Annotated in this window: 32 protein-coding genes, 2 tRNA genes, 2 pseudogenes and 1 riboswitch (1 of these 37 running past the window's edge); of the genes and pseudogenes, 16 read left to right on the forward strand and 20 right to left on the reverse strand. The window is 37.7% G+C overall.

All coding sequences use genetic code 11. The features are described 5' to 3' along the window. Positions 1-118: 118 nt before the first annotated feature. Positions 119-192: transfer RNA gene (locus ACFILU_RS00545), tRNA-Gln, on the reverse strand. Between the two features lie 458 nt (positions 193-650). On the opposite strand from ACFILU_RS00545, the pseudogene ACFILU_RS00550 reads away from it, so the two are divergent. Further along, a pseudogene (locus ACFILU_RS00550) lies at positions 651-842 on the forward strand (glyoxalase); the annotation flags it as partial. A 1,910-nt stretch (positions 843-2,752) separates the two neighbouring features. Here the strand turns inward: ACFILU_RS00550 and ACFILU_RS00555 are convergent. From ACFILU_RS00555 to ACFILU_RS00575, 5 genes are all read right to left on the reverse strand, one after another. Further along, positions 2,753-2,826, reverse strand: a tRNA-Gln gene (locus tag ACFILU_RS00555). 64 nt (positions 2,827-2,890) lie between these two features. Continuing rightward, positions 2,891-3,649, reverse strand: a complete 759-nt coding sequence (locus ACFILU_RS00560) for an ABC transporter ATP-binding protein (RefSeq protein WP_273791485.1) — start codon at positions 3,647-3,649, stop codon at positions 2,891-2,893. Beyond that, entirely contained in the window at positions 3,646-4,521 is an 876-nt protein-coding gene (locus ACFILU_RS00565) for an iron chelate uptake ABC transporter family permease subunit (protein ID WP_375654582.1), read from the reverse strand. Before ACFILU_RS00565 ends, ACFILU_RS00560 begins: the two co-directional genes overlap by 4 nt. Before the next feature lie 67 nt (positions 4,522-4,588). Beyond that, positions 4,589-5,545 (reverse strand): ABC transporter permease, encoded by a 957-nt coding sequence (locus tag ACFILU_RS00570; RefSeq protein ID WP_375623944.1) that lies wholly within the window; start codon positions 5,543-5,545, stop codon positions 4,589-4,591. A gap of 103 nt (positions 5,546-5,648) precedes the next feature. Further along, the gene (locus ACFILU_RS00575; protein ID WP_273791482.1) at positions 5,649-6,599 is read right to left on the reverse strand and encodes a siderophore ABC transporter substrate-binding protein; all 951 of its coding nucleotides are present in this window, start codon (positions 6,597-6,599) and stop codon (positions 5,649-5,651) included. A 199-nt stretch (positions 6,600-6,798) separates the two neighbouring features. Here ACFILU_RS00575 and ACFILU_RS00580 point away from each other — a divergent pair, with 199 nt between their 5' ends. The 7 genes from ACFILU_RS00580 (at position 6,799) to ACFILU_RS00610 (ending at position 30,898) form a co-directional block, all read left to right on the forward strand. Continuing rightward, the gene (locus ACFILU_RS00580) at positions 6,799-12,474 is read left to right on the forward strand and encodes an autotransporter outer membrane beta-barrel domain-containing protein (RefSeq protein ID WP_375674345.1); all 5,676 of its coding nucleotides are present in this window, start codon (positions 6,799-6,801) and stop codon (positions 12,472-12,474) included. A gap of 675 nt (positions 12,475-13,149) precedes the next feature. Then, the gene (locus ACFILU_RS00585; protein WP_375674346.1) at positions 13,150-16,182 is read left to right on the forward strand and encodes an autotransporter outer membrane beta-barrel domain-containing protein; all 3,033 of its coding nucleotides are present in this window, start codon (positions 13,150-13,152) and stop codon (positions 16,180-16,182) included. 1,172 nt (positions 16,183-17,354) lie between these two features. After that, positions 17,355-20,309, forward strand: a complete 2,955-nt coding sequence (locus ACFILU_RS00590; protein WP_375674347.1) for an autotransporter outer membrane beta-barrel domain-containing protein — start codon at positions 17,355-17,357, stop codon at positions 20,307-20,309. Positions 20,310-20,748: 439 nt separating this feature from the next. Beyond that, positions 20,749-23,868, forward strand: coding sequence for an autotransporter outer membrane beta-barrel domain-containing protein (locus ACFILU_RS00595; RefSeq protein WP_375674348.1), 3,120 nt, complete (start codon positions 20,749-20,751; stop codon positions 23,866-23,868). Positions 23,869-24,251: 383 nt separating this feature from the next. Beyond that, the gene (locus ACFILU_RS00600; RefSeq protein WP_375674349.1) at positions 24,252-25,085 is read left to right on the forward strand and encodes a hypothetical protein; all 834 of its coding nucleotides are present in this window, start codon (positions 24,252-24,254) and stop codon (positions 25,083-25,085) included. A 60-nt stretch (positions 25,086-25,145) separates the two neighbouring features. Beyond that, positions 25,146-26,723 carry an autotransporter outer membrane beta-barrel domain-containing protein gene (locus ACFILU_RS00605; protein ID WP_375674350.1) on the forward strand — a complete coding sequence of 526 codons (1,578 nt, stop codon included), beginning with the start codon at positions 25,146-25,148 and terminating at the stop codon, positions 26,721-26,723. Positions 26,724-26,893: 170 nt separating this feature from the next. Then, positions 26,894-30,898 carry an autotransporter outer membrane beta-barrel domain-containing protein gene (locus ACFILU_RS00610; protein WP_375674351.1) on the forward strand — a complete coding sequence of 1,335 codons (4,005 nt, stop codon included), beginning with the start codon at positions 26,894-26,896 and terminating at the stop codon, positions 30,896-30,898. A gap of 808 nt (positions 30,899-31,706) precedes the next feature. Here the strand turns inward: ACFILU_RS00610 and ACFILU_RS00615 are convergent. Then, positions 31,707-32,672 (reverse strand): annotated as a pseudogene (locus ACFILU_RS00615) (autotransporter outer membrane beta-barrel domain-containing protein); the annotation flags it as partial. 341 nt (positions 32,673-33,013) lie between these two features. On the opposite strand from ACFILU_RS00615, the gene ACFILU_RS00620 reads away from it, so the two are divergent. Beyond that, positions 33,014-33,202, forward strand: coding sequence for a hypothetical protein (locus ACFILU_RS00620; RefSeq protein ID WP_375674352.1), 189 nt, complete (start codon positions 33,014-33,016; stop codon positions 33,200-33,202). A 1-nt stretch (position 33,203) separates the two neighbouring features. On the opposite strand, the gene ACFILU_RS00625 is transcribed toward ACFILU_RS00620, so the two are convergent. The 4 genes from ACFILU_RS00625 to ACFILU_RS00640 form a co-directional block, all read right to left on the reverse strand. After that, positions 33,204-34,175 carry a WD40 repeat domain-containing protein gene (locus ACFILU_RS00625; RefSeq protein ID WP_375674353.1) on the reverse strand — a complete coding sequence of 324 codons (972 nt, stop codon included), beginning with the start codon at positions 34,173-34,175 and terminating at the stop codon, positions 33,204-33,206. Positions 34,176-34,185: 10 nt separating this feature from the next. Beyond that, entirely contained in the window at positions 34,186-35,208 is a 1,023-nt protein-coding gene (locus ACFILU_RS00630) for a CobW family GTP-binding protein (protein ID WP_375674354.1), read from the reverse strand. A 21-nt stretch (positions 35,209-35,229) separates the two neighbouring features. Continuing rightward, positions 35,230-35,973, reverse strand: a complete 744-nt coding sequence (locus ACFILU_RS00635; RefSeq protein WP_375637763.1) for a creatininase family protein — start codon at positions 35,971-35,973, stop codon at positions 35,230-35,232. A 599-nt stretch (positions 35,974-36,572) separates the two neighbouring features. Next, a complete protein-coding gene (locus ACFILU_RS00640; protein WP_375674355.1) occupies positions 36,573-36,743 on the reverse strand; it encodes a hypothetical protein in 171 nt (56 codons plus the stop codon). 1,515 nt (positions 36,744-38,258) lie between these two features. Between ACFILU_RS00640 and ACFILU_RS00645 the strand changes: the two genes are divergently transcribed. Further along, the gene (locus tag ACFILU_RS00645) at positions 38,259-38,528 is read left to right on the forward strand and encodes a hypothetical protein (protein WP_375631492.1); all 270 of its coding nucleotides are present in this window, start codon (positions 38,259-38,261) and stop codon (positions 38,526-38,528) included. A gap of 899 nt (positions 38,529-39,427) precedes the next feature. Here the strand turns inward: ACFILU_RS00645 and ACFILU_RS00650 are convergent. Continuing rightward, positions 39,428-40,762 carry an NAD(P)H-dependent oxidoreductase gene (locus tag ACFILU_RS00650; protein ID WP_375674356.1) on the reverse strand — a complete coding sequence of 445 codons (1,335 nt, stop codon included), beginning with the start codon at positions 40,760-40,762 and terminating at the stop codon, positions 39,428-39,430. Between the two features lie 163 nt (positions 40,763-40,925). Here ACFILU_RS00650 and ACFILU_RS00655 point away from each other — a divergent pair, with 163 nt between their 5' ends. Continuing rightward, on the forward strand, positions 40,926-41,405 hold the full coding sequence (locus ACFILU_RS00655; RefSeq protein ID WP_273791472.1) for a MaoC family dehydratase: 480 nt from the start codon (positions 40,926-40,928) through the stop codon (positions 41,403-41,405). Positions 41,406-42,271: 866 nt separating this feature from the next. Here ACFILU_RS00655 and ACFILU_RS00660 read toward each other — a convergent pair. Genes ACFILU_RS00660 through ACFILU_RS00670 form a run of 3 tightly spaced genes read right to left on the reverse strand, consistent with a single transcriptional unit; the run spans position 42,272 to position 44,804 of the window. After that, positions 42,272-42,931, reverse strand: coding sequence for a methionine ABC transporter permease (locus ACFILU_RS00660; RefSeq protein WP_015856780.1), 660 nt, complete (start codon positions 42,929-42,931; stop codon positions 42,272-42,274). Then, complete coding sequence (locus ACFILU_RS00665) at positions 42,924-43,958, reverse strand: methionine ABC transporter ATP-binding protein (protein ID WP_375674357.1); 1,035 nt, start codon at positions 43,956-43,958, stop codon at positions 42,924-42,926. Before ACFILU_RS00665 ends, ACFILU_RS00660 begins: the two co-directional genes overlap by 8 nt. A gap of 27 nt (positions 43,959-43,985) precedes the next feature. After that, complete coding sequence (locus ACFILU_RS00670; RefSeq protein WP_273791470.1) at positions 43,986-44,804, reverse strand: MetQ/NlpA family ABC transporter substrate-binding protein; 819 nt, start codon at positions 44,802-44,804, stop codon at positions 43,986-43,988. Positions 44,805-45,307: 503 nt separating this feature from the next. On the opposite strand from ACFILU_RS00670, the gene ACFILU_RS00675 reads away from it, so the two are divergent. After that, entirely contained in the window at positions 45,308-45,946 is a 639-nt protein-coding gene (locus ACFILU_RS00675; protein ID WP_273791469.1) for an SH3 domain-containing protein, read from the forward strand. A gap of 283 nt (positions 45,947-46,229) precedes the next feature. Here the strand turns inward: ACFILU_RS00675 and ACFILU_RS00680 are convergent, their stop codons facing one another. Further along, positions 46,230-47,261, reverse strand: coding sequence for an aspartate-semialdehyde dehydrogenase (locus ACFILU_RS00680; RefSeq protein WP_273791468.1), 1,032 nt, complete (start codon positions 47,259-47,261; stop codon positions 46,230-46,232). A gap of 950 nt (positions 47,262-48,211) precedes the next feature. Beyond that, entirely contained in the window at positions 48,212-48,610 is a 399-nt protein-coding gene (locus tag ACFILU_RS00685) for a helix-turn-helix domain-containing protein (RefSeq protein WP_375674358.1), read from the reverse strand. Here ACFILU_RS00685 and ACFILU_RS00690 point away from each other — a divergent pair. Further along, positions 48,609-48,785, forward strand: a complete 177-nt coding sequence (locus ACFILU_RS00690; protein ID WP_375674359.1) for a hypothetical protein — start codon at positions 48,609-48,611, stop codon at positions 48,783-48,785. The genes ACFILU_RS00685 and ACFILU_RS00690 overlap by 2 nt on opposite strands. Positions 48,786-49,622: 837 nt before the next feature. On the opposite strand, the gene ACFILU_RS00695 is transcribed toward ACFILU_RS00690, so the two are convergent. Together ACFILU_RS00695 and ACFILU_RS00700 are read right to left on the reverse strand one after the other, a co-directional pair. Further along, positions 49,623-49,829, reverse strand: coding sequence for a Trm112 family protein (locus tag ACFILU_RS00695; protein WP_273791466.1), 207 nt, complete (start codon positions 49,827-49,829; stop codon positions 49,623-49,625). A gap of 13 nt (positions 49,830-49,842) precedes the next feature. Further along, on the reverse strand, positions 49,843-50,505 hold the full coding sequence (locus tag ACFILU_RS00700; protein ID WP_273791465.1) for an LON peptidase substrate-binding domain-containing protein: 663 nt from the start codon (positions 50,503-50,505) through the stop codon (positions 49,843-49,845). 448 nt (positions 50,506-50,953) lie between these two features. Continuing rightward, positions 50,954-51,051, forward strand: a riboswitch (glycine riboswitch). Between the two features lie 136 nt (positions 51,052-51,187). Between ACFILU_RS00700 and gcvT the strand changes: the two genes are divergently transcribed. Genes gcvT through gcvP form a run of 3 tightly spaced genes read left to right on the forward strand, consistent with a single transcriptional unit; the run spans position 51,188 to position 55,476 of the window. Next, positions 51,188-52,300: a glycine cleavage system aminomethyltransferase GcvT gene (gcvT, locus tag ACFILU_RS00705; RefSeq protein ID WP_375663738.1), complete on the forward strand. Its 1,113-nt coding sequence runs from the start codon at positions 51,188-51,190 to the stop codon at positions 52,298-52,300. 6 nt (positions 52,301-52,306) lie between these two features. After that, positions 52,307-52,675 (forward strand): glycine cleavage system protein GcvH, encoded by a 369-nt coding sequence (gene gcvH, locus ACFILU_RS00710; RefSeq protein ID WP_375631501.1) that lies wholly within the window; start codon positions 52,307-52,309, stop codon positions 52,673-52,675. Between the two features lie 5 nt (positions 52,676-52,680). Then, on the forward strand, positions 52,681-55,476 hold the full coding sequence (gene gcvP / locus ACFILU_RS00715) for an aminomethyl-transferring glycine dehydrogenase (RefSeq protein WP_375674364.1): 2,796 nt from the start codon (positions 52,681-52,683) through the stop codon (positions 55,474-55,476). Positions 55,477-57,006: 1,530 nt separating this feature from the next. On the opposite strand, the gene alr is transcribed toward gcvP, so the two are convergent. Beyond that, on the reverse strand, positions 57,007-57,671 hold the 3' portion of the coding sequence (gene alr / locus ACFILU_RS00720; RefSeq protein WP_375674360.1) for an alanine racemase. Its footprint extends 451 nt past the window's final position; only the last 665 of its 1,116 coding nucleotides appear in the window; the start codon falls outside the window, past its right edge — the gene reads right to left on this strand; its stop codon occupies positions 57,007-57,009.

Below are 57,671 nucleotides of genomic sequence, written 5' to 3' on the forward strand. Positions count from 1 at the left end.
ACATCTTTAAAACTCTTTGAGAAAAAATAAATTGGTACAAAACCTAGTGGCAAAATATACAAAACCCGCTGGCAAGCTACACTGCTGGCAAGCTACAGGCAAGCTACATACATACAACTGGCTGGGGAACTTGGATTCGAACCAAGATTGACGGAGTCAGAGTCCGCTGTTCTACCATTAAACTATTCCCCAATAAGCCAATTTTACCATTTCTAGCAGATTCTATAGTGTAGGCAAGTGCAAAAAATCTTTAGATTATCAATAATAAAGAGCGATAGGGATATCATTATAATCCCAGTAGTGGCGGTCTCAATGTTTTAGCATATAGCAATAAGCGAATAAACACATATAAATAGAGCACACCGTGAACGGAAGCATCACAAACTCTTGTTGAAATATTCTCTATATAGGCATACTTTGTTAAAAGACAGCTACTAAATCATGGAGAATTAATGAGTAATATTTCCACTTATCCTGTTCCCCCAAACCTACAGTTGGTATATGTCTCAAATGTAGAATATTCTACCGCTTTTTACAAATTCATCTTCAAGAAAGAACCTGTGTTTACTTTGCCACGCTATGTTGCATTTGCTTTTTCGGGGGATGCACTCTTTGCTCTCTGATCTGGGGGCGATACGCCTGAGGAAAATGCACCTCGTTTTTCAGAAATCGGCATTATGTTGCCTAAGGGAGAGGATGTAGATAAGCTCTATGCGGAATGGAAAGAGCAAACCACTGTTGAGATAAATGTTTTGAAGGAACCGTATACTGATGTATTTGGACGTACCTTCCTAATCAAAGATCCAGACGGACACATTATTCGTGTTTGTCCACTAGATTAAAAAGCCTGAGATCCGATGTTTAATCGTCTGAATTATAATACCTGAATTATAATAATTGTCTGTTTCCAAAACCTATAAGCTATGCACGCTAAGAGGCTTACTTACGACGCGTGGCTTATCCGTTCGGTGCTGTTCCATTATATTCAGCCCCACAACTTGCCTGTTCCCACAGGCGGTCTCATTGGCTTGGACATCAGTCGGCGTTATTGCATGGCCAGTGATCAGTACCTGTAAATCATAGAAGCTATCCCTCATCGCCTTATGTGGAGTCTTTTGTTGGAATGGGAGGAATATTCTTTACAAGGAAATTGATATCTTTATGAAGTTAAAAAGGTATTGTACATAAAAAATAATAAAATCAATATATTAAGTGCAGTTATTTTGTATGAACCCACTTAAGAATCCATACTTTTATGTATGTTTGAATTGATCATTTTTTATATAAGATTGCCATGGATGAATAGACCATAAAAAGCAAATCATGATGCAAATATTATAACGCATGGGTGCATTCAAATGAAATGAAAAGCGGTTATCATTCATAACAGGTCATAAATTTTATGATACGTTTTTATCACAGCACAAATCACATTGTTTTAAATTTCAGTCGTTTGGAATTATCGATAACATAAATTGTATACGTTTAAGAATGGGATGTGTTTTGCTCTTTATTGGAGTGCAACCTTAAAAGGAATAATCGTTTGAAACTATCATAAGCTTATGGATTGAGTTCATAAAGATTGTATAAAAGAATTTAAAGACAAGATCGTTTTTAAAAACGCTTACTAAAAAGTTAGTAAATGATAGGCAGGCATTATATAGATACTATCATCACAATATAGAATGAAAATCACAATGTTATGTCTTATGAAACTGAAAACCTTTTAATGATATAACGCAAGCAAGCGAGCAAAAAACGTTTTAAAAGTTACAGTTTAAAAATACGAAACCAAATGAGCTCCCCCCAAATTGGGGGGCACCTATTGAAAAAAAGATGAGGCAGCAAAATTCAAAACCATTGTAACATCTAAGGCATGGGATTTTATTCAATTTTGAGTCAAAAGCTATAATGTTTAAAGATGGCTCTATTCTAAAGATAATGCCTCCAAAATTGGATTGGTTGATTTTGCCAACTCAAATTTGAGCTGGTTAATTTGCAAAGAAGTTACATTTGAGTGCAAAATGAAAAGATACTTATGAAAGCCTTATTGAGAAGACATTCATTTAAGATGCATTTTCTTTTGATTGGATTGATAAAGTTACTAAGCTTTTATAGGCTCTATAATGCTAATGAATGATATCAAAATCATAGCTATCATTTACGTTTCTTTTGATAAGTTTTCATATTTCTAATAGAGCACTTGCAATATGATACGTTTTGTATATATGCATTCATTACTCCATTGTGGATGATTCATTCGAATCTTATAATCAATATCTGAAAGCCGCGTCATATCATTTGGTACGGCTTTCTTTTTTGAATTCTCTTTAGATAGGTTTATAGCTATTAGATAAGGCGTTCCCATAAACATAGCCAGATATACGTGTATTACTATGGAAAGGATTTATTTGCGAGAGGATTACCAGACGATGTTTGCTTTGCTTGTGCAATTAAAGGGAAAGTCAATGATGTGCCTCAGATCCGAAAAATCTTTAGCCAATTTAAGATAAAAGAGGTTGGCACATAATCTTATACATGTGGTTCAAAGAATCCGCACCGGCTCAAGAGCTTATCATCTCAATTGCAATTTTTAGAGGAAGAGAAAAATATGCATTAAAGGGATTTTAAATAACCCGTGAACGTTTTTGAAGATCCTTTGACAAAAATAAATTGATGCAAAACCTGCTTTCAAATTATACAAAACCCGATGACAAGCTACAATCATTAAATACTGGCTGGCATTAAATACTGGCTGGGGAACTTGGATTCGAACCAAGATTGACGAAGTCAAAGTCCGCTGTTCTACCATTAAACTATTCCCCAATAAGCCAATTTTACTATCCCTAGCAGATTCTATAGTGCATGCAAGCGCAAAAAATCTTTATGATTATCGATAATAAAGAGCGATAGGGATGTCATTAATTGTTTTGATTTGAATATCGACATCATAAATGTCTTTAAGAATTTTTGGTTGCATAATTTCTTTTGGAGTCCCACAATAGGCTGCTTTTCCATTTTTCAGTGCAACAATCATATCTGAATAAGATGAGGCAAAATTAATATCGTGCATAACAATAAGAATGGTTTTTTTCAGTTCATCAGCTGTGCGGCGTAACTGCTTCATCATAGAAACGGCATGTTTCATATCCAGATTGTTTAATGGTTCATCTAAAAGAAGATAATCAGTGTCTTGGCAGATAACCATGGCTATAAAAGCGCGTTGACGCTGACCGCCAGAAAGCTCATCTAAAAAACGGTCTTTTAAATCTTGTAAGCCGAGATAGCGTAGCGCACTGTCGATAAATTGTTTATCTTCATGTGTATACCAGCCTTTTGAATAAGGATAGCGTCCGAAACTTACTAAATCGTACACGGTTAAGCGAAAAGACAAAGGATTTTCTTGACGCAGAATTGAGAGTTTTTGAGCCAAAATATCGTGGGGCATTTTATCAATATCAAAGCCGTCGATATGAATTGTACCATTATGGTGTGGCAAAAGACGTCTTATCAGCATTAAAAGAGTTGATTTTCCGGAACCATTGGGCCCAATGAGAGAAATAATCCCCCCTTTTGGAAGATGAAGGCATAAATTATCGATAATCAATCGTGCTCCGTAAGCCTTGGAAAGATGATTGATCTCAATCATTTTAGTTTTCCCTTCATCAATAACATTAAGAAAACAATACCCCCACAAAACTCAATGATAAAACTTAAACGCCCTGCCATATGAAAAATTTGTTCTAAAATAAATTGTCCCCCCACCAAACAAATAATCGCTAACAATATTGCAATCGGCACAACAACACTGTGTTTTGCTTGAGGAGAAAGTTCATAGGAAAGGTTGGCAACTAACAGTCCAAAAAAGGTGACGGGGCCTACTAATGCGGTGGAAATGGATACGAGAATGGAAACAAAAATAAGGACAGCTGTCGCACTTTTGTGGTAATTAACGCCAAGATTGAGGGCATTTTCACGTCCCAAAGCCAAAATATCAAGAAGATGACGGGAATGCCATCCAATCAGACTCACAATGAAGACAATGATTGTGGCAAAGCTTATTAATGGTGTATTGAATTTATTAAAATTTGCAAACATAATATCCGTTAAATTCATCATTTGGTCTGGATTTAGTTGCAATTGCATAAACATCCGTAAACTGAAAAAAAAGCCGCCTAAAACAACACCGATTAAAAGCGTCAAATGAAGCCCTTTTAGGCTTCCTGAAAAGAGCCAGCGAAAAAGGCTTATTGAAAAAAGAATAAGAATGAGGGCTTCAAGAACAAGCTGTCCTTCTTCATTCAAAAAGGGTAAAGAAAGAGAGCCTACAAAATACATTAGGGCAGTCTTTATTAAAATATAAAGCTGATCAAATCCCATAATTGAAGGGGTAAGAAGACGGTTATTAACGATTGTTTGAAATAAAACCGTAGAAACGCTTATTGCGTAGGCAATAAGAAGCAGAGAGGAAAGTTTTGTAAGACGAAATTTCCATGTATAAACATTGATATTCCATGTCATGTAAAGACTAATGATAGTACATGCTATGATGATAAGTGTTGTTAGTACACATATTGTTTTTCTTCTTCTATCCAAGACGCTTTCTCCAGCGTAAAAGCAGTATCATAAAAATAAAACTACCGATTACACCCATTATGGTGCTGATGGGAATTTCAAGAGAGGGATGAATTATTCGTCCTAAAAGATCACAAATCAAGACCAATCCTGCACCGCTGATGGCCACCCAAGGAGCGGTATAGCGCATATTATCTCCCATGAAACTTGAAACAATATTTGGAATAATCAACCCAACAAAAGGAATACGGCCAATGGTACAGACAACAACAGCAGTGATTGAGGCGACAATAAAAAGACCAAAAAACATGACAACACGATAATTCAATCCAAGGTTGTTGGTTAAATCTTCTCCCAAACTTGCAACCGTAAAGCGATCAGCAGTACAATAGGCTAGAATACAAAGGGGAAGGGATAACCATAAGAGCTCATATTTTCCTTCAAGAACCATCGCAAAACTGCCAAATAAGTAAGCTTGAAGAGAAGGGAGTAACATTTCATAATCTGCAATGGCATTGGTTAAAGAGCCAATAATATAGCTTAGCATAATCCCTGTAAGGGGTACAATGAGAGCAGATTTTAGAGGAATGCGTCGCAATAAAAACATAAAAAGTAAAGTGCCTGCCATGGCAAAAATTGTCGCAACGACCATTTTTCCTAAAACAGGAATATCGGGTAAAAAAATCATAATAAAAAGAATGCCAAGGGAAGCAGATTCAATGGTTCCAGTGGTTGATGGCTCGACAAAGCGATTGCGTGTCAATAGTTGCATAATCATGCCTGAAAGTGCAAGTGCTGCGCCTACTAAAAGGATTGCAATGGTACGAGGAAGACGTGTTTGCCAAAAGATAAGCCACGCATGGGGATCGGCTGCGAAAAGGTTAGAAGGTGTGACATCAGAATAACCAACAAAAATGCTGAGGATCGACAGGAAAATTAGAAGTGTTATGGTTATCCAGTAATTCTTCACGTTAAATCATTTTCTAACAAAATCTACAAAAAGCAAAGACTGCTTAATAAACAACCTCTGCTTTTAAATTTTATTTATATAGCAAGCAAGCTCTTTTGTACGCTTATTTGCTCTTTGTAAAGGCTTCATTGATCTGCTGTGCGGTTTCAATGAGTGCCGTTAAACCACCATTTGCACGATACCAGCTCCAAGAGTCCAAATAAATAATTTGGTTTTGTTTGCTCGCTGTTGTGCGGTGAACAAGCTCATTGTTGAGCAATTGTGCTGCGGATTGTCCTTCCCGTCCAATGGCTGCATCGCGATCAATCACTAACAACCAATCAGGATTGGTTTCAAGAATGAATTCAGGAGAAATGAGTTGTCCATGTTTTTGCACGGTAAGTTTATCGGTTGCAGGGGCAATTCCAAAAGCGGAGTGAAAAATATCGAAACGTGATTTTGGTCCGAAAGCACTGATTTTGCCACCAGAAGTCATGAGTATGAGCCCAGTGCCTTTTCCTTGGGTATTTTTACGGACTTCAGCAAAAGCTTCATTGAGTTTTGCAATTTCCTGTTCTGCTTCTTGTGTTTTGCCAAAAATTTTTCCAAGGATAGACACATTTCGTTTAATATCTTCAAGAGAATTTTCGTTTTCTACTGTTAGATCAATTGTTGGAGCTATTTTGGATAAATCTTTATATTTTGCTTGAGTTCTGGAGGAAATAATAATCAAATCGGGTTGAAGAGTGGCAATTTTTTCATAATCTGGTTCAAAAACGGTTCCAATTCTTTCATATTTTGCATCATCAAATTGTTGCAGATAGGAAGGTTTTTTTCCTTCAGGAAGGCCGATAACGGCTTTGATACCAAGGCGATTCATATTATCTAGCGAAGCAAGATCAAACACAACAACCTTTTGCGGAGAAGCGGGAACAGAAGTCGTGCCTGAAACATGATCAATCGTTACATTTGTCTGGGTACTGGTATTTGCAATACTCGTATGAGTCCACAAAACCGTTGCAAAGCTGATGGCAACCAGTAAAACAGAAGTCATCCATTTCATATATTTTATCATCGTGATTTTATCCTTTTATCTGATATTACAAGGGGTTGTGCAATTAAAAACCTTAACTTAGGTATCTTTATGCACAAAATGAAGCTTAAACAAACAACACTATGTTGTAAAGTTGACTTACATATGTTACAAATTGTTCACTTACCTCATTTTCACTTAATTCTAGTGTTTTTGCAACATTATTTAGAAAGTTTGACATATGATCAATGTATTTAAAAAGCGTACACGTTTGTACGCACTGACAGCGAGCGCTCTTTTCCTTTTACAAGGTGTTGATGCTTCTATAGCGAGTAGTGGTATTCCTGGTGGTGTTGGTGTTGGCGGTGTCCCACAGGGCGTTGGTGGTAGTGCCAATGCATGTAATGTAGCGGATAATAGAGATGATAAGAACCCTTTATCACCTATTGTTTGTAGTGATAGAAAAAAACACTCAATACGTAATAGTACGATTGTGGTGAAGAAGAAGGGTGATACTGCTGTAACAGCGGGATGGATTGGTGTTAATGGAGAAGATGATGTTGCAGGACCAGAAGAAGCTACTGAACCGACAATTATTGAATTGAACTCTTCATCTCTTAAGAATGAACCTGGTTCAGAGATTGTGTCGGTTAAAGGTCTACAGTATGGGAGCGCTGTATATGCATCACAAGATGGAGTGGTCAAATTGCAAAACTCATCGATTCGTGATTTTGACACTGGGATTTACGCTTTATTTGGTGGAAAGGCCATTATAACAGGAGGGACAATCTCTAGTGTAAATATGGGTGTTGAGGCTGCGCATGAATCACTTATTCTGTTGAATAATACAGCGATTACTGTGTCGGGCTCACAGGCGGGAGATGATGAAGAGGGAAAAGAGGTAATGGGTTTGCGTGCCAGCAATGGAACAGTAATAGATATGAAATTGGGGAAGGTTATTGTTCCGACAGGTGGATCTGTAGTTGTGGCAGAAAACGGAGGAATCATTCAATTAGATAAAGTTAGTGTTACAATTGATAGCAGCAAATCTGGCGCTGCAGGACAGGGATTGAGTAGCTTTTTATTTACAGATGTAGGTTTTATTTCCTTTAAAAATGGAAACATTAATCATTCAGATTCTGTTGGTGTATGGGTCTTTGACAATGATGATGAAGATTCTAACAATGTTCAAAGAAATAATGATACAAGAGTGAGACGTATTGAAATAGATGATCCTAGTAGCGAGTTTCTTGCTTCTTCGGACTATGCTAGCTATCTTATACCCAAAATTTTAGGCCAAAAGACAAGGACAGGAGTCGGTGAAGAAAGAACCGATGAAGTGGACTTTAGGATTAGGGCTTCTGTAAAATCTTCAACTATTAACTTGAGTGGTGAAAGGTCTACAGGCGTATATTTTGATAATCAATACGAGGATCCAGAAGAGAGCCAATTAAAAAGTAATCAATTACAAAATAAGGAGTCTTTAGTTTTTTTGCACGGCACTACTCTTATGGTTCCAGATGGTACAGCCATTTTAGGTAAGAATATGAGAGGCTCTGTCCTTATAGATAGCGGATCGCAAGTGTCTGGTAATTCATTCTTACGAGCTGAAGCTACGTCTGAAGTATCGGTTTTTGTTCATGATTCTATAGTTCGCGGTGAAGCTTATGTTGAAAAAGGTTCTCAGGGTAAGATTTTTTTATTCAATGAATCGCAGTGGCATGTAACGAAAAATAAATTTGGAAAGCCTCAAGATAGGGGGTGTGAGGATTCATGTGTTTCATTTTTAAAACTTAACAATTCTGCTATTGGGCTCTTGCCTTTAGAAGATGAGAATCAACAAGATTATAGTTATCCAATGCTTCGGATAGGAAATGGGGAAGGCACAGTTTACACCGCTTCTGGGGATTCTTATATTTATTTCGTTGCATTGATGCAGGCTGGTGCATCAGAGGATTCTCAACTATCTGGTAGGCTTTTAATTCATGGTGATGTTTCTGGTCAAACTAAGGTGCATGTGCTTACACTGAAACCAAATGGTGAGGGTCGGCGAGGTCGGAGTGCTAAAGCTTATAAACCTCAGAGTATTTCAATTATTCAGGTTTATGGGGAGGCGAGCGAAGATTCTTTTAAACTGAATGGTGAGTATGTTACGATAGGCGGTTTACCTTATCAGTATGTTCTTCGTGCTTATGGTCCAGCTATTCCTTCGAAAATGCAGTATTTCGATAATACATTAATTAAAAATAGTAGAAGTGTTTGGGATTTTCGTTTAGAAGATAAACAATTGCCTTATGAGCGTAATTCTCTTTCTTTCGTAGGTGACAATAGGGAGAGGGCGAGAGTAAAGACTTCTTCCGTGCCATCTCGTGCAACTGTGGGAAGTGAGGTAGATAATTCTGCTGTAGGATCAAATCTTCCATCTGAAACTTCTGAAGCTAGACTACCTAATCAAGTTATTACTTCTGATGCGAATGAAACCTCTGCATTACTTAGGAGTTCTGAGACAGAGGAGGCAGATTGTACAGACGGCGGATATGATAGATACGTAGAGATTGGAGAATCTGAAGCTGTAACGTCTCTTTCTTCTCCTACTACGTCTTCTGTTATTTCTGCTGTATCTGAGGAGGGCGCACCTACTGATCCGGGGAGTGCTGGAACATCTGAAGCTGTAACGTCTCTTCCTTCTTCTACTACGTCTTCTGTTACTTCTACTGTATCTGAGGGGGACGCATCTACTGATCTGAGGAGGGCTGGAACATCTAAAACTGTAACGTCTGTTCCTTCTTCTACTACGTCTCCTGTTGTTTCTGCTGCATCTCAGGAGGGGGCATCTGCTAATCTTGCAAGATCTGAGACATCTGAGTATAGCGTATATACTGTTTCATCTCCTTCATCTAGAGATAGAAGTTCGTTAAATTTAATGCCTTCAGGAGCTGATTCAGCTGCGAGATCTGATCGAGGTAAGATTTCTGTGATATCGACAGATGGGATTTCTGTATCATCTGGGCACACTATATCGAATAGGCTTCCATCTATAAAATCAGCAGCTTCCAGAAAGCCTTCTTCTGAGATTTCTGTAAAACCTGTTGCCTCTTCTGGAGGAGCTGTTGGACGTATTCTTTTGCTTAATAATCCTGGTAAGGAAACGGTTTCTTCTACATGTGATGCCACACAGGATAATGGTGAGAAGGGGGCGCAAACTCCTTATTCGTGTAGTGATGGTAAATCACATACAGTGACAAATCTTACACTGAAAGCAAAGGATAAAACTCAACATTCTATGCATGCACAGAATGAAAATACAGTTATTAAGTTAGAGAATGCTACAATTATGGGGGGGGATGATAACAAAAGCAATGTTGATCTTACTAAATTACAGGCTGTGAGTGCTGTTCTTGCAGAAGACAATGCAAAAGTTGTTTTGGAAAAAAACTCAACAATTACATCTTCTGTAATTGGGCTTGAAGCTCAAAATGGTGGAAAGGTTATGATGACTGGTGGATCAGTTAATGCGCATTATGTGGGCGCTTTGGCGGGTTCTGGATCATCTGTTAATTTAAAGGATACGAGAATTAACGTGACGGGGGATTTGGCTGTGGCTGGTTTGGTAAGTCAGGCTGGTAAGGTGTCTATGGACTCTGGGGCTATTACTTTGGAAAAGGGAGTGGCTGTGAGGTCCGAAGCTGGGGGAAGCGTTGAGTTAGACAAAGTTAATATTACTGCGAAAAAAGGACAAGGTAAGTTAGATTTTGCAGATAACTTTGGGCGTGCAGCTTTGCTGTTGAGTGATAATGCTTCTGTTGTTTTTAAGAATGGGAGTATTGTGACTGATGCTCATGCTTTGTGGATTATGAAGTCTGATGATCAAGTGGTTGAGACAGGCTCTTCTAGGGGAAGGAGATCCTCTGAGGTTCGTCCTACTATGAATCATGCAAATATCGAGTCTTCAACTGTTAGGGTGGAAGGTGACGGAGTCTACGGCATATATTTTGATGGACTAATACAGAAAGAAGAGAGTCAACAAAACCGAAGTAAGGATTTAGCAACTGAGAAAACAAATGTTGTTAAGCGGAGTACTGTATCCAAACAGGAGAAAACACCTATAGGTGTAACAGGGGCAATTTCGTTGAAAAAAACTGATTTTGAAGTTGCAAATGGTATAGCGATCTATGGTAATAATTCTGTTGGTCATGTTTCATTAGAAAATAAGACAACTCTTGCTGGTGACTTGTTATTAAGAGCCGAGAATGGTTCGAATATATCGGTATCGGTTGATAGTTCTATTGTTAAAGGTGATGTTCGCATTGATAAAAGTTCTTATGCAAAATTAAACTTGGCTAATAGTTCACAGTGGATTCTAAAAACAAGTACGCAGAAGAATTTAGGTACTCTAGATTTAGGATGTGGGGATTCATGTATTTCTTTTGTAAGTCTTGTAAATAGTGCTATTAATTTTGCACCTTCGGAATCTGAAGGAAAATATCAGACTCTCCATATTGGAAATGGGAAAGGAATAGTTTATGCGGCACAGGGTGATGCTGTAATTTATCTCAATGCACGTTTAAATCCTCGTGATCCGAGTGGTCAGCAAGTTACTGATCGGCTTGTAATTCATGGTGATGTTTCTGGAAAAACAAAAATACATGTACGAGGTGATGCGGGCAATGTAGGAGATGGTAAAGCGAATGCCAAGATTGCTCATACTGTTTCAATTATTCAGGTCTATGGTCAAGCAAAGAAAGACTCTTTCCAACTCGATGGCAATTATGTTGCACTGAGAAACTCACCTTACAAATATACTCTTCGTGCTTATGGTCCAGAAGCGACTTCGAAACAGGAGCATGTTCAGCAGAAATTTGTTAAGGATGGTGGAGAATTTTGGAACTTCCGTCTAGAAAATCAGTATGTTAAGTCTGTTGGATCTGCTGCCCTTCCTGAACAATTTGTAAGGTCTGTTGTTCCACAGGTTCCAACTTATCTTGTCTTGCCTAATAGCGTATTCCACGCTGGTTTGATGGATATTAGCAATCAAAATAAGCAATTGGAGACGTTGCGGATGACTTCTACAGGAATGGTAGAGGTTCGTGAAAATCCCGCTTTATACTTGCGCGGCTATGGTGGAAGTTACCGTTATGCTTCAGATCTTTCCGCACTTGAATATGGTTACGACGGCGATCTTAGTTATAATGGTGTAGAGGCAGGTGTTCTGCTGCAAACTATTGAAAATGCTGACAGTGCTATATCCTTTGGCGTTATGGGAACTTATGGAAAACTTTCTCTGCAGCCTTTGAATGTTGAGCAAAGTCAGAAGAGTGCATTTGATAAATGGACTGCTACGGTATATGGTAGCATGCAGCATAATGCTGGCTTCTATGTCGACGGTCTTTTATCCTATGGTCTGTTCAAAGGTGATGTTCTCACCCTTGCACGGGGTAAAACAGCAACATTAAAAGGTAATCCTTTGAGTATTTCTTTAGCTGGTGGTCAGACAATTGCGACAGGATATAAGGGTTTTGTCTTTGATCCGCAGGTTCAGGTTGTGTATCAACATCTCCAGTTTAATAAAGCTCGTGATATTGACAATTTTGATATTGAAATGGGTAACCTTAATCAGTGGGTAGCACGTGTTGGTGGACGCTTAACCAAGATTCCTACAGGTTCTGAAGGCGTGAATGCTATTGCTTTCTATGGTAAGCTTTATCTTGCTCATGGTTTTGAAGGAAAACAGTCTGTGCATTTCAATGATGCTTTCAAGTTAGGAGCTTTTGGTTCCTCTATAGAGGCTGGATTAGGTTTTAATGCCAAATTGTTGCCACAGTTCTCTCTGCATGCTGATATTCTCTATCAACATAAGCTTAATAAGGCTGGTTTTTCGGGAACAAGTTTTTCCGGAGGAGTACGTTATCAGTTTTAATATAAGGTACACTATGTACCTTATTAGAAAAGGCAGCACATTGTGCTGCCTTTTCTCTTTATAACAACTTGTGTTGTTCTTAAAAAATCTCGTCTTCTTTATTAAGCAAAAAAGACATAGTTTGTTTTATGCATGAGAGCACTTTTCTCCGCTAAAGCGAATTTTCTTAAAATTTATGCTGCTACTGATGCGATAGAGTGCTTCGCTTTTATCGGCTTTTAAAGCGTTCAGCAGACCGGTATGCGTTACGTTATCCTTTTTGGTACTGTATTGATATTATCTAATATAATATTTGATGTTTTCTAAAGCTCGTTTTTGAGCGTTTGTTTTCTACTGATTTAAGTCATTGTTTCATTCATCTCCTTGTGGATTAATTTTTAAAGTTCACAAGGTTTGATTGTGTTTTTAATTAATTACACGCACTGATTTTATTTTTTCTTTACACGAAATACAGAATGCATTATACACTCATAAAGTGTGTTTTGTAACTATTCTCTTATAGGTGGTTTTGGCGTAGAGCTTTTGCCAAATTTATTGGGATAATTCATTGCACAGTTCAGATGAGCATGAGGCATGTTCTTTTGTTACACTTTTCGTATTTTTGAGGTGTGCAATGGGGTGTTTTGTAAGTGCTTTTGTTTTTAATGAGAGGGGAAGGAAAGTTTCGAGGGAACTATGATTAAAGTTTTTAGAAATCATGTATGTTTATGTGCTTGTACAACCGCTATCCTCTCTTTGCTCCAAAATGGAGCAATGGTTGAAGCAAGTGTTAAAGGGCATTATAGTACGTCTTCTTATGGTATTAGCAATATCGAGACCGATGGTTATGTCGTCCCAATTGCCCCCACTGTTCCAAACAGCAGTTATTTTATCAGTAGTGTTGATGGATATCCTATTAGGGATAATTTTTCTAACTTTTTCAGTGGATACAGTGAGGAAAAAGAAGGTGCATACGGCCGTGAAATATATGAAAATAATAAGCTTATATTACATGATGGTGCATATTATATATGCGATAATTGTGAAAAAGACAAAATTGATAATCGGTCTTATAAAGCTGTACGTGGGGGGAAACCGTCGAGCGCTACTGCTATAACGGTGAAAGGAATAGGTACAGAAGTTCGCGGGAAGGGTGTAACGGTTAGTGGTCAAGTTGCTGATAAAACTTTTCTAATGGGGGTGCATGTATTAGAGAACGGTAAGATTGTTTTGGAAGATCCGATTATCAAAGGCACAATTATAGCCCTTCGTGCGAGTAATGGCGTGATTGAGGTAAAAAATGGAAAGATTGTGGAGAACCATGAGGGTGTTGATGCAGCAGAGAAATCATTTGTTCTTTTAGAAGATACAAAAATTGAGACTGCTAATGGGAATGCAAGTCTTTTAAGTTATGATCATTCAGAAATTTGGATGTCAGGTGGATCAGTTGATTTTATGAACAGCCATGGGGTTTCTTCGACGTTAGGTGGGAAGGTAAATCTCGAGAATGTTGAAATTACTGGGAAGGGTAAAGAAAAAAATTCGGATAATCATGCAGTTTTGCGTACGGATTTAGGGGGGGCTGTTAATTTAGAGGGTACTACTATTCGTGCTATGGATGTCCATGGCATATTATTAGAAAATATAGTCAATTCTATTCCTCGTCAGGAAGTTAAAGATTTATCAAATGAGGATTCTGATTCAAAGATTCCTGTGACTGAAGTTAATATGAAATCCTCTTCTGTTACCGTAAAGGGTAAGGGATCTTATGGTATCTATTTTCGGGGAGAGAAGTCATGGAGTGAAGGTGGGGATAAAAAAGAAGAAATTTCATCAGAGGAAGAAAAAGTTCCACCACGATTAGAAGTTGTTAATTTGGATAAAACAGAGTTTTCTGTTTTAGACGATGCGGCTCTTTATGGTAAAAACATGATTTCTGGTGCGGTGGGGTTGGTACACAGCACTCTTCGTTCAGGGAATTTTTTATTAAAAGCTGAGGAAGGTGCTTCTATAACAGTTTTGGCGGATGCTTCTACTCTTGAGGGTCGCACACACGTTGATAAAAATTCTAATGCTGAGCTTTATTTAGGAGGTCATTCTAAATGGATTTTACAACAACCGTTGCAAAAAGATCAACACGAGGCTGCACATGATTCTTCTATTTCACTCGTGAGTCTTATGGATGAGAGCTCTATTAATTTTAAAAGACACGAATCTTCTTCTGTTGATGATTATCAAACCCTTCATGTGGGAAAGGGAAAGGGTGAAGTTTATAAAGCACAGGGTGGTGCCTCTATTTCTCTTAATACATACCTGAATAGTGGTGGTGCTCTTGTTAATCAAAAGACTGATCGTGTTTTAATTCATGGTGATGTTTCGGGAAAAACAAAGCTCCAAGTGCATGGAGTTACAGGAAGTCCAGGAGGATATACGGGAAAGGGGGGGAATGCTGAAGGTATTTCAATCATTCAGGTTTCTGGACAAGCAAAGCAAGATTCTTTTCAGTTGGAAGGTGGTTATGTAGCGTTAAACGCATTACCTTATCAGTATAAGCTTTATAGTTATGGTCCAGAATCTGAGTTTGGAAAAGCAAGTATGGATCAGAGATTAGTTGAAGGGAACGGAGAATTTTGGGATTTTCGCCTTGAAAGTAGATCTATAGATTCTGATGTTAAACCTAAACCAGATCCTGCCCCAATTCCAGGACCAGAACCTTCTCCAGCACCAGCTCCGGAGCCTCATCCTCGTCCTAAGCCGGGCGTTAAGGCTGTTGTTCCGCAGGTTCCGACTTATCTCCTTTTACCTAATGCCTTACGTCATATTGGTTTGATGAATGTGAGCAATCAAAATAAGCGATTAGAAGCTTTGCGAATTGCTTCTGGGGGCTTATTAGAAAGTCGTGAAAATCCTTTCTTTTTTGTGAGCGGTTATGGCGGCAATCATCGTTATACTTCAAATCTTTCCGCGCTTGAATATGGTTATGGCGGCGAGCTTGATTATAATGCCATAGAGGCAGGTGTTTTGCTAAAAGCAATCGAAAATACGTATGGTTCCACTTCTTTTGGAATTATTGGGGCTTACGAGAGATTTTCTTTGCAACCTTTGAATGTTGAACAGAGTCAAAAAAGTACATTTGATAAATGGTCAGTTACGGCATACGGTGGTATGCAGCATGATGCGGGTTTTTACGTTGATGGTCTTGTGTCTTATGGGTTTTTTAAGGGTGATGTTCTAACAACCGCACGGGGCAAGACGGCAACATTAAAGGGAAATCCTTTAAGTGCTTCATTGACTGCTGGTAAAACATTTATGGTAGGAGAGGACGGTTTTGTTTTTGATCCTCAAGTTCAGGTTGTTTATCAATATCTTCAATTTAATAAGGTGCGTGATGTGGACGGCTTTGATATTGATTTAGGAAAGCTTCATCAATGGATAGGGCGTGTTGGGGGGCGTTTAACAAAGAGGCTGGTTGCTACTGATGAGGCTCAAGTTATTTCTTTCTATGGCAAGCTTCATCTTGCTCATGGTTTTGAAGGAAAACAATTTGTGCATTTTAAAGATGCTTTTCAGCTAGGTGCTTTTGGTTCTTCATTAGAAACTGGGTTAGGTTTTAATGCCCAATTGTCTCAAAAATTTGCGCTTTACGGCGATTTGGTTTATCAGCACAAACTAACGAAAGCTGGTTTTTCTGGAACGAGTTTTTCAGGTGGATTGCGTTATCATTTCTAGTGTTGTTCCTGTTTTTGATTAATCTTTCAAAAAGCCACAAGTTGTACTTGTGGCTTTTCTCATTATCTATTCATCTTGTGTTATAGCATTTTTACGAGAGTGTGACTTTGCATATCTTTAATATGCTTTTAGGTTGGACTTCTTTCATTTTTTTGAAAAGTCTGAAGAGTTTGTACGTTATTGTTTCAAAATGCGTATTTCAGAGTGATTATTATATTATTTATAATATTTTGATTTATAAAGATATTTTTTAATTTAGGGCGCTGAAATATTTTCAATGCTCTTATGATGAATCCATAAAAAGCATTCCTTTGTCTATTATATGTAAGATTGGCAAGTGGATAATCATTTAAGAAAGGGTCAATATAATTTTGGGAATTATGTTAAGAGGAGAGGATTTACAATATTAGAAATTGGCAAAGACAAAAATGCTACTCAGGCGCAATGAGGGCTGTATCTGATGAACTTTATATTATATCCGCTGTCGTTGTGAAATGGGGATGGAAATAATGAGATATATCTGAGAAAATTGGTGAATGAGAAACACAATGATATATTGTTTTGGAAAATATGTTTTCTTCAAAGGAATTCGATAAATAACAGGATGAAGTCATGTGTCATCTTCACTTTTTAAAAGTACGGCTCTGAATGCTTTCGACTGTTGTAAAGTTGAATTAAAAGGAGATAGTAAAATCGGAACTGATTTTTACATGTTCTTACCCTTTATTAGGCTATCTTGCCATGAATATTGCCTAAAAATGCATATGTAAACTCTTGTTTCTCAATTTTGGCATATGTTTTGTCTGCTTACAAAGTACATATTGTTTCAATATAAGATCTATCGTGAGGATGTTGATTATGTCAGCTCTGGGGGGTAATTAGACAGCAGTTAAAGTAGGTGTTTTTAATGCATGTCAACTGATTAAGGGTGTTTTTGAATAACAACTTTAAAGGTGATTTTTCTGTCGTTTTTCAGTTGTATTTTGCAAATTATTTGTAAAAGCGACAGATTTAGATTGTATTTTTGAGTAATTTTTTAATTTCATATTTACATAAAACACAAAAAATATTAATAGGTTCTCCATCTTTAAACCAAAACGTATTAAATTTTCTGGTTAAGTTTTTAATACGTTATGTATTGCTCTATAATGGGGCAGAATTATGGTGTAATTATGGTCAATCTATTTAAAAATCGTTTCTCCTTATATACTTGTACAACGGCACTCCTATTTTTGACACACAATGTTGATGTTTTTGCACACAATGCTGCAGCTCAAGTTTCCTCTGGAAAAAAGCAATCTTCATGTGATCAGAATGTAGTATTTTATCAGTGTGATGATGGTGGAAATCATGAAATTAATAATAAAGTTTATTCTTTGACGGATAAAAATGTTAATGGTGTTCATGGAGCCATGGAGGTGTCTAAGGAAAATACAATTATTCGTGGCAAGAATATAACTGTTAAGGGTATTTTGGATAAAAAGAATAACTCGGAAAACAATTTTTGGAAATATGGAGTAAAGGCATCAGAAAAAGCGGGCGTCTTTCTGAGCGATTCCACGTTGAGTGGTGTTTTAGTGGGGGTGGAAGCTCAAGGTGGCGACATCATAATATCTGGCGGATCAATTGATGCAATCAAAGTGGGGGCTTTTGCTGGAGGAGAATCTCAAAGTGGAGTTTATTTAACAAATACGAAAATTAGCTTAGGGAGTGTTGGGGTTAAAGCAGGAGAAAAAGGACATTTTATTTTAGAGGGTGTCTCTATTAGTGGTAGGGGTGGTACCGGCAAGGGGGGGCAGGGGCTGGATGTAGGTCGTCAGAGTGATAATGCTGCTTTTCATGTATTTAAAGATGGGTATATTCTGTTTGTGAAAGGTTCTATTGATGTTACTGATGCTCATGGGCTTTTATTGCAGGGAAATAAAGACCCTCAGGTTAATATTGGAGATTCCAATATTACAGTAAAAGGTCATACATTTTATGGTGTGCACTTTGAAGGTGAGGCTGTATCAGAGGGCTCTTCAAAGGGAAAATTATCGCGTGTTGATTTGAAAAAGACGCATTTTGTAGTTCCAGATAGTATAGCTCTTTACAGCAGTAAATCTGGAAAGTCTTATATATCTTTAAAGGAAACAAAGCTTTTTGGAGATTTGTTGCTGAAGGTTGATAGTAACTCTTCTATAAAGGTTGTTGCTGATGCTTCTGCACTTGTCGGTCAAACTCAGGTTGATAATAGTTCTACAGTTGAGCTTGACTTGAAAAATAATTCACAGTGGGTTTTATTGCAACCAAGACATAAAAAATTAGAAGATCCTAATTATAGAGGTGTTTCGTTTATTTCATCGGTAAGTCTTTCTAATAGTTCTATTATTTTTAAAAAAACAAAGTCCAGTACTGATAATGCCTATCAAACGCTTTATATTGGAAAAGGAACAGGTCATGTTTATAAGGGTTTGAGTGGTGCTTGGATTCACTTGAATGCATGTTTAAATCCTAGTGATACAAGTGGTAATCAAGTAACGGATCGGCTCCTCATTCATGGTGATGTTTTGGGAAAAACTATAGTCCATATACAAGGGGTTGCGGGAGGTGTAGAAGAAAAAAACGAAAAAGCGCATAGTGTTTCAATTATTCAAGTTTATGGAGATGCATCGTCTGACTCTTTTCAACTGAATGGGCAGTATGTTGCATTGGATGGCGCGCCTTATAAATATGTTCTTCGGTCTTATGGCCCAAGTGCTACTAGAGGGGAGGAGCATGTTAAACAGAGATTTGCTTTGAACGGAGGAGCATTTTGGAATTTTCGTTTAGAAAATGAATATGTTCAAACATCTGCTGATTATAGAGCAACTCCTATGGTTTCTAAACGTACACTTCCTGCATATGCTTCTTTTGAGGATGTTGTTCCAGAATCTTCTGAGGATGTTGTTCCAGAATCTTCTGAGGATATTGTCCCAGCATCTTCTGCGGATATTGTTCCGGTGTCTTCTGCGGATATTGTCCCAGCATCTTCTGGTGATGTTGTTCCGGTGTCTTCTGGTGGTGTTGTTCCGGTGTCTTCTGGTGGTGTTGTTCCAGCGTCTTCTGGTGATGTTGTTCCGGCGTCTTTTGCGGATAGTCTTTCTAAGATTGAAAATGTTTTCCCATCTGGACGAGGTGTGAGATCTGTTGTTCCTCAGGTACCAACTTATCTGCTTTTGCCAAATAGTTTATTCCATGCTGGTTTAATGGATATCAGTAATCAAAACAAGCAGTTGGAGATAGTACGGACTCATCCTAGTGGAATGTTGGAAATTCGTGAAAATTCTGCTTCATTTTTGCGTGGCTATGGTGGAAGTTATCGTTATGTCTCAGATTTATCTGCGCTTAAATATGGTTATGGGGGAGATCTAGGGTACTATGCGCTAGAGACAGGTGTTTTGCTACAAAAAATTGAAAATGTTGACAGTGCTATATCCTTTGGGGTTATGGGGTCTTATGGAAAGCTTTCTCTACAGCCTCGAGATGTTGCACAAAGCCAAAAAAGTACATTTGATAAATGGACTGCTACAGTCTATGGCAGTATGCAGCATGATGCAGGATTCTATGTTGATGGTCTTTTATCCTATGGTCTGTTTAAGGGAGATGTTCTGACAACTGCACGGGGTAAGACTGCAACATTGAAGGGTAACCCTTTAAGTGTTTCCTTGATGAGTGGTCAGAAAATTGCCACAGGATATGAAGGTGTTGTTTTTGATCCACAGGTTCAGGTTGTTTATCAACATCTTCAATTTAATGAGGCCCGCGATATTGATAATTTTAATATTGAGATGGATAAACTTGATCAATTGATGGTGCGTGTGGGTGGTCGTTTGATGAAGACTCTGACTGCGTCTGAAAAAGATCGTGATGTTTCTTTCTATGGAAAGATTCATTTTGCCCATGATTTTGGCAAAGAAAGAGCTGTGCGCTTTAAAGATTCTTTCCAATTAGGGGCTTTTGGTTCTTCTCTAGAGGCTGGATTAGGTCTTAATGCTCGCTTGTCTCAAAAATTTGCGCTTCATGGTGATTTGGTTTATCAGCATAAGTTGAGCAAAGGTGGTTTTTCTGGAATCAGTTTTTCTGGTGGATTGCGCTATCGTTTTTAGGTGATCATCTTGGGGTAAGTTGTTTAAAAAGCCACAAGCATAGCTTGTGGCTTTTTATTATTTCTTTGCAACTTTTTAAATAAGCTTTTTAAAAAAATGTTTTTTTTTGCATGAGCGAGTTTATTTCTTTTTAGAAACAAGATAAGGCTTTTTGGTTTGCAGTTTTCGCTTTTTATGCTGTTTTTCTTCTTTGAGTGTATTTTTATTAAATTCTCTTGAAACCATCGCTTTGGGGTAGAATTTCTATTTATATTTTTACGCGTATTTATAAATAATACAATTTTAAATTGTGATATTTTGAGATTCTGGCTTTACATAAAACATGTGGTCGATATATAAAATACAAAACGTATTTTAAATTATTACGCGTAACCAAAGTTATTAAACAGAACGCGTTTTTTTTGTTTTTAGGGAAGGGGAAGAAAGTTTGTAGAAAATTATGTTTAAAAATCATCTCTCTTTATGTCATTTTACAACGGTTATTTTTTTCTTTGTATACAATACTGATGCAGGTGAGACTTCTTCTGAGAAGAAGCAATATTCATGTAACGAAAGTGCTTCATTTTATCGCTGTAATGATGGTAAAACGCATGAAATTTCCAAGAAAACTTATCAACTTACGGGTGAAAGTTCTGATGCTGCCATAGAGGCATCAGGGAAAGATACAGTCATTGAGGGAGAGGCTATAATCATTAACGGTGTTTCGAATGCACATGGACATTCAGAAACAAACGCTTGGACAACAGCTGTAAAGTCCTCAAATGGGGGAGGCGTTGTTCTATTTGATTCCATGTTAAATAACGTGTCGATAGGGGGCGATGTTAATGAGGAGGGGGCTTTTGAGATGCAGGATGGGGTGATTAAAGCAACCAGAATGGGGATCAGTGTTGCGGGTAAAGGGTCGTTTGTTTCTTTGACCAAGACAGAGATTAAGACATCTTCTGATGCGATAGGTCTTTTGAGTCATAATGGTGCAAAAATTTATATGAAAGAAGGAAAAATTGATTTTACCAGTGGTATTGGTGTCCAAACAGGAGGAGATGGAGAAATTAATTTAGATGGTGTTTCTATTACGGGGAGGGGAAAACAGGGGACAAATACAGGTAATCATCGTGAAGCTTCTGCTTTTAGTATGCTGCAGGGGAAAGGCTCTCTTAATTTCCAGAAGGGAAACGTTAATGTCATTAGAGCGCATGGTATTGCCTTGGAGGGGAATGATAATAATACTGCTCATATCAAATATTCCAATGTTTTTGTGAGAGGGAATGCATTTAATGGCATGCGCTTTTTTTGGGAAGCTGTCTTAAATGATAAAAAAACAATTATGCCTGGAAAAGGGACTGTCTATTTGACAAAGACAACCGTTATGGCTCCAGAAAGTACGGCTATTTATAGCCGCCAATTCGAAAGTTTTATTAAACTCTCACAACATTCAACAGTTTCTGGAGATTCACTCCTGAAAGCTGTTGAGCATTCCAATGTAAAGATTGAGGCTAATGCTTCTACCCTTGTAGGAGGCGCACATGTTGATGGAAGTTCTACGGCTAAGATAGAGTTAAAAAATGGTTCAAAATGGATTTTATCGCGACCAAAATATGACAAATTGCAAAATTCTGATGCGTCTGGTTCTAATTTAGGGGATTATTCCTTCATTTCATCGGTCAATCTTATGGATAGTTCTCTTATTTTTGAAGAACTAAAATCCAAAACGACTGATGGTTATCAGACACTTCTTATCGGAAAAGGATCGGGGATTGTTTACCGTGCACAAGGCGATGCGCTTCTTTATCTTAATGCATATTTGGATAAAGGGGGAGCTCTGCAAGAGCAAAAAACTGACCGGCTTTTAATCAATGGTGATCTTGAAGGAAAGACGACAGTCCATGTGTATAGTGTTCCTGGAAGCTCAGGGGCATTGACGGGAGATGGTGGTAATAATCAGGGGATTTCCATTATTCAGGTTTATGGACAAGCTGCTGAAGATTCTTTTCAGTTAAAGGGGGGGTATGTCACACTTGAAGCCTCCCCCTATCAGTATCATCTTAAGAGTTATGGTCCAGGCTCTACTTTAGGGGCAGCAGATTCAAATCAAAGAGTGCTTAAAAACTCTGGAACATTTTGGGATTTCCGCCTTGAAAGTCAATTTGTTGATTCTTCCTCTCTTGATCCCACTAAAGTTTTTCCCGTTCTTGATTTGGTTGTCCCTCCTTCTTCTGATGATATTCCTTCTTTTCCTAAAATTCATCCTAATATTACTGGAGGAGAGGATGGTTCTATTGATTCTAACTCTAGGCAAAAACCTCAGGAGCCAAGTCTTTCTTCTCCAGTAGATTCTCCTGATCGGGATTTCCATCTTACGACCACACCTAATGTATCTGATGTTTTGGTGCTTGAGATCCCCAATCCTCCTTCCTCTCTTGCACCTGTTATTCCCGCTATTGCTGAATCTAATCCAGTTGCACCACCTGCATCTGGTTCACCTGTTCCGCCGCATGTTTCACCCACTCCTTCTGTTGTTGCACCACCTGCGTCTAGTTTTTCTGTTCCGGCATCTGTTTTTGAGCCTTCTTCTCATTTTGAGCCAAATGTGAGAGTCGTTGTTCCCCAGGTTCTGACTTATATTCTTGTGCCAAATACCTTATTTTATGCTGGATTGATGGATATCAGTAATCAAAACAAGCAGTTGCAATCGCTGCGAACTGTTTCTGGTCGGTTGTTGAAAAATGATGGAAATCCCGCTTTGTTTTTACGCGGTTACGGTGGATATCATCGTTATACTTCAAATTTATCTGTACTTAAATATGGTGATTATGGCGGTGAGCTTGATTATAATGCACTAGAGGCAAATATTTTATTCAAGAAAATCGAAAGTGCATACAGTACGACATCTTTTGGGATTATGGGGAATTATGGCAAGCTTTCTTTGCAGCCTCGAAAGGTTAAACAAAGTCAAGAAAGTATATTTGATAAATGGACAATCACGGCATATGGAAGTATGCAGCATGATACGGGTCTTTATATGGATGGTCTCTTTTCTTATGGTTTGTTTAATGGAAATGTTCTCACACTTGAGCGAGGTAAAACAGCTACATTGAGAGGTAAGCCGCTGAGTGTTTCCTTAACTGCTGGTAAAACGTTTATGATCGGCAGCCGATATTTTATTTTTGAACCACAAGTTCAGTTTGTTTATCAAAATCTCCAGTTTCATAAGACTCGTGATATTGATAATTTTAATATTGATATGCGAAGCCCAGATCATTGGGGGATGCGTATTGGTGGGTATTTAACGAAGACACTTACATTTACTAAAGATGCACATGTTCTTTCATTCTATGGTAAGCTTCATTTCATTCGTAGTTTTGATGATAAACAATTTGTATATTTTAAAGATGCCTTCCAGCTTGGTTCCTTTGGGTCTTCTTTAGAAGCTGGATTTGGTGTTTTTTCGCAATTATCTCCAAAAATTATTTTTCATAGTGACCTGATTTATCAGCATAAATTTACGAATGCCGGATTTTCTGGAACGCATTTTTCTGGTGGATTAAGCTATCACTTTTAATTGTATTTCCTTTAACACATCCTTTGTGGAAAATAATAAGCACAAAACATGGTTTTGTTTTGTTGTTTTTCTGATTTTTTTACTTTACATATAACACAAAACAAATTACTGATGACGACACATAATAAGAACAATAAGTAGATGAACCAGCTGTGTCTTTTCGGTTTTTAAAATAAAGAAAGTTTAGACGAATTATGATTAACGTATTAAAACGTCATGTATATTTGTGTGCTTTTACGACCTCTATTTTACTTTTTGTGCATAATGTAGATGTAAATGCATAAGAGGAAGCCTCGTGTAGTTCTCTTTTTAAATTCTATCCATGTAGTGCTGTTGGTGCTGCTGAGATTATTCAAAATAACGATCAATTATATGTGAATGGATTGGATACAAGTTTAAAAAATGTTGTCTCTATATCCCAATCTAATAACATAGTTATTAAGCTGAAAAAAGGTAAAGAGGAAAAAGGCATTTCAGGATCTGGTGGGACTTTAGAATTTAATAAATCTGAGAAGATTACATCAGCAGTGATTGTGTCAAAAAATGAGAAAAGTTCTTTTAAGAAGATGTCTATTACAGGAAATGGCGAAAAGAAAAGTGGTCAAAATCAGTTATCTCAATCTGTATTTGGTGTGAAGCAGGGCGGTTTTCTCTCCGTTGATGATGGTAAAGTTCATGTTACAGATATTAATGGCATAGCGATTGAAGGTGCAGAGCTGGTTTATAATGAAAAAGATAACGTGTGGGATAATTCTATGTCTTGGGTTTCTTTTGAAAACTCAGAGATCATTCTTAAGGGACAAGGGGCTCATGGTTTGCATTTTAGAGGAAGTTCTTCGCAAACTGAATATCAAGAGGGAGAGCTTCTTACAAGTTTAGGCGAAGTTCGATTTAAAAAAACTGCTCTTTATGTTCCCAATGGTACGGCTATTTATAGTAACGATGCTAGGAGGTATCCTTATATTACGGTATCAGAGGGTTCGCGTATTTTTGCTGATAGGTTGTTAGATGTCAAAAATAATTCATTTGTCGCACTTGATGCTTATGCGTCTTTTCTTGGAGGAGGCGCGCATATTGAAAAAGGTTCTTATGGTAGTGTTGAGTTGTTTAATCAATCTCAATGGACTGTAGGAGCAAATAAAAATGCGCTTAAAAATAATCATAAAAAAGGTCCGTATTTTATAGATTCATCTGTGTCATTATGTAAGGCTTATTGATAGTTCTATTTTTTTAGTAAACCAAGAAATGGTTTTTATCAGACACTTCGCATTGGGAGATTGGATGATGATCATGGTTTAGATTATGCTTACGTTGCAGGAGGGAATGCACGCTTATATGTTAATGCATCTCTTGTTGCAAATGGTAAAAACAAGGGAATAAAAGCTGATAAACTTATTATCTATGGTGATGTTTATGGAAAGACTAAGGTGCATGTTGTAGATGTTTCAGTGGCTTCAAAAAAAATAAAGAACCATAGCGAAGGTACGCAAAAGGGCAATAAAAAAGATAGCCTTAGTGTTTCAATTGTTCAGGTTTATGGAAAGTCGGCGGAGGATTCCTTTAAACTGGCAACAGATTATGTTGCTCTAAGAGGAGCGCCTTATCGATATAGTGTTCGTGCTTATGGTCCAAGCTCTTCTCGTGGGCAAGTAAAAGGTGGGAATGGGTCCGTTAAAGAGGAAAATATTGAGTATAATGGAGAGTTTTGGGATTATCGCCTTGAAGCTGAATATGTTCAGCGTTCTTCTCGTACTGCTCGATTGAAAACCTCTCAGTTAAAAAATGGTATGTCTCATCGTCGTGTATCTCGTTTTTTAAGTACTCATAGGCATCATAATAATGTTGTTGTCGGTCATAATTCTTCTGTTTTTTACCCTGAAGAGGGCGTTAAAGCTGTTGTCCCACAAGTTCCAACATACCTATTGATGCCTAATGCTTTGTTTCAGGTTGGTTTTATGGAAATGAACAATCATAACAAACAGCTGGAGACATTACGTAGCGCTGCTGGGACTTTGGGAGAAAATGCCAAAAGTTCTGCTCTTTTTGCGCGAGGTTACGGTGGAAGTTATCGTTATGTTTCTGATCTGTCTGCGCTTGAATATGGTTATAGCGGAAATTTGAATTATAACGCTATAGAGGCAGGTGTTTTGCTCAATGCGATTGAGGATACACATCATTCCTTAAGCTTTGGAATAATAGGAAACTATGGAAAAATCTCTCTACAACCTCAAGATGTTGAAGAAAGCAAAAAAAGCGCATTCGATAAATGGTCTCTTACAGCATATGGCAGCATGCAGTATGATACAGGCTTTTATATCGATGGTCTTTTTTCCTATGGTTTATTTAAAGGGGATGTTCTGACGCAAGCAAGAGGTAAGACAACAACATTGAAGGGAACACCTTTGAGTGCTTCGTTGATTGCGGGTCAGTCATTGATGACAGGACATAAGGGGCTTATTTTTGATCCGCAGGTTCAGGTCGTTTATCAAAATATACGATTTGATAAGACATCTGATATTGATGGCTTTGATATTGAAATGGGAAAACTTGATCAGTGGGTGATGCGTGTTGGTGGGCGTTTAAGTAAGGCGCTTTCTGCTTCTGAAGAAGGACATGTTCTTTCTTTCAATGGAAAACTTCATCTTTCCAATAGTTTTGGAGGAAAACAACATGTACAATTTGGAGATAAATTCCAATTAGGGGCTTTTGGTTCTTCTTTAGAAACTGGGGTGGGATTGAAAGCTCAGTTATCTTCAAATTTTGTATTGCATGGAGATGTAACCTATCAGCATCATCTTAGCAAAGCGGGGTTTTCAGGAACCATTTTTTCAGGTGGTTTACGCTATCGTTTTTAAATACACTTGAAATATAGATTAGTTTTTTATATAAGTAGATAGTATTTTATGAAGTGCAAAGTAAGTGTTTATTTTTTATACATTCTCAATGTTTATATGTTTAACTTAACATTATTTTAGGTCTCATTCATTCTTAAGTAAAGCGGGGGAGAAGGATTTGTAAGAAAGTTATGGTTAATGTATTAAGATGGTATAGATTTTTATTTACTACAACGGCTATTGTTTCTTTTTTGCCAATCGTGAGTGTTAATGCTAATCCTAATAATTTAGGAATTCCCTGTAATGTAGCAAGTAGTTTATTTACCTATAACGATAGTAAAAAATACAGGATAAGTAATAAAAATCATACTTTTTCTTTTCCTCCTCAAGATGCTTTGGTTGCGGTTGTAGCTATAGAAAAAGCAGGGACTGTTTTAACTTTGTCACAGGTAAATATTATGGCGGATAAAGCAAAGCAGTCATTTTTATATGGTGGATATGTAAAAGATGGTGGCAAGCTTGTTCTAACCAATTCAAATATTAAGGATATGTCCGGTTTTCGTGTTCAGAACGGGCAAGTTATGATGAAACGAGGGAAGATTGAAGGTAGTTCGCAAGCTGTATGTGCAGAAGGACAAAAAACCGATGTTGCTTTAGTGAGCGTAAATATTGATATTGTATCAGATGATTTGAATGCAAAAGGGATTGGATTTGTTAGTAGTTCTGATGCATTCGTTAGGATGTCAGGCAGTACTATTACTTTTAATGAGGTTGGTGCGTTTTCAACACAATTTGGGGGGAAATATCTTATTGATACCACCAATATTCAGGGCAACGGTAAGAAACACACGATTGTAGTTGATGGTGAGAGTATTGATGAATTTCCAAAAGCTTTTGATATATCACAGGGTGGTGATGTTCATTTGCGTGGTGGTTCTATTCAGCTGACTGATATGCATGGCTTCTTGATTACGAATTTTGCAGGTTATGTAGATGGTGAAGATAAATTGGTTCAAGAATACGCTTCATCAAATGGGTTTAAAAAGACAAGTATTAAGATTGAAGGTACAGAAATTTCTGTTCAGGGTGAGGGAGTATATGGTCTGTATTTTTATGGATTAGATCCAGATGTATGGGTTGATATGTTTAAGGTAGGGGATGAAAAACTTTCAAAAGTAGAAAAAACTGTTTTGGGTGAAGCGTCTTTGCATTTGTCACAGACAACTTTTTCAGTTCCCGATGGTATTGCCATTTATAGTGCGGGAGATGATATTTATGGAGCTGAAGCTATCATTGAATTAACAGAAAGGACAAAGATCTCTGGTGATTTATTGTTAAAAGCTCAAAATAATTCTTCTCTATTGGTGAAAGCAAAGAATTCTACCCTTACAGGGGGTATACGTGTTGAGGGTGCATCAACTGTTCACTTAGAATTAACACATGGCTCTGCATGGTATCTCACCAAAAGGAAACATACAGATTTGCAGAAATCATTTCCTGTAGATTCATTTCTTTCGTCTATAAGCATTTCTGATAGCACAATTTTTTTTGATAAATTTATATCTCGAGATTATCAAACGTTGTATATTGGAAAAGTATATATTGAAAAAGGAAGTAATTTAAATGATATAAATCCAATAGGCGGAATACAGTATGATAAAGAAGCCTATAGTGCAAAGGGAAATGTGCAGATTAAGATGAGTGCGTTTGTGAATAATGACGGCTCGTTTAATCCTCAAAAAACTGATCGTATTTTGATCTACGGGAATGTCTTGGGAAGTACACTGCTCATGATGGAAGGTTTTTCCAAAACCTTAGAAGGAGAAGTTGGCGATAAAGGGATTAAAAGTATTTCACTTGTTCAAGTTTCTGGGACAGCAGAGGAAAGTTCTTTTAAGTTAGCCAATAGTTATACTACGGTGAATGGATTTCCTTATCAATATAAACTTTGTGGCTATGGTCCAAGTTCTTCTTCTGGAAATGCAGATCCAAAGAATAGATTGGTTGCAGGGGAAGGAGATTTTTGGGATTTTCGTCTCGAAAGTGTTTACATTGGTCCTGAATTAGATTCTTCTGAAACTGTTTCTAAGCCAACGTTTACAGTTTTACCACCTAAACCTGAAGCAGAAACTATACCTTCTGAACGACCATCAGAGATTATTTCTCCTGAGCAACCTTCTTCTGTTGAGCCTTCGCCTATACCATCTAAACCTTTTTTGCCTGAAATATCTGAATCGTCTGAAATATCTGAACCGTCTGAAATATCTGAACCGTCTGAAATATCTGAATCGTCTGAAATATCTACGGATTTTGTTCTCACTCCTTCCGCACCTATTTCGCCTGTACTTCCCCCTGAACCATCTGTTCCAGAGGCTCCTTCTCCTGAGCAACTTCCTTCTGTTGAGCCTTCGCTTATACCATCTATACCTTCTTTGCCTGAAATATCTGAGCCGTCTGAAACATCTACGGATACTGTTCCCACTCCTTCTGCACCTATTTCGCCTGTACTTCCCTCTGAGTCATCTGTTCCAGAGGCTCCTTCTCCTGAGCAACCTCCTTCTGTTGAGCCTTCGCTTGTACCATCTATACCTTCTTTGCCTGAAACATCTGAGCCGTCTGAAACATCTACGGATACTGTTCCCACTCCTTCTGCACCTATTTCGCCTGTACTTCCCTCTGAGTCATCTGTTCCAGAGGCTCCTTCTCCTGAGCAACTTCCTTCTGTTGAGCCTTCGCTTCTACCATCTATACCTTCTTTGTCTGAAATATCTGAGCCGTCTGAAACATCTACGGATACTGTTCCTACTCCTTCTGTACCTATTTCGCCTGTACTTCCCTCTGAGTCATCTGTTCCAGAGGCTCCTTCTCCTGAGCAACTTCCTTCTGTTGAGCCTTCGCTTATACCATCTACACCTTCTGTGTCTGAAATATCTGAGCCGTCTGAAACATCTACGGATACTGTTCCCACTCCTTCTGTACCTATTTCGCCTGTACTTCCCTCTGAGTCATCTGTTCCAGAGGCTCCTTCTCCTGAGCAACCTCCTTCTGTTGAGCCTTCGCTTATACCATCTACACCTTCTGTGTCTGAAATATCTGAGCCGTCTGAAACATCTACGGATTCTGTTCCTTCTCCTGCGCCTGTTGGGCCAAAGCCTTCTACATCCCCTGACCCTTTGGAGCCTTCGTCTAATCTCTCTATACCGCTTGATGTTCAACCTAAACCAGGAATTCGAGCTGTTGTTCCACAGGTTCCGACTTATCTCCTTTTGACAAATGCCTTATTCCATGCTGGTTTGATGGATATGACCAAGCAAAGTAAGAAGTTGGAGACAATGCGGAATGCTTTTCACTCCTCTTGGAAAGATGATGAAAATACGGCCTTTTTTCTGCATGCTTATGGTGGTACCCATCATTATGCTTCCAATTTATCTGCTTTTGAATATGGCTATGGTGCTGAGCTCGATTATAATGCATTTCAAGCAGGTGTTTTGTTGAACGAGATTGAGAGTTTATATAGTCGTACATTCTTTGGGGTGTTGGGAAATTATAGCAACCTTTCTCTAACCCCTCAGGATGTTGAACAAAGAAAAGAGAGCGCATTTGATAAATGGTCTGTTGCTGCCTATGGAAGTTTGCAGCATGATGTGGGGTTTTATATAGATGGGGTGGTATCGTATGGTCTTTTTAAGGGAGATGTTTTGACCCTTGCACGGGGCAAGGTTGTGGCGTTAAAAGGTAAACAGTTTAATGGTTCTTTAACGAGTGGCAGAACGTTTGCAATAGGCTATAAAGGTGTTGTTTTTGATCCGCAGATTCAGGTTGTTTATCAGCATCTTCAGTTTAATCAGGCGCGTGATATTGATAATCTTGATGTGGATTTAGGAAAATTTCATCAATGGGTGGGGCGTGTTGGTGGGCGTTTAAGCAAGACGCTTAATGTTTCTGAAGAGGGACGTGTTGTTTCTTTTTATAGTAAGCTTTCTTATTTGCATAGTTTTGAAGATAAACGATTTGTTTCTTTTAAAAAAGATTTTCAATTAGGTGCTTTTGGTTCTTCTTTGGAAGCAGGGCTTGGGTTTAATGCTCGTCTTTCTTCAAAATTTTTCCTTCATGGAGATGTAACTTATCAGCATAGACTTAAAAAAGTGGGTTTTTCTGGAGCAAGTTTCTCTGCTGGATTGCGCCATCTTTTTTGAAGAGATATAATGTGCATTTTTATATAAAAGGCAGAAAATTTTTCTGCCTTTTAATGTATTGAAATTTATTTTTCCTCATCAATATGGTTATTTTTTTTGATATAAAAGATTACAATAGATGCTTTCTTCTATGCGATGAGGAATTTTCCTAAAATTTTGATATTAAGATATGGGGGCAGATTTCATTGTGAATGTGAGAAGCTTGAATGCTAAGTTCTTGTGGCATAATCTTTTAAAAGAGACGATATTGATGGTTGTTTTTGTCCATTTCTTTATTAAATTTTATAGATCATAAGTTTAGTCTTTACGAGCTTTATGCATTTTTTTGAATTTTGTTTTAGAACTTTATTTACGTTTATATCATTTCATACGCATATTATTTGTTTCCTTTTTTAGGATGTTTACTTAAGAATTTTGGATAAATACTTGTTTTTAGAACAAACAGAGGGAGTTTGAGGTCAAATTATAATAAAAGTAAAGTATGCTTTATCGTATTGTTACGGTTGTTGTTTTGTAAATGATAGGTGGCAGAGAAATTTTGATTGGATACAGGATATTATTTTTATTGCGGTTATGCGCGGATATCATCATTCTTTTTTCAGCATTCAATATTTGCGCAGATTTTAGCACTCGAGAATGTTCATAAGAAGCAATACACCTTTTTTCAAAAGTCCTTCTTTACATGCCAGCTTCATTTGTGATGAACAAGGGGTTAATTGATTAAATATAAACAGGTTTGAATGAAAGAAATTTATAATATTCAGTTTTTTATTCAATATGTAGAATGATGAGTGAGTATTCTAAATCATTGATGAAATTTTCCTAAATCAACATCAAGATTATCAATATCACGCGCCTGATTAAACTGAAGATGCTGATAAACAATCTGAATCTGCGGATCAAAAACATCACCTTTATACCCTGTTGAAAACGTTCTGCCACTCGTTAAAGAACCACTAAACTGTTTACCCTTTAATGCCACAACCTTACCCCGTGCAAGGGTCAAAACATCTCCCTTAAAAAGTCCATACGATACCACCCCATCTATATAAAAACCCGTATCATGCTTCAGACTTCCATAGGCAGAAACAGACCATTTATCAAATGCACTCTTTTTGCTTTGTTCAACATCCTGAGGGGTTAGAGAAAGATTTCCGTAAGACCCCATAACTCCAAAGAATGTACAACCATATAAACTCTCAATCTCGTTTAACAAAACACCTGCTTCGAATGCATTATAATCGAGCTCAGCACCATAGCCATATTCAAAAGCAGATAAGTTGGAAGCATAATGATGGCTACCACCATAAGCATGCAGAAAAAAGGCTGTCTTTTCATTATCCTTCCCAAAGGAATGAAAAGCATTCCGCATTGTCTCTAATGTCTTATTTTGCGCGGTCATATCCACTAAACCAGCATGAAATAAGGCATTTGGCAAAAGAAGGTAAGTTGGAACCTGTGGAACAACAGCTCTAATTTGGAGATTAGACGAGGAATCCAAAGGGTCAGAAGACCCAGAAGGCTTTGGTTCAACAGGGGCAGAAGGAGGAGGAACAGAATCTGGAGATGAAGTGTCCTCCGGAACAGAGGGCTCAGATGGCCGAACTTCATCAGTAGAATCTTCAACTGGAACAAACGGTGTAGGCATAGGTTGCACAAAAGAATGGTCCTCTGGAACAGTTGGTACAGAAGGACGTGCAGGTTCAACAGGGGCAGAAGGAGTGGGGACAGAATCTGGAGATGAAGGAGATACCGGAACAGAAGACGGTGATAGAAACTCTATGAAATGATTATTAGATGGAATTTTCTAGGAAAAAAAACTGCAGTTTAGAAGGCTGCTAGTAGGAAACCTTGCTCTTTAGAGAGGGAAATCAAAAAAATTTTATTTAGGAAAATAGTGTTGAATTCCATTCTTCTGATCGTAGGAATAAATCGTTGTTTTAATGATGATATCAGCTATTTTTTGCCGAATTTTTAAGAAAAATGCTTTTGTGGAAGTATGTAGCCTATATAGATGTTGATAGGGAGTGGGTTTTCGGTCTTAGGGGTGATGTTTTTATTCTTGTATGGGGGTAGCAATGTTAAAAGGTCAAAAAACATGTCTAAGGTATTTTCTTGTCTAAAGGGGGGGAAGGAAAAGAAAAGGGAAGATTTAATGATTACGAAGATTTTAGGAGACTTTGGGGGGGGGGGGAGATTAGGGAGATAGGATTTCTGAGAGCTCTAGAGATGCAAGGGGATAAGATTTCTGGAGGATTGTGTGGGCATTCTTTATCGGCGATGATTGCGCTTTTGGGTGCTTAATTTAATCAGTGATCTTGATTATACCACATTCACCATTTTCGCTACCGAAGGAGAGGTTTTGCCCTGCTTGATCCCAGTTAAGTGCTGAGATAGCGCTTTTCCCATAACCTTTTAGAAGGACTTCTTTTCCATCATGAAAATGTGCCGCTAAAATCATTCCATCATTGAAGCCTATTGCTACAATTTCTTTGTTTGGGTGGCATGAAACGGTGCTAACAAGCGCATTTGCTCGTGTGCCTAGTTCTAGAGGTGTTTTTCCCATGGGGCCGTCTTTTGTATGAAAGGGCCAAACAATTGCGGCAGAGGCACCTGATGTTGCTAGCCATTTTCCTTTTGCGCTCCAAGACCAGCTTTTGACTTTGCTTGGGTAGCCACTCATCCGTAAATGTTGATTATCAGTGAGACGCCAACCGTGTAAGGCGTTTTCTTGCATCGTGGAAATGACATAGCGGTTGTCTGGTGAAAAGGTGACGCCACAATGAGCTCCTTTCCATACCAATGTGGTGGGAGATATTTGCGTTGATAACCAATGAAGAGTGACGCCATTGTAATGGGCAACGGCAAGTCGTAAACCCTTTGGGGCAAAAGCGAGTCCTTCTACACTACGTTCATGTGTGAGCTCTTGTCGTTCTTTTCCAACATGCGCAAATGCGAAACGTGAGGAGGAAAAAGCAAAAGCTTTTTGTGGACCAAAAGCAACGTTGTTTATCCATTTGCGTTCTTTTTGGCTTAACACTTCCGTGTGATCTGCTGCGGTTGTTTGACAGACTTTTCCATCTTCTCCACCGGTGATGATCGCGGTATTGTCATGGGAAAAATGGCTTGAAATTATTCCTTGGTGAACTTCAACGATTTGTGGGGCTGGATTAAAAAAAACAATGAAACCTTCTACGGAAACAAAGGCTGGTTTATTGCCTATAAAACCGCAGGAAAGGCAGTAACTTTTGAGATCATAATGGGTAATGTTTGGCATTATCACTCACTTATGCGCAATTTTCAAAACCAGTTTTTAATTTTTCAGCATCAAGAGAGCGTCCTATAAAAACAAGGCGACTTTCTCGTTTTTCATCTTCACGCCATGGGCGTTGATGTTGTCCCTCAAGAAGCATATGTATTCCTTGAATGACGTAACGATCATCGTCTCCTTGAAAGGCGATAATGCCTTTAAGGCGCAATATATCAGGTCCTTGTTGCTGTGTAACCTGCTGGATCCAAGGGAAAAACTTTTCTGGTTGCAGAACATCTGTTTTTAAACTTACAGAAGTGATGGTAATATCATGAATGGGGGATGCGTGATGATGGTCATGATCATGATTACAATCGGGACCACATACATGATCTGCGTGATGATGGTCAAGAAAATGGGGATCATTATCTAAAGTGCGTTGGAGATCAAAGAAGCCACGATCGAGGAGTTTATCAACAGGGATGTTAACGCGCTCTGTTGTGTAAATTATAGCTCTGGGATTAATGGCGAGAATAAGGGATTCAGCATGGCTGCGTTCTTGTTGGGTGACAAGATCAATCTTATTTAAAAGAATAATATCCGCGAAGGCAATTTGATCTTCAGCTTCACGACTTGTTTTCAGTTGAGAGGGAAAATGCTTTGCATCAACGACCGCTATGACACTATCGAGAGCTGTTTTTTCATGGATAGTATCATCCATGAAAAAGGTCTGTGCTACAGGAACAGGATCAGCAAGCCCTGTCGTTTCTATAATGATCGCGTCAAATCGATGAGAACGTTGCATCAGACTTTCCAGAATGCGAATGAGATCACCACGTACGGTGCAGCAAACACAGCCATTATTCATTTCATAAATTTCTTCGTCTGATTCAATGATCAGGTCATTATCAATACCAATTTCACCAAATTCATTGACAATGACGGCATAACGGTTGCCATGATTTTCACTGAGAATGCGGTTGAGAAGGGTGGTTTTTCCAGCACCAAGATAGCCTGTGAGAACCGTAACGGGAAGTTTTTTGGGGTGTGTCGTTTCCATGGAGAGACCCTTTATTGTTCTTTATTGCCATGTGTTTATGTTAAATCGATTGATATCATCAAGTAAATCACGAAGCTGAGATAGAACATGAGAAAAGATTGCTTCACCGGCTTGTGGTGTTGCTTTGCTTGCGTTTCCTGCCGCACCTTGCGTGTTCAGATCTCGCATTGTCCAACCAAAGGCATGAGGACCATAAGCACGTAAATATCGATAATTGGCAATCATATCCGCTTGTTTATTATGAAAATTTTTTGCCTTTTCCATATGGACTTTTTCTGGTGCTAAATAGAGCATGAGAGAGGTTTCGATAAAGCCTCCATGGATATCAAGATGTTGTTGAGACGGCTCTATGAGACCTTGTGGTAAACCAAAACGGCTCCAGCTTGTTGCTACAGCGAGCATGGAAAGGCGCCTTCGTAATTCGGTGATAACAATGCTCATTAAGGGTGAATTGCCTCCGTGAGCATTGAGAAGAAGAAGACGGTTGATCCCTTTGTGATAACAGTTTTCACCAATCTTTATCCATCGCTTAATCGCATCGGAAAAGGTAAGAGTTTGTGTACCTGTAACATCCATATGTTCTATAGAATAGCCAATCTTTTCAACCGGTAAAAGTGCGATATGAAACTGCTCTTTTGTTTGTAAAGTGAGGGCTTTTGCAAAAGCTTCAGCAATAATCCAGTCGGTTTCGAAAGGAAGGTGCTCTCCGTGATATTCGTGTGCGCCCAAAGGTAAAAGAGCGAGAAAAGGCCTGTTAGATACCATAAATTATTGCCTAAAAGAGAAGTTAACATAGACAAAGTGATCGAAGGTGCTGTCACTATTTAATCTATCTATAAGAGAAACGCAAATAGGCGTCTTTTTACATCACATATGGATGCATAAAAATGAGAGCTTTGTTAAAAAATAGAGAAGCTTTTATTGAGCAATGCCAACGCAACTTTTCTGTAATATTAGGCAATCTTTCTCAAGATAGTTGTCTTTTGTAAGTATTTCTGATGTATATTATCATTTTTAATAAGTAAATATTTATGCATATTAAATACTTCACATAAATAATGAAAAAATTATTTTTCATTATTTATTAAAAATGTAATTTTTGCTGTAAATTACATATTCTTTTTTTTATTATAGAGCGAGGATGATCAAAGTATTTCTATTATTACAATAGTACAGACTTTTGTTGCAATCAGGAATTCTATTCAATTATCTGTATATTACAAAAGAATAGAAATATTTGTTGATTGATTTTACTTTGGATAGTGTCTTAACAGATTTTAGTGTTCATGAGAAAAAATAAATATAAAGGGAAGAATTCACGTAAGATAAATGTGTAATCTCATTAGAGCAGTTTATAAGATGATTCAGTAAGAAACACCGTTGGATACATAATAAACAGAACGCCATTGTGTTGCACATTGACGCTTTTGTTTTAAAGAAACATTTCTCAAAGTATCCAAGCCTATTTTGCAACGGCGCCCGTGAATAGTATAACGATAAAGCCTTATATTATAAAATCTATTGTGTTCCACCATATTTACACTTTTAAAGTAAAAATGGGTATCATCATTCACTTTGCTAGTTTTCAATACTGTGTTAACAGCGCTTGTTAGTTAAAATACCTCATAAGTGATATTTTCCTTTCTTCAAGTGTGTTTACACACACACACCGATCTCGTTTGTGATTTGCAAGTGAAGAAATTTGATTGATTCAATATAAACAGAGTTAAAATTAAGAGAGTTTTATAATCGTCAGCTTTCTCATTCAACATGCAAAACAATAAATTATTATTATAGATTAATATTTTGCGATTAAAGTGATCGGTTGATGAATTTATCATTCAATATCAGTTTTCATGGCGTTATTTTTTCAATGTGCTTACTTAAGTTGGTATTTTAAAAATGCAATTTTTTAGTAAGTTTCTCTATTCCTTTTCTTTCAAGAATTTGATTAATTCTTTATTATTATTATTTATTTTGCACAAATTGAAGACAGTTATGTGAATATTGCTAAAAATTTCGTTCAAAGAGAATTATTTGTTACTAATATAGAGTAAATATAATTACTTAAAATATAAATATGGTTGTGATCTACAATATTGACGAAAAATATGGAATAACTTTTATGAAAATTAAGAAAGAAAGTTTTTTCAGTATTTTGGGGATCATCTCATTTTTCATGACTCTCTTTTTATCTGGTTTTAGGTAGTTTGTTGGTGTTCTAGTATTGCTTATAATTTTTTTGTAAATCTGATAAATTTACTTATTTCATGCGTTTGTTTTATTAGGTTTGAAAGTCAATATTTTGTGTTCTTTATGCTGTATGGGATAAAGGGGGCTGAATTACCTTTTTTAAGATGCTAGCAGTATTTTTTTCTTTTTATATATCAGTAAAAGTTGAGAATCATTTTATTAACGTCTCTTCCATTTGAAAATAGAGATCTTAATTGCTTTTTATAATTTATACCTGTTTTATAGAAAAAGAGTACACTATTTTAAGGTTTATTTATTAGGATAAACTTGTTTTAGATCAAGGTTTTTATTCGCTACCAATTTTATGTTTCAATATTACTGATGAGTTATATAATAAAAGATTCACTAGCAATATTCTATTTTTGTTTTTATTTAAATAATATATAAGTATTATCATTATATTGATAGTTTTAAATGATATAGTTCTTTAAAACTTCATTTTAAATTATTTATAAAATCTCTATTATTTAACTTTTTAAATGAATTTGTTTTTTAATATTTATTATAATGAGAAATTTTATAAATTATTATTACTTTGAAGAATAGAAATAAAAATGAAAAAATATTACTGTTAGTATCTTAAGTTATTATAATGTAAAAGGAATAAATAGTTTCTATCATTTATTGTTTTTTGTGTATTTACATGTAATACATAATGTGTTATATTGTAATAACAAAATTACATATAATATTTTATTATGTCTGATTATATAAATGATTAAATATAAGTTTTGTTTTTTATATATGTGAAGATTACTTCATTTTTTCCGTGAAGAAAAAGAGGAGCAAAGAAAGCTATGTTTAAAATATTTAAAAATCGTGTATGTTCATTCACTTTTACACTATTTATTCTTTTTTTTGTACAAACTATAGCGGGAAATGCAAGTTTTTTAAAAAATCAATTTCAAGAGAGAATGGCAATTACTATTTCTACATTAGAAAAAAATGTAGCTATTAAAACTGTGAATAGAGCAGTTATTCAAGGCGTTGAGGAACAAGATGGTATTGCTTTGGGGAAAGCTGAAAAAGCTGCTGCCTTTTCAGGTTCAGCTTTTTGGGGGGGGTAGGTATTTTATCACTTCTTGCTTCTTTATGTATTGGGGATGTATTAGGTGCTGTTTTATCTCTTTGGGGAATATTCGTTACACTTTAATAGAAAGATCATCGATAAAGTCGATGACTTTTTTGTTCATTTCATTATGTTGAAAAAAATACATACTTGAAATCATTTATACTGTATTTGATCATAAAATTACTATTCTTAATAATAAATGTAGCTTTTATTAACATTATTAAAGTTCAATGTTTTACATTTATATTTTTTTACAAAGTAGTGTAACCTGATTTTTTATAGTCTATGGTTATTATCCTAGTAATAAGGCTAGTATACTCACTCTCTTTAACAGCCTTTTAATATTGTCTACCTTCTCTCATATGAAGATTATTCATCAAAGGTATATTTTATCCTTTTTAAATTTTTTTATCTTTCATAAGGGGATAAAATAAAAAATATCCCTGTATTCATGGCTCTCATGCAATAAGAAAAATGAGAAATTATTATTTATCATTTCAAATTTGTTTGATGTTAAATCCATCAAAAGTATTTTTTATGTATAACAAGTTGTGTTCGTGTATGGACAAAATTATTAAAGAAAAAAAGAGTAAAAATTCTTCTCATTAATCATCTCAAGTGCTATGCGCTGTTGTAATATTGGCAAATAAAATGATGATGCCAGTTTGTAGCTTTATAGAGCAAAGATAGTGATACACAATGAACCTTATGCCATCTCATGGGGTGGTTTATACTGTCGCATTTACGGGACATATTGTGAGAGCGAAGTGGTGATGTGCGTCGTTGGAAAATGCTTTTATTAAAACAGAAGCCTGAATTTTTGATACAAGTGTATTCTGGGTTGTTCTGTTGCGTAAGGGAAGGATACTGTTAAGTAAAGTAATTGAGGAGTGTTTATAGCTTAGCGGAAGAAGGGCAATGAAGTAAAAGGTCTTGTTTAGCACGAAGACGTGCAATCCATTGATTTTCACGAATAGCAGTATTATGTACTGTAATGAGTTCGTTTTTTTTAATTGCGGCTGTTACTGTTGCTTTTTCCAAAAGACCACAAGGAATGGCGTGGTGAGCGCGTGCTTCTGCAATGTTCATTATCCAAGCACGATAAGTATAAAGACCGATAAAGTCTAGCTGATCACCTGGATGTAAATCTTTTTTAGCAACAGCACAGACTTCTACTACGGGATGGCTAAGAGGAACCATATCTTTTTTGCCATAAAGCATAATACGTGCGCAGGTGAGGGGAACTTCCATTGCTGTTAAATGATAGGGGCGATGAAAGGTGAAGTAAGGCCCCTGACCAATTTTTAAATCTTCCATACGTTCGCGTAAACGTGGGTGTGCTATTTCGGCAATGACAAAGACACCAGGTGAAACACCTGGACCTATTGAATAATCTACAACACCATATTGCTGTAAAATGCCCCCATCTTGTTTTGGAATAAGCACTTTGTTTAAATCTTGTAGCGCTGCTCGTGGTCCATGCATTCCTGGGCAATCGGGGAGAAGGCCGGTGGCATTGGCAATGGCTGCCATTTCAACCATCGTTTTGGAACCATCAATAAATTCGACCAACATGCGCACATTCATATTACGCCGGTATGCTTCTTCTTCGTAAGCGTCAGGTGTAGCATCAAAGCGCAGAGGATTATTTTTTCCTTTACCCGCTGCAACAATCTTATGTCCAAGGGCTGAAACAAATTCTATGAGTTCCATACAAGCAGTTGGTTCATCGCCGGCACCAAGTGTATAAATAAGCCCTCGTTTTTCTGCTTCATGTTTGAGATAAGCGCCAATTGTAACATCTGCTTCAACATTCATCATGACAAGATGTTTGTTATTCTCAAGCGCTTTGATACCAATTTCTGCTCCTGCTTCGGGATAGCCTGTTGCATCAACGATAATATCAATTTGTTCATGACGTAAAACAAGGTTAATATCATTTGTTGCTGCAATCAAACCTTTTTCAATGCTTTGCGTGAGAGCATAAGTATTTTCAACTTCACAGACATGTCCACCCTCGCCATAGGCTAGTGTAGCGGCATCAACAATACGTGACGGCGTTCTAGTGGCTACAGCTGCGACTGTTATACCATCCATATGTGCAATACTTGATAATAAATCTGTGCCCATTTCACCACAACCAATCAGTCCAATACGGATGGGGGGATGCTTTTCTGCACGTTGTTTTAAATCATGCGCTAAACCTGTTAGGTTCACATTGCTTGCCATTCTTTTTTCCCATTTGAAAACTATTCTGCTAAAGAACTTTTCTCATTCATAAAGTGCATTTGTTTTTAAGACAATTAATCTTTTATTCTTGATGCTCTAATCAATGGATTTTATAAAAGCAAGAGGGGTGGTTGCTTTTATCAAATAAAATAGGAATAGCGTTATGCAGCAAAAAATAGCAGTACAAGATGTCACCAGTTTTATTGGGAAAGAAATGGGATTATCGGAGTGGCGTCTTGTTACACAGGATATGATTAATCAGTTTGCATGTGCTACAGATGATCATCAATGGATACACGTTGATGAGGAAAAGGCTAAAAAGACACCTTTTGGCGGCACGATTGCTCATGGTTTTTTAACATTATCGCTTTTGTCTACGCTCGCTTATGAGGCGCTTCCAGAGTTAGAAGGGAGCACAATGGGGATTAATTATGGTTTCGATAAAGTACGCTTCATGAGTCCTGTGAAAACAGGGGTACGGATACGTGCGCGTTTTGTGTTAGACGACGCAGAAATTCGCCCTTCTGGTCGAGTGGTTTTCCATTATGGGGTTACGGTGGAAATTGAAAAGTTAAAAAAACCAGCTCTTACAGCTCAATGGCTTATTGTTGCTATTTTGGAAGAAAAACCTTCCAATATCTAGATTATTTGAGTGCTTTATTTTATAAAATTTTTATACAATTCTATTAGAAGTTTCTTCAATGATAATATTGAGAATAATCTATAGGATGATAGATATAGTGGAGCTATCATAGCGTTGATAGCCATAGCAGGTTGCTATTTTCCTAGATTGTTTTGAAGAGGAGTTTCTTAATGTAGATAGTGCATTGCTTCACGCTTTTGTTTATAGCGTTCTTTAATGGGATCATACCCATCACGTAAAACAGAACGCTTCAAATGGAATATACTTGCGTTGCCAATTCACGGGCTTATTTTAAAGAAACATCTCTCAACGCTTGTTACACCCATTTCGCAATGGCGCCTGTGAATGGTATAATGATAAAGCCATTGAGCCCCCCTATCTTTATGCTTTGTAAAGAAGAAAGCCGACACCATCATATTATATGCTAACCGCCAATGTTAAGACAGGTCTTGGCGCTTGAGATAATTCATAAGAGGCATGCCTGCCTTCCTTTCTTATATAGTTTTTACTCACCCAGCTCTTCCCGCTTGTAACGTGCAAGCGAGAGGTTTTGGTTGATTCTATATAAGTTCAATATGTTCTCTAAGGTTGGGAAAGGTCGTGACCAATGTCTTAATTTGACATGATAATTTATTATTTTTATGTTAAGAGAGAGTCTCACATACTGTGAGATCTCTTATTTTATCCCCTTTTATATTCAATCAATTAAAACTATTTTCTTTCATTTTACAAACGGATGGGGAGAGATAAAAACTGTTTAAGAAAAAAGTTCCTAATCTCTTATGAGCGTTTTCGATAGGCAAGGGGGAAGCACTTTGGAAGTGGCAAAGAGGATGATGGTATTGGCATGTGAAATTCTAAGTCTTTTAATGTTTTGTTTTATCAAGTTTTTGTACGATTTTATCAGAAGTCCATTGGGTTATAATATTGAGCATGATCAAAAGGATGATGACGATGGTCATGATGAAGGTATTATAGCGTTGATAGCCATAGCGGATTGCCATATCCCCTAAACCGCCTCCACCAAGATATCCAGCAAGTGAGGTGGCTCCTATGAGAGAAATGACCATGACTGTAAAACCTGTAATCAGGCTAGGGAGAGCTTCAGGAATAAGAACATGTCTGATAATTTGAAGACGGCTTGCCCCCATAGAGCGGATCGCTTCAATAAGACCGTTTTCAACGGTTTTAAAAGAGAGTTCCGCCATGCGTGCATAAAAAGGGATAGCTGAAATGGTCAGTATAAAAATTACAGCAGGCATTCCTATCCCTCTTCCTACAACGATACGCGTAACGGGAAGAAGATAAAATGCAAGAATAATAAAGGGAATGGCACGAATACTGTCAATGATCATGCTTAAAGGGCGATTGATGAGAGATGAGGAAAAAATCCCCCCGCGTGCTGTTGTGTGAAGAAGAAGACCAAGGGGAAGCCCTATAATAAATGCCATAAAAGAAGCACTAAGTGTCATCAATATTGTATCAATAACAGCTTGGGGAAGTTCATGAGACAGAACATTAAACATAGCCTAAGACCTCACAATATCGTCCTTTTTTCGTTAACCATTGAACAGCTTTTTCTAAAGCTTCTTTATCTTCTCCAGGAAGCGCCAAGAAGAGTCTCCCGATGGTTTCATCTTGAACTGTATCAATGCCACCATGCAAAATACGTGCTTTTAAACCACTCTCATTTTCTAGAAGATGAAGAAAAGGCTGCTGGGCAATTTCACCGGCAATATTAATTTCAATGACAGCTTCTCGCCCGATTGGTTTGAGATTTTTCGCAAATTTTTCAGGAAGTTGCGGGGTGACAAGCTTGAGCATGGCTATGGTTGTATCGTCTTGCGGTGATGTAAAGATGTCTTTCACACGTCCTTCTTCTACAATGTTCCCCTGATTAAGAACAACAACGCGATGCGCTATGGTGCGCACAACTTCCATTTCATGGGTGATGAGCACAATCGTGAGATTGAGGTGTTTATTAATATCAGCAAGGAGCTCTAGAATAGATTGTGTTGTTTCAGGGTCAAGAGCAGAGGTAGCTTCATCTGATAACAATATTTTAGGATTAGCAGCGAGCGCACGAGCAATGCCAACGCGTTGTTTTTGCCCCCCTGACAATTGTGCCGGATAGCAATATTCTTTCCCAGATAACCCAACCAATTCAATCAGTTCAAGGGCACGTTTGTGGCGTTGTTTTTTACTTACACCACTTAATTTAAGCGGCAATGCAATGTTATCAAGAATATTTTGCGATGAGAGAAGATTGAAATGTTGAAAAATCATCCCAATTCGTTGACGGTAAGGCGCCCATTCTATCTCTGATAGATTGGAAATATCAACACCTTCAAAAAAAATGGACCCTGCATCAATCTTCTCTAACCCATTTAAACAGCGGATAAGTGTTGATTTTCCTGCTCCACTGCGCCCAATAATGCCAAGGATTTCACCAGCATGGATATTTAAAGAGAGATTATTAATTACCGGAATACCAGCCGTTTTGTTAAAACAACGGCTGATGTTTTTTAAGGTGATAAGAGTAGGTTTTTCCATTCACAATTACTCGGACATTTAGCACAATTACCAAGATGTTTGGGCGGTTTTGCCAAAAATCTCTTTGATTTTTGCACGGATAAGATCGTTATTGTAAGCGGCAACTAATTTTTTAACCCATGGCTCATCTTTTTCGCTCGTGCGTACAACGATGATATTATCATAAGGATTATTTTTTGCGCTCTCCCATGCGACTACATCTTTTTCGAAGTTTAATCCGGAAACAATAGCCCAGTTTGTGTTTATAATTGCAAGATCAAAATCGTCAATAGCTCGCCCTAACATACCAGCATCGAGCTCACGAATTTGCAGGTTTTTAGGATTTTCGATAATATCAAGTGGAGATGCAAGAATATTATGAGGATCTTTTAATTTAATGAGACCTAAAGAATTGAGAAGAAGTAAGGCTCTTCCACCATTAGATGGGTCGTTCGGAATACCAACATGTGCACCATCACGAAGATCTTTTAAGTCTTTTATTTTGTGTGAATAAACACCGATTGGAGCAATAAATGTATAGCCGACAATTGAAAGTTTATAGCCACGTTGTTTCATTTGTTCATTAAGATAAGGGGCGTGCTGAAAAGCATTCGCATCGATCTCTCCTGCGTTAACAGCGTCATTAGGCAAAGCGTAATCAGAAAAATAAACGAGTTCAATATCTAAACCGTCTTTTTTAGCCTGTTCAGCAGCAGTTTTCCAAATAATCGCATCCCGCCCTTCCATAATACCAAGTTTGATTTTTGATTTGTCTGTAGCCATGACAAAGACCGTAGATAAAAAAAGAGCAAAGAGAGAGAGGAATAATCCTATAATCCGACTACGAGAAAAAAATTTTAATGTCATGTACTTTTAACTTTCTTTTCCAGGAGATTTTTTGAGGGAAGTGTCAATATGCTCTGTATTTTTTTAGGGAGATTTAAAGTTATACAAGCTTTAGAGAATATTCAATCACTTTTATTTTTCAAAGAGTATTATTTTTCCTTCTATTTTAGTTGTTTTGAGGGCTGATCATCATTCATTCTCAGAAATGCTCTGAAATTCGGGCAATCAATTCTTCTATTGCAATCATTTGTTGAGGGAACCAATGACACTTAAAAAACTTCTTTAAGGGACGATTGGTTGAAGAACCGGACAATCAGATGATGCTTTAGCCGTAAATTCATGAAGAACATACTGCGCAATCAAGATCAAAAGGCCGTGTTCGTGTAGGCGATAAAGAGAGATTTTGTTGCAATGTTGTGGGGTCTTTGGGGGGATAAAGGTTGCTGATCATTGGATTTAAACGCGGCAAATTTTTGTAAAGGCGAAATTTTGCCCTTCACATGTTTTAGAGAGGAAGAAAAATAATGTTAAGAAAGAAATTTTTATCAACAACAATGATTTTATGGGCTTTGGGAGCGTCAGAGGTGGCTGTGACTGCTTTTCACGCAGAAGCTGGAACCATTACAGGAACAGTTGCTCGTGTTGCATCAGGTCAGGTATCTTTACGCACAGGTCCTGCGACAGCTTATAAAGTTATCGCAATGGTTCCAATGGGAGCAAAAGTGCAAATTTATGGCTGCCTATCCAATAAAACTTGGTGTTCTCTTGGTTATCACGGAAAAGTTGGTTGGGCATCTGCACGTTACGTCAATGTTAACAATGTTCCTACCATTGCTTTTAAAAGGATGCCTGTAAAATCAAAAGCCATGGTAAAATCGCCAAAAGAAAAAGTAAAACAGGCTGTTTCCGACTTTAAAGCTCTTCCGGCGATTCAAAAAACACGGAAAAATATGCAAAAACTATACAGAACAGATGTGATTATCGATTCTACAGGTGTTAAAAAAAGGGATGAACGAACAATTTTAAATCCGTCGCAAAAAGCACAAGGCGTTTCTGTAAAGCACGTGAGTGCTTATAATCCCTCCTTTCCTAATAATGTCAATTACAAAAATTTTGAACGTAATGAAACGCGTTACCGTGTCGTGACCTATCCTGCTCGATAAGGGTAAAGTTAATTTCACAACCGGAATGACAAATAGGATCAGCAGCATAAAGCAAAAAATGCTTATGCTGCTGATCCTATTGTACCGTAAAATGGTATTAAGGCGGCAATGCTTAACTTAAGGTGGTGAGGCATTCAAGGATATTCAGAGTAAAATTTGTCAATACCTCGAATTACGGTTCTTTAGGATGGTGATATGAATCCTCAGCTGGAAAAGATTATACTGAAGAGAAGCCGGACTTTTGACAGACCGGTTAGGGCTCTTCATCTTTTCGGACAGGGCATTAATTTGCGGACTTAGGCTTTATCAAATTACGAGAAATGAGCAATTCAGCAATTTGAACGGCATTCAATGCTGCTCCTTTTCTTAAATTATCGGCGACAACCCAGAAAGCTAAACCATTTTCAACGGTGATATCTTCACGAACACGACTAATAAAGGTATCATCTTCTCCGGTACCTTCATAAGGTGTGGTATAACCACCATCTTCGTGTTTATCGATAAGCTGACAGCCTGGTGCATCGCGGAGGAGCGCTTGTGCTTCAGATGCGCTTAGTGGTTTTTCAAATTCAACATGGACGGCTTCGGCATGACCGATAAAGACAGGGACCCGAACAGCAGTGGCCGTTAATTTAATTTTCGGATCGAGAATTTTCTTCGTCTCAACCGTCATTTTCCATTCTTCTTTTGTATAACCATCTTCCATGAAAACATCGATATGAGGAATGACATTAAAGGCAATACGTTTAGTGAATTTTTTTGATGTAATTGGGTCTGCAACAAAAACTGCACGTGATTGTTCGAAAAGTTCGTCCATTCCTTCTTTACCAGCTCCAGAAACCGATTGATATGTAGAGACAACAACACGTTTAATGATTGCAGCATCATGGAGAGGTTTTAAAGCTAAGACCAGTTGAATTGTTGAACAATTAGGATTTGCTATAATATTACGCTTAGAAAAGGCATTTATAGCTTCGCCATTGACTTCAGGGACTATTAACGGAACATTGGCATCATAGCGCCACGTGGAGGAATTATCGATGACGACACAGCCGGCAGCAGCGATTTTAGGGGCGTATTCTTTGGAAATGCTTCCTCCCGCAGACATAAGACAAAAATCTGTGTCAGAAAAATCGTAAGTATCCAGTGCTTTTACTTTTAAAGTTTTATCTCCATAAGAAACTTCTTGTCCTAATGAGCGTCGTGATGCTAGAGGGACAATTTCATGCGCAGGAAAACCACGTTCTTCTAAAATTGTAAGCATTTCACGACCAACATTTCCGGTCGCGCCGACAATTGCAACTTTAAAACTCATTTTCTATATACTCCTCATGTCTCTCCACATTTATTCCCCGTGCTATACTCAGGAGAGAGTGAGTTGGTCAAGGAACATCATTAAATTATATTTTTGATTTTCAACAACTCAATTTTGTGCACAGCAATCATCATCGTTAGCACAATAAATTGTTTTATTTCAAATGATACGTTTTTTTTGAATCTTTCAGAATTGAAAAAATTGAATATTTTACGCTAAGCTATTATCTCTTTAGAAAACACTTTAATTAAGTGAATTCCTTATCTTCTGTCAATTGTTTACCTTCACACTTTTGAATTTTTTAAGGAGGTATGCGTGCTTCATGCCCTCATACCTTAAATGATAGAATTTATGGCACAACAGAATAAACTTAAGTATCCATATATAGATAAATTCTTATGAAAGTTATACATATATTTTTTTCGTGTCTATTTTTTACTTTATATTTCTTATTTTTACTTTAATCCTATTTTGCTATAAATATCAATCTTTGTAGTATGGTGGTATAAGATCTTTAATCTTTCTCGATATATTTAAGTGTTTTTTTAGTGTGTGGGAATATTCTTAGGCTTGTTTGGAGAGCCTTTTGTTTAAGTGAGTCATATGAGTGGAAAGCCGTTGAACACTCCCATATTTACGTTTAATAAAAGAGCAAGTTAGCACCATCATATATTTTTTTAGCACCCAATGTCGTTACAGCTCTTGGTATGTGAGACGATTCAATAAGAGGTATGCCTTTTTGTACATTTTTACTCACACGCCAACTTTGCTTGTGTTGTGCAAACAAGAGATTTTGATTGATTCAATATAGAACACGTTTGAAATGAAAGAATTTTACGATATTCGAAACACTTATTCAATATCAATAACGTTAGATTATCATTATAAATCAACGTGCTATTTCTAAGTTAAACTCGTTAGAATTCGGATTATTTACAAATCAGATTAGATTAAGAATTTTCATGCTCATGAGGTGTGGGGAGACAGTCACAATTCTTGTCAAGATTATTAAGGACGTTGATTGTCCTTTCAGTGAATTTATGAAAATAAGGGGTTATTTTTTCATCAGAAATCAACTGCAAAATTGCTCTTTGTTTTTTGCGGGTTAGTATTCTGAAATTTTTTAAAAGTAAATATTCTGCTTTGCTTGCTATTCTGTCATCACAATGATAGGGGCTCTCTTCTTTTTTTGCGCTATCAGCATAAAAGAAGGAAACGGGAACATCTAATATATGAGCAATTTCCTGTAAACGTCTTGCACTTACGCGATTTAAGCCTTTTTCATACTTTTGGATTTGTTGGAATGTTACGCCTAAATGACTTCCTAATTGTTTTTGAGAAAAACCCATGACGTTTCTTCTGAAGCGAATTTTTGGCCTAAAGAAATATCGTAAAAATGTAGATTTTTGGCTTTCACTTGATGTCCCCACCGGTTGCGAGCGCCCTCGCATTAGTATTCCGGGGTCTGGAAGTGCTGAATCAAAACAGCCCCTTGCTTTTAGTGCTGAAAGCACTTGGATATAACAAGAGCCCCCGGAAATTCCGGGATATCCGCAAAAGCGGTTTTATTTCTAGTTTGAGTTTTTCGGGCTTCCAGACCCTATTTGATTGTCGCGTATACAACCAAAAACACAAGCCTCCTTCATAAGGCAATTACTTTCAATCGTCAATTGAAATTACAACAGTGTTTCTTGTTTGTTTTTTCAAGTTTTCACGTAATTAATGCGTATATTATACATAAAAATATTGCTTGAGATACTTTAGATACTTGTAAAAATTGTAAAGCGAAATTAAAGGGTGATGGCAAGGTAATGGGGTGATTTTCTCCTTTACGATTTTATGTTTTCTCCCCAAAATTAGGCTGTTTCCCCGCTTTGAAAAGTAAACAAACAGATAAATATTCTTGTCCCGATATGGTATACATAAGATGATACAGCTTATCGTTTTTCTTCATCTTAAATCGAGGTATCTCAAACATGTTGCTCGTGAAGGGTATAACGTAAAGTTCATGAAATATAACAATTTTATATTTAATAAATAAATTTCATTTACCTGAGTTGGTTCAAAATGTTATTATAATTCTTGCTTTTAAGAAGTTCATAAGAGCCATTTTTATTCCCTTTTTTAATTGTTTTTGTTCAGATGCTTGTGTGGTGCAAGCGAATGGTTTTGATTGCTTCAGTATGAACAGGCTGGAATGAGATAAATCTGATGATATTTTTGGCTTTTGTTACAAGGTGTAAAGCGATATAAATATCTTTATTGTAAAACTCTTTTTTCAGAAATCGTAGATATTGAGATATCATATTGATAGAGGATTGATAGCAGTGGGCTTGTAGAGGAAAATTGCATGAGGGTTTTTTATTTTTTATGCGTTATTTCTTCATTGTTTTGCAAAGGGCGCGCTTCTGAGGCAAGCATAATGGGAACGCCATCACGAATAGGATAGGCAAGTTTGGCTTTGAGAGAAATGAGTTCTTGTGTTTTTCGGTTGAAAGAGAGAGTGCCTTTCGTCATTGGGCAGACGAGCAATTCGAGCATTTTGGGATCTGTGGTCATTTTTTTCATGTTGGGACATTCATTAGTTTAAGCGGTAATCTGTTCTTGTTTGTTTCATGAGTGAGCGCTCTGTTAATGCAAGAAGAGTTTGGGCACGGCTTTCGATATCTGGAGCTTCAAGGAGAGCTTGTTTTTCTGCTGGTGTAAAGGGGATAAGGGCTGAAAAAGCATTAACCAATATAGGTGTAGGGGCTTCTATGATACTGCTCCAATTATATTCCATTTCATGTATGGTTAGATATTTTTCTACAACGTCGAGTAAGTTCTCTCGGTTAATGTTTTCTTCAATATCAAATTCTTGCAAGTCTTTTATGTTTGATTGGATGAGAGCTGTTCGATAAGATTTTGTGTTTGTCAATTCTTGTTCTAAGGTGAAGCGGCAAACACCTTGTAAGATAATGAACAGTTGTCCATTTCCTGTTTCACTGTAGTTTGTAATGCGCCCTATACAGCCTGTTTTATAAAGTTGTGTAGAGAAGCGGTCTGTATCCGATGAAAGTGGTTGAATAATGCCCAATAGACGATCAGTTACCATAACGTTTTCAATCATTTCAAGTGATTCTGGTTCAAAAATGTTGAGTGATAAAAAACCACCGGGTAGTAAGAGTGCACCTTCTAAAGGAAAAAGAGCAATTTGCTTTGGAAGATCATTTTCGCAATTGTAAGAGATATTACCAGCTTTCATGAGTATTTTGTCACCTTTGTTCGGTAGTTTTAGTCTGTAGATAGTCGCAATTTATGACACTATGGAGTAAAGCAGAAAAACCACTTCTTGTGCATTAAAATCATACTTATAAAATACTTGAAGTCCTTAATTCTAAAAAAGAATATGAAACCCTATCTTTAAGGTTGAACTGCGCGCGAAAGAATATTGCTTTGCGATCTTTTTAGTGTGTGACGTTTTGCATGATTTTCAAGAGGTATTTTTGTTTATAGCTTTTGATTTTTGTCTTAAATTTCCTAAAATGTGTTCCTTGCAATTTTTGTAAGGTTCAAAAGGACACTATTATAAATCTTTTGAAGCAGCTTATGCAAGTTTTAAAATGAGAACATTTTCATCACTTTACTAATGACAGTGTGATAAAGATAGGCTATAGGTTAAAATATGCTGGAAAGAGCGTTATTGTTTCTTTCATTCTTTTGCGGGAGAGTGCATATTGCAAATTTTCGCATTGCCGCCGAAGGGGAAATAGCCCATAATCTCTCAGGCTTTAAGGACCGTAAAAGGAAGAAGGCAGATCTGGAAAGTCGGGAGAACCCGCGCCGAAGGTGTAAGCGAAAAATCTTTTCGCGAGTCTCTCAGGTTGATGACAGAGGGGGCAGAGACGGCCATATTCTGTGGGCGTTAGCGCAGCTTTGGAGTTATTATGGGCACAACACAAGAAACATCTTTTTTAAAAACACTTCCTTTATATGATTTGCATGAAAAGGCAGGAGCAAAATTTGGTGCTTTTGCGGGCTGGAACATGCCTTTAACTTATCCTCTTGGCGTTTTGAAAGAACATCTTCATACGCGTGCACATGCAGGACTTTTTGATATTTCTCATATGAAATTGATTGCGGTTGAAGGGGCACAAGCCGTGGAATTTTTGTCCTATGCTTTTCCCATTGATGCAGCAGCTTTAAAGATTGGGCATTCACGGTATAATTATTTGCTTAATGAGCAGGCTGGTATTCTTGATGATCTTATCATTACCCGTTTGGAAGAGGGCCGTTTTATGTTGGTCGCCAATGCTGGGAATGCACAGGCTGATTTCGTAGAATTGGAAAAGCGTGCGGTTGATTTTGAATGTCAAGTGATTGCCCTTGAAAGGGTATTGCTTGCTCTTCAAGGTCCTGAAGCGGCAGCTGTTCTTGCTGATGCCGATTTACCAGGGAATGAATTGTTCTTTATGCAAGGATTCGAACCACAGCAGGATTGGTTTATAACGCGTTCTGGTTATACGGGAGAGGATGGTTTTGAAATTGCTTTGCCTATAGGGCATGCGCATATGTTGGCTGAAAAATTGCTGAGTGATTCTCGTGTTGAGTGGATTGGACTTGCAGCACGCGATAGTTTGCGGTTGGAAGCAGGGCTGTGTTTGCATGGAAATGATATTACCCCTGATACGACACCTATTGATGCGGCTCTAATATGGGCTGTTCCTAAAAGTGTTCGAGAAAAAGCACAATTTTATGGTGCAAAAGCTTTTCTTGAAGCACTGCAAAAAGGACCTGCTCGTTGTCGTGTTGGATTAAAACCGCAAACGCGTCAACCTATTCGTGCCGGTGCGGTGCTTCTTGATGATCAAGGTAATGAGATTGGCGTTGTAACATCAGGTGGTTTTGGTCCTTCTTTTGATGGTCCTGTCGCGATGGGTTATGTTCCTGTTGATTTTAAAGTTGAAGGGACACAAGTCTTTACAGAACTGCGAGGCAAAAAGATTGTACTATCAGTTCATTCACTTCCCTTTGTTGAACAACGTTATTTTAAAGGATGATTTTTTATGTCTAAAACTTATTTTACACAAGACCATGAATGGCTTAGCGTTGAAGGGCAAGTGGTGACTGTTGGGGTTACGCATTATGCGCAAGAGCAATTAGGGGATTTGGTTTTTGTTGATTTACCACAAAGTGGAACAAAACTTTCCAAAGGAGAGGCGGCGGCTGTTGTGGAATCAGTGAAGGCGGCTTCAGATGTTTATGCTCCTCTTGATGGTGAAGTGGTCGAAATAAATGAAGCCTTGGCTGATAATCCTGAACTGGTGAATCAGAAATCCGAAACAGAAGGCTGGTTATGGAAAATGACATTGCAGGATGAGACACAACTGGAAGGGTTGTTAGATAAAGATGCTTATAAGGCTTTGATTGGATGAGTGGCATGATCGAGCGTTCTTTTTCTTCTCGACATATTGGGCTGCGTCCTGATGAAACACAAAAAATGCTTGATGTTTTAGAGCTTGATTGTGTTGATACACTCATTTCTCAAGCTGTTCCACACTCTATCCACTTGGGACGTTCATTGAATCTTCCAGAGGCTGCTAGTGAAGGACAAGCCTTGGAAGAACTCTCCAAGATGATGGAGCGTAACCATGTGCACAAAAGTTTTATTGGGCAAGGATATCATGGAACTTATGTGCCTCCGGTTATTTTACGAAATCTGTTTGAAAATCCGGCTTGGTATACTGCTTATACGCCTTATCAAGCAGAAATTAGCCAGGGTCGTTTAGAACTTTTGTTTTATTTTCAGACATTGGTTAGTGAACTAACAGGTTTGCCTGTTGCTGCTGCTTCTCTTCTTGATGAAGCAACTGCTTTAGCTGAAGCCAATGCTCTCGCTTTTCGCTTTTCCCGTGAGAAAAAAACAAAAATTTCTCTTCAGAGTCTTTTACATCCTCAGATTTTGAGTGTTGTGCAAACGCGTGCTGAAACACAAGGGATTCAGATTAGCCAAAATGGCGAAATTGCTTCTGATACAGCAGCAATTGTTTTATCTTGGCCAGATACAAAAGGTGCTTTTCATGATTACAGTGAGATCATAAAAGAGGCAAAGGAAAAGGGAGCTTTAGTTATCGTTGTGGCTGATCCTTTAGCGCTTACCCTTATGGAGCCACCGGCTCAATGGGGGGCAGATATCGTTGTTGGCTCTATGCAGCGTTATGGCGTTCCAATGGGATTTGGTGGTCCACATGCTGGTTACCTTGCCGTGAGTGATGCATTAACGCGGCTTATTCCAGGGCGTATTGTTGGTCAATCCGTGGATACGAGAGGGCGTGTTGGTTTTCGTTTAGCTTTGCAAACACGCGAACAACATATTCGGCGCGATAAAGCGACGTCAAATATTTGTACAGCGCAGGCTTTGTTGGCTAATATGGCAACCGCTTATGCTGTTTGGCATGGGCCAAAAGGCTTACAAGAAATTGCGCAGCGAATTCATCATTTAACATGTCGTTTTGTTGCTGGTTTAGAAGCAGCAGGGGTTCATGTTGAAGGGAAAAGCTTTTTTGATTGTGTTAGTATTTCTGTTAAGGGAAAAGCGCGAGAGATTGCGCATCAAGCCAAAATAGGTGGACGCCTTATTCGTGTTCTCGATGATGACACTATTGCAATCAATTTTGATGAATTATCGACAGAAGAAGATGCAGGTGCTTTAGCGCAGCTTTTTGGGGCACAATTAGGCGATCAGGTTTCTCCACAGCTCTATGGAAAAAAACGGGATGCTGCTTTTCTTTCTCAGCCTTTTTTTCATGCTGTTCATTCAGAGACAGATATGATGCGCTTTTTGCGTCATTTAGCGGATAAGGATTTGGCGCTGGACCGTGCTATGATCCCTCTTGGTTCTTGTACAATGAAGCTTAATGCAGCTGCTGAATTGATGCCTGTGAGCTGGGCGAGCATGGCCAATATACACCCCTTTGTTTCACAAGAGGATGCAGCGGGTTATTTGGAGATGATCAATCAGTTAAATGCGTGGTTGTGTGAAATTACAGGATTTGCGCAAGTTTCTTTTCAGCCAAATTCTGGTGCTCAAGGTGAATATGCTGGTCTTTTGGCTATCCGACGATATTACCAATCACGGGGAGAACATCAACGTACAGTTTGTCTTATTCCTGCATCTGCGCATGGTACCAATCCAGCTTCGGCCCATATGGCAGGGATGGAAGTCGTTGTGGTAAAATGTTTAAGCGATGGTGATGTTGATGTAGACGATCTCAAAATGAAAGCGCAATTGCATAAAGATAAATTGGCTGCTCTCATGATTACTTATCCTTCAACCCATGGTGTTTACGAGGAAAGCATTAAGGAAATTTGTTCTATTATTCATGAAAATGGCGGACAAGTTTATTTTGATGGTGCTAATCTCAATGCCCTTGTGGGTCTTGCTCGTCCTGCGGATATTGGCGCTGATGTTTGTCATATGAATCTTCATAAAACATTTGCTATTCCTCATGGTGGTGGTGGTCCTGGTATGGGACCAATTGGAGTTGCAGCGCATCTCAAACCATTCTTACCAGGTCATGAACAGGATGGGACAACACATGCGGTTTCTGCTGCTCCTTATGGAAGTGCGTCTATTCTTGCAATTACATGGATGTATATTCGAATGATGGGGGCTGATGGCTTAAAATATGCAACACAAATAGCCATTTTAAATGCCAATTATATTGCTGCACGTCTTTCAGCCGCTTATTCCATTCTTTATCGGGGAAAGCATGGACGTGTTGCGCACGAATGTATTGTGGATACACGCGTGTTGAAAGAGCAGTATGGGGTGAGTGTTGATGATATTGCAAAACGTCTCATTGATTATGGATTCCATGCGCCCACGATGTCGTTCCCTGTTCCGGGAACTTTGATGATTGAGCCAACGGAATCAGAACCAAAAGCAGAGATTGATCGTTTTTGTGATGCTTTACTCTCTATTGCTGAAGAAGCTAAGAAAGTTGGTAGCGGGGTTTGGCCAAAAGACAATAATCCATTGGTGAATGCCCCTCATACAGTGGCAGATACTTTAGGTGATGCTTGGGCACGACCCTATTCGCGACAAGAAGCTGCTTTTCCCAACAGTTCTCTTGATCCAGCCAATAAATATTGGCCTCCTGTATCACGTATTGATAATGTTGCGGGAGACAGAATGCTCATTTGTTCGTGCCCGCCATTGGGAAATACCTATTAAATAACAAATATGTATTTAATTTACTTATTTGCATAAACAAAAAAAGCCCACACATTTTGTGTGGTTTTTTTACTTGTTGATCATGATGGCGTTATTTGTCTATTTTCTAGAATTTTGCATTGTTTTTTTACAACATGAGCAAAATCGAAAAAGTCGACAAAAAAGCTGTGTTTTGTCGGCAATAGGCATGCTCTCCTTTGCCTTCTACCGTATGACATGGTTTTAGTGACTAGTCGGCATCGGTCTAGCCAGCTAATTCATGTAAACGAGAGTGAAAACCTATGAGGATAGGGTCACGTTTGTTGCATGTGTTGTGACATACTACTTCTCACTAAGGTGACGACGACCGGTTGTAGAAAGAATAAAATCAATTTTAGTGTTTTTGATGATAAAGACACGCGAAACTCTGTTGTTGCATCTTTTCGAGTCAAGAATTGTCTAAATATTTCTCTTTAATCTGCTTTTTATAAATATGACGCAAAAATATGTAAGAACACCTGTCAGAATGAGCAAACGCAAAGCCAAATGTATTATGGTTGTTTTTTACAAGGGGTCTTATAAAAAGCCGGCACATCTTTCCACTTCATTGCAAGTCAGTTTGTGACTTTACGGCGTTGTTTTTCTAAGAGCCCGTGTTCTTTCGCTGTTGCCTGTAAATCAACATCCAAACTTAACGCAGCGACATGTTTTAAGTCAGAGATTGAGAAAAAAAGAGCTTTATGAGTCGTTCCTGCTTTTGTCTGTCAGATGAGGGGGGGGGTGTATTTCTGTTGACGTAACCTTTGAAACTAGAAGACAATCTAATTTTGGGAAAATGTAAAGCCGTAAAGGTGAAAATCAATCCTCAGTTTGTCATCTCCTCTTAATTCAGCTTTGCGGCTTTCAAAAGTATTTAAAGCAATATTTTTTTAATAATGGGGATTACACATTGCTCCATACTTTATATTTATTGTGTTCTTTAGTGGGGGAATGACCCTCATGTGAAACAGAACGCTTCAAAAAGAATATACTTGAGTTGTTAATTCACGTGTTTGTTTTAAAGAGACACTTCGCTCCCAATCCCATTTCGCGACGGCGCTTGTGAATGGTGTAAGGGTAAATCCATTGATTCCCCACTATCTTTACGCTCTATGAAGAAGGAAGTTGGCACTATCATACACTTTTCCAGCGCCTAATGTTTATAGCCCTTGGCACTATGGTTCATAAGAGGTATTATTCCTTTCTTAAATCATTTTTATCTACACATAGTTCAGCTTGTGGTATGCAAGCGAATGATTTTAATTGGGCAGTTAATTTTAAAAACTTTGTAGTAGATGCTTTTTTGTCAATTTATGGGGAAAGGCTAAGTTTTTGTATTTTGGGTGAAAGCTACTTCCATAAAACAGTCCATCAACTTGTCTGTTTTGAGATTTCTGTGAATGCACGGTGTCTATGACCATTCTATGTAGTTGATTGTTGTAAAATCTTTTGTAAAAGCTCCTTAATTTTCTAAAAGGATGATTTTTATCAATCTATTTTTTTAAAGAGTTTTTATGTGTAAATGTATTTATAGCGGGAGCCAAGAGATGTTAGAATTTCATTGGGAAGGGTATCGGCATCTACAGATACTTTTTCAAGTGTTTGATGGGGCCCAATGAGTTCTACCCAGTCACCTGTTTGAGGTTTTTGTTCAAGATCGGTCGTATCTACAATAATGGAATCCATAGAAACCCGCCCAACCATGGGAAGTTTGTGCCCGTTGAAATAAACTGTTCCTTTATTCGAAAGAGCACGGAGCCAGCCGTCTGCGTAGCCTATAGAAATGGTTGCAAGAGTGCTTGGTCTGTTGGTTATAAAGCTTTCTCCATAACCAATAGGTGCTCCTATATCAACAACGCGGCTTTGAATGACTTGGGCTTCAAGTTTTAAAACAGGTTTTAGAAGGGATGTGTGTTTTTCTTGGGGGGCTATTCCGTAAAGTGCAATACCGGGGCGAACAAGATCAAAATAAAAATCTGATCCTAGAAAGATGCCTCCAGAATTGGCAAAGGAAGCTCTGCAGGGCGGCAGTTGTGCAAGGATCGTTTTGAAAGCAGTCAATTGGGCATAATTTGATGGGTGGGTATCATCTTCTCCGTTAGAAAGGTGACTAAGAATATATTTTATTTCTGCTTTTTCGAAAATTGTAGGGTGTTTGATGAGTTTTTGTAATTCTT

Source organism: Bartonella sp. CL100XZDX (assembly GCF_042195375.1).
In the GTDB taxonomy this organism is placed as follows: domain Bacteria; phylum Pseudomonadota; class Alphaproteobacteria; order Rhizobiales; family Rhizobiaceae; genus Bartonella.

Bases quoted from the DNA above. Each gene is read 5' to 3' on its own strand.
- ACFILU_RS00560 (WP_273791485.1), bottom strand. From the start codon at position 3,649: ATGATTGAGATCAATCATCTTTCCAAGGCTTACGGAGCACGATTGATT.
- ACFILU_RS00565 (WP_375654582.1), bottom strand. From the start codon at position 4,521: ATGACATGGAATATCAATGTTTATACATGGAAATTTCGTCTTACAAAA.
- ACFILU_RS00575 (WP_273791482.1), bottom strand. From the start codon at position 6,599: ATGATAAAATATATGAAATGGATGACTTCTGTTTTACTGGTTGCCATC.
- ACFILU_RS00580 (WP_375674345.1), top strand. From the start codon at position 6,799: ATGATCAATGTATTTAAAAAGCGTACACGTTTGTACGCACTGACAGCG.
- ACFILU_RS00585 (WP_375674346.1), top strand. From the start codon at position 13,150: ATGATTAAAGTTTTTAGAAATCATGTATGTTTATGTGCTTGTACAACC.
- ACFILU_RS00590 (WP_375674347.1), top strand. From the start codon at position 17,355: ATGGTCAATCTATTTAAAAATCGTTTCTCCTTATATACTTGTACAACG.
- ACFILU_RS00595 (WP_375674348.1), top strand. From the start codon at position 20,749: ATGTTTAAAAATCATCTCTCTTTATGTCATTTTACAACGGTTATTTTT.
- ACFILU_RS00610 (WP_375674351.1), top strand. From the start codon at position 26,894: ATGGTTAATGTATTAAGATGGTATAGATTTTTATTTACTACAACGGCT.
- ACFILU_RS00625 (WP_375674353.1), bottom strand. From the start codon at position 34,175: ATGCCAAACATTACCCATTATGATCTCAAAAGTTACTGCCTTTCCTGC.
- ACFILU_RS00630 (WP_375674354.1), bottom strand. From the start codon at position 35,208: ATGGAAACGACACACCCCAAAAAACTTCCCGTTACGGTTCTCACAGGC.
- ACFILU_RS00635 (WP_375637763.1), bottom strand. From the start codon at position 35,973: ATGGTATCTAACAGGCCTTTTCTCGCTCTTTTACCTTTGGGCGCACAC.
- ACFILU_RS00640 (WP_375674355.1), bottom strand. From the start codon at position 36,743: ATGGTGGAACACAATAGATTTTATAATATAAGGCTTTATCGTTATACT.
- ACFILU_RS00645 (WP_375631492.1), top strand. From the start codon at position 38,259: ATGTTTAAAATATTTAAAAATCGTGTATGTTCATTCACTTTTACACTA.
- ACFILU_RS00650 (WP_375674356.1), bottom strand. From the start codon at position 40,762: ATGGCAAGCAATGTGAACCTAACAGGTTTAGCGCATGATTTAAAACAA.
- ACFILU_RS00655 (WP_273791472.1), top strand. From the start codon at position 40,926: ATGCAGCAAAAAATAGCAGTACAAGATGTCACCAGTTTTATTGGGAAA.
- ACFILU_RS00660 (WP_015856780.1), bottom strand. From the start codon at position 42,931: ATGTTTAATGTTCTGTCTCATGAACTTCCCCAAGCTGTTATTGATACA.
- ACFILU_RS00665 (WP_375674357.1), bottom strand. From the start codon at position 43,958: ATGGAAAAACCTACTCTTATCACCTTAAAAAACATCAGCCGTTGTTTT.
- ACFILU_RS00670 (WP_273791470.1), bottom strand. From the start codon at position 44,804: ATGACATTAAAATTTTTTTCTCGTAGTCGGATTATAGGATTATTCCTC.
- ACFILU_RS00675 (WP_273791469.1), top strand. From the start codon at position 45,308: ATGTTAAGAAAGAAATTTTTATCAACAACAATGATTTTATGGGCTTTG.
- ACFILU_RS00680 (WP_273791468.1), bottom strand. From the start codon at position 47,261: ATGAGTTTTAAAGTTGCAATTGTCGGCGCGACCGGAAATGTTGGTCGT.
- ACFILU_RS00690 (WP_375674359.1), top strand. From the start codon at position 48,609: ATGACGTTTCTTCTGAAGCGAATTTTTGGCCTAAAGAAATATCGTAAA.
- ACFILU_RS00685 (WP_375674358.1), bottom strand. From the start codon at position 48,610: ATGGGTTTTTCTCAAAAACAATTAGGAAGTCATTTAGGCGTAACATTC.
- ACFILU_RS00695 (WP_273791466.1), bottom strand. From the start codon at position 49,829: ATGAAAAAAATGACCACAGATCCCAAAATGCTCGAATTGCTCGTCTGC.
- ACFILU_RS00700 (WP_273791465.1), bottom strand. From the start codon at position 50,505: ATGAAAGCTGGTAATATCTCTTACAATTGCGAAAATGATCTTCCAAAG.
- gcvT (WP_375663738.1), top strand. From the start codon at position 51,188: ATGGGCACAACACAAGAAACATCTTTTTTAAAAACACTTCCTTTATAT.
- gcvH (WP_375631501.1), top strand. From the start codon at position 52,307: ATGTCTAAAACTTATTTTACACAAGACCATGAATGGCTTAGCGTTGAA.
- gcvP (WP_375674364.1), top strand. From the start codon at position 52,681: ATGATCGAGCGTTCTTTTTCTTCTCGACATATTGGGCTGCGTCCTGAT.